This is a genomic window from Roseovarius litoreus, assembly GCF_900142765.1.
Lineage (GTDB): Bacteria > Pseudomonadota > Alphaproteobacteria > Rhodobacterales > Rhodobacteraceae > Roseovarius > Roseovarius litoreus.
Genome location: NZ_FRCB01000008.1, coordinates 112,750 through 169,079, shown reverse-complemented (window position 1 = coordinate 169,079; position 56,330 = coordinate 112,750). Strand labels below are relative to the sequence as shown.

At 60.7% G+C, this 56,330-nt stretch carries 56 protein-coding genes and 4 pseudogenes (1 of these 60 running past the window's edge); 41 read left to right on the top strand and 19 right to left on the bottom strand.

From position 1 onward, the window contains the following. Window positions 1-311: 311 nt before the first annotated feature. The 5 genes and pseudogenes from F3H35_RS15200 to F3H35_RS15180 all read left to right on the top strand — a co-directional run bounded on the left by F3H35_RS15200 (window position 312) and on the right by F3H35_RS15180 (window position 3,415). A complete protein-coding gene (locus tag F3H35_RS15200; RefSeq protein ID WP_149780389.1) occupies window positions 312-581 on the top strand; it encodes a hypothetical protein in 270 nt (89 codons plus the stop codon). 161 nt (window positions 582-742) lie between these two features. Then, a pseudogene (locus F3H35_RS15195) lies at window positions 743-1,309 on the top strand (ATP-binding protein). A gap of 315 nt (window positions 1,310-1,624) precedes the next feature. Continuing rightward, window positions 1,625-1,758, top strand: a pseudogene (locus tag F3H35_RS19240) (electron transfer flavoprotein subunit alpha/FixB family protein); the annotation flags it as partial. A gap of 9 nt (window positions 1,759-1,767) precedes the next feature. After that, window positions 1,768-2,091, top strand: coding sequence for a 2Fe-2S iron-sulfur cluster-binding protein (locus F3H35_RS15185; RefSeq protein ID WP_149780387.1), 324 nt, complete (start codon window positions 1,768-1,770; stop codon window positions 2,089-2,091). 82 nt (window positions 2,092-2,173) lie between these two features. Further along, window positions 2,174-3,415, top strand: coding sequence for an NAD(P)/FAD-dependent oxidoreductase (locus F3H35_RS15180; RefSeq protein ID WP_149780386.1), 1,242 nt, complete (start codon window positions 2,174-2,176; stop codon window positions 3,413-3,415). Here the strand turns inward: F3H35_RS15180 and F3H35_RS15175 are convergent. Both F3H35_RS15175 and F3H35_RS19235 read right to left on the bottom strand, forming a co-directional pair. Further along, window positions 3,412-4,368: pseudogene (locus F3H35_RS15175) on the bottom strand (IS630 family transposase). The gene F3H35_RS15180 and the pseudogene F3H35_RS15175 overlap by 4 nt on opposite strands. A gap of 790 nt (window positions 4,369-5,158) precedes the next feature. Next, complete coding sequence (locus tag F3H35_RS19235) at window positions 5,159-5,452, bottom strand: ATP-binding cassette domain-containing protein (protein ID WP_223228440.1); 294 nt, start codon at window positions 5,450-5,452, stop codon at window positions 5,159-5,161. Between the two features lie 179 nt (window positions 5,453-5,631). Here F3H35_RS19235 and F3H35_RS15165 point away from each other — a divergent pair, with 179 nt between their 5' ends. The 5 genes from F3H35_RS15165 to F3H35_RS15145 all read left to right on the top strand — a co-directional run bounded on the left by F3H35_RS15165 (window position 5,632) and on the right by F3H35_RS15145 (window position 11,173). Next, the gene (locus F3H35_RS15165) at window positions 5,632-6,669 is read left to right on the top strand and encodes a type 2 periplasmic-binding domain-containing protein (protein WP_188129992.1); all 1,038 of its coding nucleotides are present in this window, start codon (window positions 5,632-5,634) and stop codon (window positions 6,667-6,669) included. A gap of 80 nt (window positions 6,670-6,749) precedes the next feature. Further along, window positions 6,750-7,361: a TRAP transporter small permease gene (locus F3H35_RS15160; protein ID WP_149780384.1), complete on the top strand. Its 612-nt coding sequence runs from the start codon at window positions 6,750-6,752 to the stop codon at window positions 7,359-7,361. A gap of 3 nt (window positions 7,362-7,364) precedes the next feature. Next, window positions 7,365-8,660, top strand: a complete 1,296-nt coding sequence (locus F3H35_RS15155; RefSeq protein WP_149780383.1) for a TRAP transporter large permease — start codon at window positions 7,365-7,367, stop codon at window positions 8,658-8,660. A gap of 199 nt (window positions 8,661-8,859) precedes the next feature. Then, window positions 8,860-10,362, top strand: coding sequence for an AMP-binding protein (locus tag F3H35_RS15150; protein ID WP_149780382.1), 1,503 nt, complete (start codon window positions 8,860-8,862; stop codon window positions 10,360-10,362). A gap of 46 nt (window positions 10,363-10,408) precedes the next feature. Beyond that, the gene (locus F3H35_RS15145; protein ID WP_149780381.1) at window positions 10,409-11,173 is read left to right on the top strand and encodes an SDR family NAD(P)-dependent oxidoreductase; all 765 of its coding nucleotides are present in this window, start codon (window positions 10,409-10,411) and stop codon (window positions 11,171-11,173) included. On the opposite strand, the gene F3H35_RS19230 is transcribed toward F3H35_RS15145, so the two are convergent. Next, the gene (locus F3H35_RS19230) at window positions 11,054-11,353 is read right to left on the bottom strand and encodes a transposase (protein ID WP_223228439.1); all 300 of its coding nucleotides are present in this window, start codon (window positions 11,351-11,353) and stop codon (window positions 11,054-11,056) included. The two genes, F3H35_RS15145 and F3H35_RS19230, sit on opposite strands and share 120 nt — an antisense overlap. Before the next feature lie 200 nt (window positions 11,354-11,553). Here F3H35_RS19230 and fahA point away from each other — a divergent pair, with 200 nt between their 5' ends. After that, window positions 11,554-12,870 carry a fumarylacetoacetase gene (gene fahA, locus F3H35_RS15135; protein WP_149780379.1) on the top strand — a complete coding sequence of 439 codons (1,317 nt, stop codon included), beginning with the start codon at window positions 11,554-11,556 and terminating at the stop codon, window positions 12,868-12,870. A 15-nt stretch (window positions 12,871-12,885) separates the two neighbouring features. Here the strand turns inward: fahA and F3H35_RS15130 are convergent, their stop codons facing one another. Beyond that, the gene (locus F3H35_RS15130; protein ID WP_188129990.1) at window positions 12,886-13,404 is read right to left on the bottom strand and encodes a MarR family winged helix-turn-helix transcriptional regulator; all 519 of its coding nucleotides are present in this window, start codon (window positions 13,402-13,404) and stop codon (window positions 12,886-12,888) included. Window positions 13,405-13,514: 110 nt separating this feature from the next. Further along, window positions 13,515-13,775, bottom strand: coding sequence for a nuclear transport factor 2 family protein (locus tag F3H35_RS15125; RefSeq protein ID WP_149780377.1), 261 nt, complete (start codon window positions 13,773-13,775; stop codon window positions 13,515-13,517). Between the two features lie 451 nt (window positions 13,776-14,226). Here F3H35_RS15125 and F3H35_RS15120 point away from each other — a divergent pair, with 451 nt between their 5' ends. Further along, entirely contained in the window at window positions 14,227-15,435 is a 1,209-nt protein-coding gene (locus tag F3H35_RS15120) for a cytochrome P450 (protein WP_149780376.1), read from the top strand. Between the two features lie 41 nt (window positions 15,436-15,476). Here the strand turns inward: F3H35_RS15120 and F3H35_RS19225 are convergent, their stop codons facing one another. Further along, window positions 15,477-15,662, bottom strand: a complete 186-nt coding sequence (locus F3H35_RS19225; protein ID WP_149780375.1) for a hypothetical protein — start codon at window positions 15,660-15,662, stop codon at window positions 15,477-15,479. On the opposite strand from F3H35_RS19225, the gene F3H35_RS18915 reads away from it, so the two are divergent. From F3H35_RS18915 to F3H35_RS18910, 3 genes are read left to right on the top strand one after another with little or no spacing between them, the layout of a single operon-like run. Continuing rightward, on the top strand, window positions 15,612-15,827 hold the full coding sequence (locus F3H35_RS18915) for a hypothetical protein (RefSeq protein ID WP_188129989.1): 216 nt from the start codon (window positions 15,612-15,614) through the stop codon (window positions 15,825-15,827). The two genes, F3H35_RS19225 and F3H35_RS18915, sit on opposite strands and share 51 nt — an antisense overlap. 3 nt (window positions 15,828-15,830) lie before the next feature. After that, window positions 15,831-16,007 (top strand): response regulator, encoded by a 177-nt coding sequence (locus F3H35_RS15110; protein WP_149780374.1) that lies wholly within the window; start codon window positions 15,831-15,833, stop codon window positions 16,005-16,007. Window positions 16,008-16,019: 12 nt separating this feature from the next. Next, window positions 16,020-16,169 (top strand): hypothetical protein, encoded by a 150-nt coding sequence (locus F3H35_RS18910; protein WP_188129988.1) that lies wholly within the window; start codon window positions 16,020-16,022, stop codon window positions 16,167-16,169. A 360-nt stretch (window positions 16,170-16,529) separates the two neighbouring features. Here the strand turns inward: F3H35_RS18910 and F3H35_RS15105 are convergent, their stop codons facing one another. The 11 genes from F3H35_RS15105 to F3H35_RS15055 form a co-directional block, all read right to left on the bottom strand. Beyond that, a complete protein-coding gene (locus F3H35_RS15105) occupies window positions 16,530-17,120 on the bottom strand; it encodes a MarC family protein (protein ID WP_149780373.1) in 591 nt (196 codons plus the stop codon). Further along, window positions 17,117-17,584, bottom strand: coding sequence for a hypothetical protein (locus F3H35_RS15100; RefSeq protein ID WP_149780372.1), 468 nt, complete (start codon window positions 17,582-17,584; stop codon window positions 17,117-17,119). Before F3H35_RS15100 ends, F3H35_RS15105 begins: the two co-directional genes overlap by 4 nt. 51 nt (window positions 17,585-17,635) lie before the next feature. Further along, complete coding sequence (locus F3H35_RS15095; RefSeq protein WP_223228434.1) at window positions 17,636-19,369, bottom strand: alginate export family protein; 1,734 nt, start codon at window positions 19,367-19,369, stop codon at window positions 17,636-17,638. A gap of 4 nt (window positions 19,370-19,373) precedes the next feature. Beyond that, complete coding sequence (locus F3H35_RS15090) at window positions 19,374-20,165, bottom strand: SDR family oxidoreductase (protein WP_149780371.1); 792 nt, start codon at window positions 20,163-20,165, stop codon at window positions 19,374-19,376. A gap of 71 nt (window positions 20,166-20,236) precedes the next feature. Next, a complete protein-coding gene (hdhA, locus tag F3H35_RS15085; protein WP_223228433.1) occupies window positions 20,237-21,076 on the bottom strand; it encodes a 7-alpha-hydroxysteroid dehydrogenase in 840 nt (279 codons plus the stop codon). Window positions 21,077-21,113: 37 nt separating this feature from the next. Beyond that, the gene (locus F3H35_RS15080) at window positions 21,114-21,638 is read right to left on the bottom strand and encodes a helix-turn-helix domain-containing protein (RefSeq protein WP_223228438.1); all 525 of its coding nucleotides are present in this window, start codon (window positions 21,636-21,638) and stop codon (window positions 21,114-21,116) included. 415 nt (window positions 21,639-22,053) lie between these two features. Further along, window positions 22,054-23,094, bottom strand: a complete 1,041-nt coding sequence (locus F3H35_RS15075; protein WP_188129987.1) for an alpha/beta hydrolase — start codon at window positions 23,092-23,094, stop codon at window positions 22,054-22,056. 192 nt (window positions 23,095-23,286) lie between these two features. Beyond that, a complete protein-coding gene (locus tag F3H35_RS15070) occupies window positions 23,287-23,904 on the bottom strand; it encodes a flavin reductase family protein (protein WP_149780369.1) in 618 nt (205 codons plus the stop codon). A 96-nt stretch (window positions 23,905-24,000) separates the two neighbouring features. Next, window positions 24,001-25,509, bottom strand: a complete 1,509-nt coding sequence (locus tag F3H35_RS15065; RefSeq protein ID WP_149780368.1) for a tripartite tricarboxylate transporter permease — start codon at window positions 25,507-25,509, stop codon at window positions 24,001-24,003. A gap of 3 nt (window positions 25,510-25,512) precedes the next feature. Continuing rightward, a complete protein-coding gene (locus F3H35_RS15060) occupies window positions 25,513-25,974 on the bottom strand; it encodes a tripartite tricarboxylate transporter TctB family protein (protein ID WP_149780367.1) in 462 nt (153 codons plus the stop codon). Between the two features lie 88 nt (window positions 25,975-26,062). Beyond that, window positions 26,063-27,031, bottom strand: a complete 969-nt coding sequence (locus tag F3H35_RS15055) for a Bug family tripartite tricarboxylate transporter substrate binding protein (protein ID WP_188129986.1) — start codon at window positions 27,029-27,031, stop codon at window positions 26,063-26,065. A gap of 239 nt (window positions 27,032-27,270) precedes the next feature. On the opposite strand from F3H35_RS15055, the gene F3H35_RS15050 reads away from it, so the two are divergent. The 4 genes from F3H35_RS15050 to F3H35_RS15035 are packed head-to-tail and all read left to right on the top strand — an operon-like array spanning window position 27,271 to window position 30,625. Next, entirely contained in the window at window positions 27,271-28,143 is an 873-nt protein-coding gene (locus tag F3H35_RS15050; RefSeq protein WP_223228432.1) for a fumarylacetoacetate hydrolase family protein, read from the top strand. Window positions 28,144-28,197: 54 nt separating this feature from the next. Next, the gene (locus F3H35_RS15045; RefSeq protein WP_149780365.1) at window positions 28,198-28,893 is read left to right on the top strand and encodes a GntR family transcriptional regulator; all 696 of its coding nucleotides are present in this window, start codon (window positions 28,198-28,200) and stop codon (window positions 28,891-28,893) included. Continuing rightward, window positions 28,893-29,546: a polysaccharide deacetylase family protein gene (locus F3H35_RS15040; RefSeq protein ID WP_149780364.1), complete on the top strand. Its 654-nt coding sequence runs from the start codon at window positions 28,893-28,895 to the stop codon at window positions 29,544-29,546. The genes F3H35_RS15045 and F3H35_RS15040 overlap by 1 nt, the downstream gene beginning before the upstream one ends. Window positions 29,547-29,593: 47 nt before the next feature. Continuing rightward, on the top strand, window positions 29,594-30,625 hold the full coding sequence (locus F3H35_RS15035; protein WP_149780363.1) for a 5-methyltetrahydropteroyltriglutamate--homocysteine methyltransferase: 1,032 nt from the start codon (window positions 29,594-29,596) through the stop codon (window positions 30,623-30,625). Window positions 30,626-30,910: 285 nt separating this feature from the next. On the opposite strand, the gene F3H35_RS15030 is transcribed toward F3H35_RS15035, so the two are convergent. Continuing rightward, on the bottom strand, window positions 30,911-32,026 hold the full coding sequence (locus tag F3H35_RS15030) for an NADH:flavin oxidoreductase/NADH oxidase (protein ID WP_149780362.1): 1,116 nt from the start codon (window positions 32,024-32,026) through the stop codon (window positions 30,911-30,913). 166 nt (window positions 32,027-32,192) lie between these two features. Next, a complete protein-coding gene (locus tag F3H35_RS15025) occupies window positions 32,193-33,077 on the bottom strand; it encodes an HAD-IIA family hydrolase (RefSeq protein WP_149780361.1) in 885 nt (294 codons plus the stop codon). A 293-nt stretch (window positions 33,078-33,370) separates the two neighbouring features. On the opposite strand from F3H35_RS15025, the gene F3H35_RS15020 reads away from it, so the two are divergent. From F3H35_RS15020 to F3H35_RS19220, 22 genes and pseudogenes are all read left to right on the top strand, one after another. Next, complete coding sequence (locus F3H35_RS15020; RefSeq protein WP_149780405.1) at window positions 33,371-34,147, top strand: DeoR/GlpR family DNA-binding transcription regulator; 777 nt, start codon at window positions 33,371-33,373, stop codon at window positions 34,145-34,147. Continuing rightward, window positions 34,144-35,181, top strand: a complete 1,038-nt coding sequence (locus F3H35_RS15015) for an ABC transporter ATP-binding protein (protein ID WP_223228431.1) — start codon at window positions 34,144-34,146, stop codon at window positions 35,179-35,181. The genes F3H35_RS15020 and F3H35_RS15015 overlap by 4 nt, the downstream gene beginning before the upstream one ends. A 42-nt stretch (window positions 35,182-35,223) precedes the next feature. Continuing rightward, window positions 35,224-36,480: an ABC transporter substrate-binding protein gene (locus F3H35_RS15010; protein ID WP_149780360.1), complete on the top strand. Its 1,257-nt coding sequence runs from the start codon at window positions 35,224-35,226 to the stop codon at window positions 36,478-36,480. A 63-nt stretch (window positions 36,481-36,543) separates the two neighbouring features. Next, a complete protein-coding gene (locus F3H35_RS15005) occupies window positions 36,544-37,437 on the top strand; it encodes a carbohydrate ABC transporter permease (RefSeq protein WP_149780359.1) in 894 nt (297 codons plus the stop codon). Next, window positions 37,434-38,243 (top strand): carbohydrate ABC transporter permease, encoded by an 810-nt coding sequence (locus F3H35_RS15000; RefSeq protein WP_149780358.1) that lies wholly within the window; start codon window positions 37,434-37,436, stop codon window positions 38,241-38,243. Before F3H35_RS15005 ends, F3H35_RS15000 begins: the two co-directional genes overlap by 4 nt. Window positions 38,244-38,245: 2 nt before the next feature. After that, a complete protein-coding gene (locus F3H35_RS14995) occupies window positions 38,246-39,043 on the top strand; it encodes a phosphodiesterase (protein ID WP_149780357.1) in 798 nt (265 codons plus the stop codon). Window positions 39,044-39,088: 45 nt separating this feature from the next. Continuing rightward, window positions 39,089-40,741 (top strand): Na/Pi cotransporter family protein, encoded by a 1,653-nt coding sequence (locus tag F3H35_RS14990; RefSeq protein WP_149780356.1) that lies wholly within the window; start codon window positions 39,089-39,091, stop codon window positions 40,739-40,741. Between the two features lie 116 nt (window positions 40,742-40,857). Continuing rightward, window positions 40,858-41,346 carry a peptidase associated/transthyretin-like domain-containing protein gene (locus F3H35_RS14985; protein WP_149780355.1) on the top strand — a complete coding sequence of 163 codons (489 nt, stop codon included), beginning with the start codon at window positions 40,858-40,860 and terminating at the stop codon, window positions 41,344-41,346. 2 nt (window positions 41,347-41,348) lie between these two features. Further along, window positions 41,349-41,975 carry a ferric reductase-like transmembrane domain-containing protein gene (locus F3H35_RS14980; RefSeq protein ID WP_149780354.1) on the top strand — a complete coding sequence of 209 codons (627 nt, stop codon included), beginning with the start codon at window positions 41,349-41,351 and terminating at the stop codon, window positions 41,973-41,975. A 363-nt stretch (window positions 41,976-42,338) separates the two neighbouring features. Further along, the gene (locus tag F3H35_RS14975; protein WP_317510611.1) at window positions 42,339-43,178 is read left to right on the top strand and encodes an FAD binding domain-containing protein; all 840 of its coding nucleotides are present in this window, start codon (window positions 42,339-42,341) and stop codon (window positions 43,176-43,178) included. Window positions 43,179-43,193: 15 nt separating this feature from the next. Then, window positions 43,194-45,968 carry a molybdopterin-dependent oxidoreductase gene (locus F3H35_RS14970; protein ID WP_149780352.1) on the top strand — a complete coding sequence of 925 codons (2,775 nt, stop codon included), beginning with the start codon at window positions 43,194-43,196 and terminating at the stop codon, window positions 45,966-45,968. Window positions 45,969-45,975: 7 nt separating this feature from the next. Continuing rightward, entirely contained in the window at window positions 45,976-47,499 is a 1,524-nt protein-coding gene (locus F3H35_RS14965) for a 6-hydroxynicotinate reductase (RefSeq protein WP_149780351.1), read from the top strand. Next, on the top strand, window positions 47,496-48,395 hold the full coding sequence (locus F3H35_RS14960) for a UPF0280 family protein (RefSeq protein WP_149780350.1): 900 nt from the start codon (window positions 47,496-47,498) through the stop codon (window positions 48,393-48,395). Before F3H35_RS14965 ends, F3H35_RS14960 begins: the two co-directional genes overlap by 4 nt. Next, window positions 48,388-48,972 (top strand): amino acid synthesis family protein, encoded by a 585-nt coding sequence (locus F3H35_RS14955; RefSeq protein WP_149780349.1) that lies wholly within the window; start codon window positions 48,388-48,390, stop codon window positions 48,970-48,972. The genes F3H35_RS14960 and F3H35_RS14955 overlap by 8 nt, the downstream gene beginning before the upstream one ends. A gap of 83 nt (window positions 48,973-49,055) precedes the next feature. Next, on the top strand, window positions 49,056-50,033 hold the full coding sequence (locus F3H35_RS14950) for a TRAP transporter substrate-binding protein (RefSeq protein ID WP_149780348.1): 978 nt from the start codon (window positions 49,056-49,058) through the stop codon (window positions 50,031-50,033). A gap of 74 nt (window positions 50,034-50,107) precedes the next feature. After that, entirely contained in the window at window positions 50,108-50,716 is a 609-nt protein-coding gene (locus F3H35_RS14945) for a TRAP transporter small permease (protein WP_149780347.1), read from the top strand. Next, window positions 50,713-51,972 carry a TRAP transporter large permease gene (locus tag F3H35_RS14940; RefSeq protein WP_149780346.1) on the top strand — a complete coding sequence of 420 codons (1,260 nt, stop codon included), beginning with the start codon at window positions 50,713-50,715 and terminating at the stop codon, window positions 51,970-51,972. Before F3H35_RS14945 ends, F3H35_RS14940 begins: the two co-directional genes overlap by 4 nt. Before the next feature lie 76 nt (window positions 51,973-52,048). After that, window positions 52,049-53,218, top strand: coding sequence for an amidohydrolase family protein (locus tag F3H35_RS14935; RefSeq protein WP_149780345.1), 1,170 nt, complete (start codon window positions 52,049-52,051; stop codon window positions 53,216-53,218). Between the two features lie 12 nt (window positions 53,219-53,230). After that, complete coding sequence (locus F3H35_RS14930) at window positions 53,231-53,815, top strand: amino acid synthesis family protein (protein WP_149780344.1); 585 nt, start codon at window positions 53,231-53,233, stop codon at window positions 53,813-53,815. Between the two features lie 18 nt (window positions 53,816-53,833). Next, a complete protein-coding gene (locus F3H35_RS14925) occupies window positions 53,834-54,307 on the top strand; it encodes a MarR family winged helix-turn-helix transcriptional regulator (protein WP_007812727.1) in 474 nt (157 codons plus the stop codon). Between the two features lie 125 nt (window positions 54,308-54,432). Continuing rightward, complete coding sequence (locus tag F3H35_RS14920; RefSeq protein WP_149780343.1) at window positions 54,433-55,242, top strand: ferredoxin--NADP reductase; 810 nt, start codon at window positions 54,433-54,435, stop codon at window positions 55,240-55,242. A gap of 1,025 nt (window positions 55,243-56,267) precedes the next feature. After that, window positions 56,268-56,330: pseudogene (locus tag F3H35_RS19220) on the top strand (calcium-binding protein); its annotated part runs 543 nt beyond the window's last position; the annotation flags it as partial.

Genomic DNA, 56,330 nt, shown 5'->3' with positions numbered 1-56,330 from the left:
CGGGTCGTGGCTCTAGAGGCACGCGCAAAACATCGGTATTGATACCCTCCTAGAACATTGGACCAGTTAGAATGAGAATTTTCCGTCTAAGGTAGGCCATTTAGGGGGTCGTATGCCGGCCGGATCGTGTTGGTGTCGGGCCAAGATGTGATCGCCGAGCACAAGTGTCGCTTCACCCGCAAACTCAGCTATTTTGAATCGTGGCATTACGTGCTGCTGCTGGATCTCAAACCTGGCGCGCTAAGCGACGGCGCCCCCTTTTTGTGGACGGGCAACTGCCTGAGGCCATGCATCGGACCACGGAGCATTACATGACCGGCGAAGGTGGGGAGCGGCAGTTCGTCGAATTGCTTCTGCTGGCCCAAGATCACGGGATCGAGGTGGTCGAGATAGCCTGCGAACTAGCGGTGGAACAAAACACCCTGCGCCTGCCCGCCCTTATCAACCTGATTAACCAGTTGGTGGAGCCGATCATCAAGCCTCTCAACGACGCTTACGCTTATCCGCAGCTAACCTTGCGGCCCGAAGCTGATTGCAAAAGCTATGAGAAGTTGTGCTCTGCCCAGGAGGCTGCTGCATGAATGCCCTGATGGACCAACTGACCGCTCTAAGGCCGCAAGGAATGGCAGCTTACGCCCGTGATCTGTTGTCCGCGCGCAAGCCACCAAGTCTGGCCACTACGATAAAGCAACTGGTCTACGCTGAGACTGTAGAGCGCCGGGTGTGATCCATCCAGTATCAAATGAGGATTGCGAAGTTCGCCCATCACCAGGACTTCGCCACCTTCGATTACACCGCCGCCACGGTCACCCAGACCCCGATCGAGCCGTTTCATTCAGGCCAGTTTACCGAGGAAGCGCAAAACCTCATTCTGGTGGGGGAGACCGGCACCGGCAAAACCCATATCGCCATCGCTTTGGGAACCACTTTGCTCAACAGCGGTAAGAAGGCGCGCTTCTTAAACACCGTCGATCTGATCAACGCTCTGATCAAGGAACAGGCCGAGGGCACTACCGGGAAGATCATCCGATCGCTCTCGGCCTTGGACTGCGTCATCATCGACGAGCTGGGCTACATCACGTTCCCAAAGTCCGTCGGAGCATTGCTGATCCATCTGGTCAGTAAGCTCTAAGAGAAGACCAGCGTCATTATCACCACCAATCTGGAGTTCCGCGAGTGGGTCTCGGTCTTCTACGGTGCCAAGATGACAACCGCGCTTCTGGATTGCGCCACACATCATTGCACCATTATCGAAACCGGCAATACGTCATACCGGTTCGCGCAAAGCAAGCTACGCAGAACAACATGAACGTCACAACAGCAAAGCACCCAGAGGGACTCGCTATATGAAGGCGTCCGCCTGGGGGCTTTGCACCGCATAGGTTGGTCAATTTTAAATGCTGAAAGCGGGTCAGTTGTGAACGCTCATTGACATGAAACAACTGCGTGTCCCTCGACCCGGGGACTTACGGGCCAAGGGCGAGGTGGCACCATTTGAAAGCGAGTTTCCAACAAATATCGAATGAACTTTAAGAGGGGGAAGGACATGAGTTCACTTGCAAGAAAAGGCTTCGCAGCCGCTGTGGCGCTGGCTGTAGGCACAACGGCGGTAAGCGCCGCGGATGTCACTATCCGCTATTCGGGAGCGATCCAGCACCTTGCAGGTATGAAGGATAGCAAAATCATGGTCGCGATATACAAAGACGAAGAGGCGCCGACCTATTCATGGCAGTGCCAGAACTGACCAAAAAGCTCTGAGGAGGCACAATGTCGAAGATCACCTATATCGAATATGGCGGCAGGCAGCATGTTGTCGATGTCACCGAGGGCCTTACGGTAATGGAGGGAGCGCGGGACAACAGCATTCCCGGCATCGTGGCCGATTGCGGGGGTGCCTGCGCCTGCTCGACCTGTCATGTATATGTCGATCCTGCTTGGGTCGACCGGCTGCCTGCGAAAGAGATTATGGAAGAGGACATGCTCGACTTCGCTTATAAGGTCGATCCGGTACGATCCCGTCTAACCTGCCAGATCAAGGTCACTGAGGAGCTCGACGGGCTCATCGTGCAAATTCCGGAAAAACAGATCTGATGGGCGCCAAACGGCGCCGACCGTCTCCCGACTTTACCTTTTAAAACAGACTGCGAGAAGTAACAAAGGAGCGGAACCTGCAATGACTGGCATTGTCGTGATCGGTGGAGGTCAAGCGGGCGCCGCGCTCGTGGCGAAGCTTAGAGAGGCCGGCTATAGTGGTCGGCTTACACTTATCTGCGGCGAGCGCGTCCCCCCCTATCAACGACCGCCGTTGTCAAAGGCCTATCTCAAGGGTGACATGGAACGCGAGCGCCTTTTTCTCAGGCCGGAGAGCTTCTACGCCAGCCAGGATATTGATCTTCGCCTTGGCGACCGGGTGACCGAGATCGATCCGGCTGCGAGGCTCCTCAAGGTTGGAGGTGCAACTCTCGCCTACAGCCAGCTTGCACTGACGACCGGCTCCGTTCCGAGGCGTCTGCCGGCACTGATCGGGGGCAGTCTCCGAGGCGTCTACGTGATGCGCGGCCTTGCCGATATCGATGCGATGGCGGCCGAATTCGTCGCGGGCCGCAGGCTTCTGATCGTCGGAGGCGGATACATCGGGCTTGAAGCGGCCGCGGTCGCAGCGAGCCTCGGGCTTGAGGTGACGCTTGTGGAGGCGGCGCCGCGTATCCTGCAGCGGGTCGCCGCGCCGGAAACCTCGAATTACTTCCGCACACTTCACAAGTCCTATGGTGTTCGACTGCTTGAAGGCACCAGTCTGGACCGCCTTCTTGGTAGCGGCACAGTTAAGGGCGCAGTCCTGAACGATGGACGGGAGCTCGAGACTGACTTCGTGCTTGTCGGGGTGGGTGTGTCACCGGCCACCGGCCTCGCCGAAAGGGCCGGTATTGCGATCGACAACGGCATATGGACGGATGAACTGGGTCGAACGTCCGATCGGGCGATCTGGGCCGCCGGTGACTGCGCTTCGTTTCCTTACAAAGACATGCAGATCCGGCTTGAAAGCGTCGGACATGCAATCGATCACGCTGAATGTGTCGCGGTGAACATGCTTGGCGCCGGTCTTCCTTATATCGCCAAGCCTTGGTTCTGGTCAGACCAGTATGACGTCAAGCTTCAAATCGCCGGGCTGAACTCGGGATACGACCGTGTGGTTGAGCGATCCGGTAAATGCATTTCAACCTCCATTTGGTACTACAAAGGCGATCAGCTTCTGGCCGTCGACGCCGTGAACGACCCGCGTGCCTATATGGCCGCTAAGCGCATCATCGAGGCAGGCCAAACGGTCGATCCCCGGCTTGTCCAGGATCCCAACACAGACCTCCGGGATCTCCTCGTAACAGCCGCAGCGCCACAAACTAAAGCATCCGGCTTTTAACCTGAGACATATCCGGCAGCCTTGAAGTAGTTCCAGCACTCCTCCGGGGAGAAGAGATCGCAGATTTCCGCGAGGGCAGCGAACATGTCGGTGAAGGTTCGAGCACCGATCCTGCGCAGGTGTGCTTTAAGTTTCGAGAACGCCATCTCGATCGGGTTCAGATCGGGGCTGTATGGCGGCAAGAACAAGAACCAGCATCCGGCTTTGCGCATGGCTTTGGCGGCAGCGGCATTCTTGTGTGTGGCGAGGTTGTCCAGGATGACGACGGTGCCCGGCTCCAGTACAGGGGCGAGGACTTGTGAGACATAAGCGGCGAAGGCTTCGCCATCCATCGCACCTTTGATGACCCACGGAGCGATCAGTGCCCCGCGCCAAGACCCGCGATGAAGGTCTGTGTCCCCCATGATCCGAAGGGCGCATCCATGACCAGTCGTTCACCCCGCTGTGACCAGCCTCGTTGGCGGCTCAGGTTGGTTTTGACTGAGGTTTCGTCAATAAAGACAACGTGGTCCGGTCTGGCCGGGACGGCTGGCAGGCGGTGCTTGATCCAATCGTCGCGTTGCTTTCTTACCCTTGCGCGGCGTCGCTCGGTCGCGACCAACGTCTTTTTTATACGTAAATCCGAGCTTGCGTAAGAACCGGCCAATCGCATCCGGGTGCGCCTGAACGCCGGTCGCATCTGCCAGCGCACCGGCTAGTTCGGGCATGGTCATGTCGCCGTCCTGATCAATCAGTCCGATCAGAAAGGAGCGATGTGGATCAAGCTTGCCCCTACCGCGAGGCCGACCTTGAGGCGCGGCCCTTGCCTGCCCAGTGCGCCGGATCGCAAGACCCCAACGTGCCCCGGTGGCAGGCGAAAGCTTCAAACGCAACGCAGCCGCGCGCCCGCTTAACCCTTCCTCAATCAACGTCTGAAATCGCGCCCGCAGCGCAGCCGGCAAAGGTGCTGACATGATCAATCCTCCCAAACAGGATGAATCGCAGATCAGCAGCTATGGGAAGCCCTCGCGATTCAGCTTTTCAGTCGGATGCTTAAGTGCCGCGGTATCTTGAACCGAATAAATTCTCCCTGCGGATCAGGCACGATCGGCAGACTGCGATGCCGAATTGGCGCCACTTCTTTTTAAGGGGAGTAAGTTGCTACCCGAGGTCTTTCTAAAACGGACCGCTGGTCCAGCGATAAGGCGTGAAGTAGTCACCGCTCCCTATCAAAATCTCGCGCCTGCTCATACGGAGACGAAAACAGCAACCGGGCAAGCGCCTGTCGAGCTTCCTTTAGGGGCAACCCGAACTTCTCGTGCTTCGCAGCCGCCGTGATTACTGCCTTGGCAATCTTTGCGTGCTCGAACGCTTCTGCGAAGTATGTTTCAGCCAAGTAGAAATGTCATCGGCTTTGCGTTCGGCGATGGGTTTGCGGTCAGCCAGCTCATGTTTTTGCTCCGGCTTCGGAGCCTTGAATCACGCAGCGCATAGGAAATCAATACATCCTGATACCAGAGCGTCCTTCCAACACGCCGTTAAGCCAAGCCGGGTCCATCTGAAGAACCGACGACAAAAGAAGGTTTGTGTGGGCTGGTGTATTGCTTTGAAAAACTGCGACTTCTAGTTTTGTCCAGCGTTCTTTCCGTACAGCGTCAAAACAACACTGTCGGCTATCGCCTTCTCTGTTGCGATACCATGCGTGATAAACATATACGTCAAGCTCAGGTGGCTTTGCAGCTTAACCAGCAGTTTCAGAATGCCTCAAGCGACAATTTGATCTAGAGCACTTGTCATCTCGTCGCAGATCGACAGGTCAGTTTTGGCTGCGAGCGCACGGGCTATTCCTACGCGTTGTTTCTGACCGCAGGACAACTTTGACTTAGCACGATCGGTATACTGCATTGGATCAAGGCCAATCATCGATATAAGTTGATGTACGTGATCTTTTGGCCCTCGACCCTTCAGAAACAAATAAAATCTCACAGGACGCCCGTTGATTTCGGCAATTGTCTGTTTTGGGTTTAGTGCCGTATCACGTGGCCGGCGCCTTTCGATTGGTCTTCCTTCGATCCTAGCAGAAAATCTTTCGAAAATTTAGAGTGTGCCACAAACTACAAGCACCTGAAACAAATGCGTGTCCCTCGGCCCGGGGACTTACGAGACAAAGGCGAGGTGGCACCATTTGCAAGCGAGTTTCCGACGAACATCGAATGAACTGTAAGAGGGAGAAGGATATGAATTCACTTGCAAGAAAAAGTTTCGCAGCCGCTGTGGCGCTGGTTGTAGGCACAACGGCGGTATGCGCCGCGGATGTCACTATCCGCTATTCGAAGTGGCTGCCGCCCGGCTATCCGCCCTATGATCAGGTCATCGAGCCTTGGTTTGCAGAAATTGAGAGGGTAACCGAGGGCCGCGTTGTTGTTGAGGTTCTGCCGAAAACGGTGGGCTCGGTGGTCGGCCAATATGATGTGGTGGCCGAAGGCCTCGCGGATATGGCATACATTTCGCTTGTCTACACACCCGGACGATTTGTTCCGATGGAGTTCGCAGAACTCGCAGGCGCGCCAGGCAAACCCGAGAACTTCAGTTTGGCATACTATCGGACATACGAGAAGTTCATCAAGGGCAAGATGGATGTCTTCCCAGGCGTAGTTGAACTTACCGCACATGTTCAGACCCCGCTCCAGCCGGCGACCAAGGGTGTCAAAATCGAGAACCCGGAGGACATGCGTGGCTTGAAGATGCGCACCACAGGCGCCACGCTGACTGCCGCCTATGAGCTGCTGGGCGTCGTGCCGATCCACAAGTCTTCCGCCGAAGTGCGCGAGATGCTGGCGGCCGGTACGATCGATGGGCAAACGACCCTGCTCAACACCGTGACGAACTTCAACGGTGTTGATGTACACGATCATGTGTTCATCCTTACGGGCGGGCTGGCCAACGCGGGTCAGATCATCGGGATCAACGAGGACAAGTGGGCTGAAATTTCGCCCGCCGACCAGGAAGCGATCATGGCCATCTCGGGCGAAGTGCTAGCCGACAGGTTCAGCAAAACCCACGCGGCGGACGACCTTAAGGCGATCGAAATCTTCAAGGAGAACGGGTACACGATCACCTATGCCACGCCCGAAGTGGAGGCCCAATTTGGTGAGATTCTCACGCCGATCACAGATGACTGGTACCAGCGCGCGAGGGCGGCTGGCCTTGAGAACCCCGAGGAAGTCCTGCAGCACTATTACGAAGAGCTTCGCCGGATCGAAGAAGAATCGTAACGGCACCATCAAAAGAGGATGCGGAGAAAACTTTGCATCCTCACGCATGCGCAGCGCCGCGCCCTGTGAGGGGGCGCGCCATGACACGCGCTTTGCCGAACAACACACTCGAGAAAGACTGGAGAAAGACCTTGTTCAGACGATTGGAACACGCCGCCGGCAACCTTGCGTCGGTTTTGCTCTTCGCGCTGATGATCATCACCTTCGTAGACGTGATCGGCCGGAATTTTCTCAATCGTCCGTTGCCGGGCGCGCCGGAGCTTACGCAGATCTTCCTGGCCACGATGGTGCTTCTGATGCTACCCAGCGTGTCGTGGCGGCAGGACCATATCGCGGTTGACCTCGTCGACATGCTCAAGAGCCGCTTGCTTAGTGTCGTGCAACAGATCCTTACGTCGGTGATCGGGGCGGTGCTCTTCGGGGTGATCGGCTGGCGGCTCTGGGGCTTGGGCGAACGGGCAGGGCGCTTCAACGACGCCACCGTCTCGCTCTACATCCCTCTCGAGCCGATCTTCTACGGTATGTCGATCCTCGCCGGTGCCACGGCACTCACTTTCGCGGCCTCGCTTTTGCGTCACGCCACTACGCCGGTTTCGGCGGAGATGAAAACAGCCGAGCTTCTCACCCAGTCCGATGACGAGCCCGAAGCAGAGCAGGCGAAACCCGTCGTGGGCCGGAAGGGCGAGGGCTGAGACATGACAATCGCTCTAATCGGTTTCGCTTGCACCTTCCTGCTGATCTTCCTGCGCATCCCGATCGCACTGGCGATGGGCGTCGTGGGCATGGTGGGCTTCGGCTACCTAGTAGGCTGGAAATCTGCAGGCACCATGGCCGCGATGACAACGCGCGACAGCATCATGGTCTACGAATTCGCCGTCTTGCCGCTCTTCGTGCTCATGGGCAACCTTGTTGCGGGCACAGGGGTGTCGAAGGAAATCTACCGGTCGGCCCAATCTTTCCTAGGCGCCCGGCGCGGCGGACTGGCCATGTCGACAGTGCTCGCCAGTGGCGGCTTCGCCTCGATCTGCGGCTCGAGCGTGGCCACTGTGGTGACCATGGGCAAGGTCGCGCTGCCCTCGATGCGCCATTACGGCTATCACGACGGCCTCTCCACCGCCTCCATTGCCGCGGGCGCAACGCTGGGCATTCTCATTCCGCCGAGCATTTTGCTAGTGATTTACGGGGTCATCACCGAAACCCATATTGGCAAGCTCTACGCGGCGGGCTTCCTGCCAGGCCTGGTTGGCATCTTGCTCTATCTGTTCGCAGTGCGCTGGGCCGTCTTCCGCCGTCCCGATTACGCACCGCCCGCCGAAAAGGCCTCTTGGGCCGAACGGCTCAACAGCCTGCGCGGCATTTGGGCGGCAACGCTGCTCTTCATGGGCGTCATCGGCGGCATCTATTCGGGCTTCTTCACAGCAACGGAAGCCGCCGGGTTCGGTGCCTTCGGTGCCTTCGTTATTGCCGTTGCGCGCCGCAAGCTGACCCTCAAGAGGCTCTACGAGATCCTGCTCGACACAACGCGGACAACCGCCATTCTGATCGTGCTGGTGATCGGAGCGGGCCTCTTCACCGAGTTCCTGAACTACTCAGGCGCGCACAAGGGGCTGCTTGATCTTGTGACTAATTCGGGTCTCGCGCCCTTCTCGGTGATACTGATGATCTGCGCGATCTACATCGTGCTCGGTATGCTGATGGAGTCGCTATCGATGATCCTGCTCACGGTGCCGCTGCTCTTTCCAGTGGTGATCGGGCTGGGCTACGATCCTGTCTGGTTCGGCATCCTTCTAGTAATCCTGTGCGAGCTGGGCCTAATTACCCCGCCCATTGGCGTGAACCTCTTCGTGATGCGCTCGGTGGCGCCGGAAGTGCCGATCCTGACGATTATGAAGGGCGTCATTCCCTTCATCGTTGCCGATCTCTGCCGCGTGGCAATCATCGTTGCCTTCCCGACGCTTGCCCTCTTCCTGCCGGGCCTGCTCTTTGATTGACGGAGCCACGAGCTTGCGCACAGACGGAAAAGCCGCTGGAGAAGCCGGTGCAAGCAGGTCGCACTCCGCCGCCATTTACTTCCTCGAGTTCGCCTCGTTTTCGGCGGCGGGAAGCGGCACGCGGCCCGGCTCTACATGATGAAGACCGGGCCGGCACGCGCGCGGCCCATTCCCAGAAACCACACGAAGCATTACCCAGATGACCCTCTTCTCTCTTCTAGACAAGACAGCCCGGCGCCACCCGGACGCAGGCGCTGTCTTTCTCGGCACCGAGCAAGTGCGCAGCTATGCTGGACTGCGCAGCCGCGCGCTCCGGCTCGCTGCTGGCCTGCGCGCCCGCTTCGAGCCCGGCGACCGGATCGCGATCTTCAGCGAGAACTGCCCGGATTACGTGGAATTGCTCTTCGGTATATGGGCCGCCGGGATGGCAGTGGCGCCGATCAATGGCAAGCTCAACGCGCAGGAGGTGGCGCCGATTCTGCAAGACTCCGGGTCGCGCGCGCTCTTTGTCTCGCGAAAGCTCGCCCCGGGCCTCCTCGCCATCGAAGGCGGCGTGACGGCGGATGTCATCCAGATCGGCAGCGCAGCATACGAGGCGCTCTTCGGCGCGGAATGGGAAGGCGAGATGCCATCGGACCCAACCACGCTTGCCTGGCTCTTCTTTACTTCCGGTACCACCGGGAGGCCGAAGGGCGCGATGCTGAGCCATCGCAATCTGATGGCGCTCACACTTGCCCATCTCGCCGATATGGACGACCCGGACCCAGGCACTAGCCTTTTGCATCCCGCCCCCATGTCTCACGGCTCGGGCCTCTACATACCTGCCTATGTAGCGCGCGGCGCGCGGCAGGTAATCCCGGCATCTGGCGGGTTCGAGCCGGGCGAGTTTCTGGATCTTTGCGGGGTGCACCCCGCGTGTTCTGTCTTCTTCGCGCCCACTATGGTCCAGCGGCTCCGCCGCGCAGTGGAGGCTGGTGCGCCTAGGCCTGCGAACCTCAAGACTGTAATTTATGGCGGCGGGCCGATGTATCTGGAGGAAATCAAGCGGTCCATCGCGGTTCTGGGGCCGGTCTTCGTTCAGATCTATGGGCTGGGCGAGACGCCGATGACCATCACCGGCCTGCGGCGAGGGGACTACAAGGACGCGCCAGACCGTGTGCTAGGCTCCGTAGGCTATGCGCGCAGCGGTGTTGAGGTGGCGGTGGTCGACGCGTCTGGCAAGGCGGTGCCCAGCGGCGAGGTGGGGGAGGTGATTTGCCGCAGCGATGTCGTGATGGCGGGCTACTGGCAAAACGAGGCCGCCACGGCCGAGAGCCTACGCAACGGCTGGCTCTGGACGGGCGACATGGGCGCGTTAGACGAAGACGGGCTTTTGACCTTGCGTGACCGCTCCAAGGACATGATCGTGACAGGTGGCACCAATGTCTATCCGCGAGAGGTGGAGGAAGTGCTGCTGACACATCCGCAGGTGGAGGAGGCTTGCGTCGTGGGCGTCAGGGACGACGAATGGGGTGAGATCGTGGTGGCAGTACTGGTTGTGCGAGACGGCGAGATGCCCCGTGCCGCAGATCTCGATGCGTTGTGCAACGCGCGGATTGCCCGGTTCAAGCGTCCAAAGAGATATGAGTTCCGCAATGAGTTGCCGAAGAACAACTATGGGAAGGTTCTCAAGCGTGCCCTGCGCGACGAGTTGAACCGCTGAGAGCCTCGGCGGGCCGAGAGCCTGCCGGAACGTGAAAGGAAAAGCAATGCGATTGGCACTTGTGACGGGTGCGGCCAGCGGCTTGGGTCTGGCAACGGCACGACGGCTCGCCGCAGATGGGATGCGTGTGGTGGTGAGCGACCTCGATGAGAGGGCTTGCGAGGGCGTTGCGCAATCCCTCGATGGGCATGGGCACGTGGGGCTTCGGCTCGATGTAAGCGACGAGGCGGAGGTTGCCGGCACTTTCGCGCGGATTGAGGCGGAGATCGCCCTCGTGGATGTGCTCGCTCATTTCGCGGGCACGCTGGGGAGAGGGGGGATGGCCTCTGGTGTCCGGCTCATCGATACGACAGTAGAGGAGTGGGAGAAGGTCAACCGGATCAATGCGCTGGGCACCTTCCTTTGCCTGCGCGAATATGCGCGCTGCAGGGCCGAGCGGCCCGTTGAGCACGGGCGCGTCATCGCGGTTACCTCGGTCGTGGCACAGACCGGCGGGCTGCAATCCGGCACCGCCTATTCCGCATCGAAGGGGTCTGTTCTGGGGCTTGTGCGCACCGCTGCGCGGGATCTGGCGGAGGCAGGGATCACGGTCAATTGCATCTCGCCGGGAGCCATCGACACGCCCATGCTTGCCAAGGCCACAGGCGACGCGGAGGGGGGCACCAAGTATCGGATGCTTGACGCCATTCCTCTAAGGCGTGTGGGCGGACCCGAGGAAGTGGCCGCCGCCGCCGCCTACCTTGCCTCCATCGACGCCGGATACGTGACAGGCGCTACGATCGACGTGAATGGCGGGCTTTTCATCGGCTGAACTCGCGGTCCGCGCCGGCGGATGCCCATACTCGGCAGGCAATTCACGCCACTGTGTGCCTGTCCGCACAATCCACAAGATCGCTTCCATGAACAACCGCGGAGCGCCTCCAGTCTGATCAGGATCAGTGTGCTTTTCAAGGCAGAAGGGTTCGATGATCGCCCAATGGGCGTCGGTCAAGGCACGCCGGATCAAGGCTGCTCTCCCCTGTTTGCAACCCTCAACCAGAAAGCAAACCAAATAGGAATCCTAAACTCAACAGTCCCTAGTCCCCCTCGCATGGGATTTCCAGTAGTTTCGCCCGGCTCCATGTTCTGACCAATTGCCGTATCCACCGAGGCCCTGCGCTTTGGTTTTCAGACAACCAGAGAGGATAGATTATGAGCCAGAAACCAGACCAGACAACCGATTTGAACCTTGCGAGTTGGGTCGAAAGCGCCAATGCCGAGCGCTGCGATTTCCCGATCCAGAACCTGCCCTACGGCATCTTCCGCCGCGCGGGGAGTGGCGATGCGTTTCGCGTCGGCGTGGCGATCGGTGAGATGATCCTCGACATGCAGGCGGGCCTGGCCGCCGGGGCCTTCGCCGGTCTCGATGCCGAAAGCAGGGCGGCGCTGGGCCAGCCACTCCTAAATGACGTGATGGCGCTCGATGTATCGCAGCGGCGTGCCTTGCGTGCGGCGCTCTCGGAGGCGCTCCGCGAGGGGGCAAGCGAGGCAGCGGTTCTGGAGCCTTGCCTCGTGCCACAGGCTGAGGCCGAATACGCGATGCCCGCCCACGTGGGCGATTTCTCGGATTTCTACTCCTCGCTTTATCACGCCACCAATGTCGGCGCACAGTTCCGTCCCAACAATCCGATACTGCCTAATTTCCGTTACATCCCTGTGGCCTACGATGCCCGTGCCTCGGCTGTCGCGGTGAGCGGCGCGCCCTTGGTGCGGCCGTCAGGCCAACTCAAGTTCGACGCGGCAGAGCCTGTCTTCGCACCATGCCGGATGCTGGATTACGAGGCCGAGCTTGGCATCTTCCTCGCGGCTCCCAAGGAGGGCGTCACGCGGGTTTCGATGGAGGAGGTGGAAGACAGCGTCTTTGGCCTATGCGTGCTCAACGACTGGACGGCGCGAGACATCCAGCGCTGGGAATACCAGCCTCTTGGGCCGTTTCTTTCCAAAAGCTTTCGCACAACGCTCTCGCCCTGGGTGGTGAGCCTCGACGCGCTCCAGCCCTTCCGCGCGCCCTTTACGCGCCCCGAGGGCGAACCGGCGCTTCTGCCGCACCTGAACCGCGCAGATCTGCGCTCGCGTGGGCAGATCGACGTGAAGCTGGAAGTGACTCTGCAGACAGCGCAGATGCGCGCGGCGGGCGAGGCGCCCACAGTGCTGAGCACCTCGACGCTCAAAGATGCCTACTGGACGATCTGGCAACTTGTCGTGCACCAGACATCGAATGGCTGCCCGATCTTGCCGGGCGATCTGCTTGGCAGCGGCACGCTTTCTGGCCCAACTGAAAACAGCCTCGCTTGCCTGCTGGAGAAGTCGCGCGCCGGGAAGGCGCCTTTCACGCTGCCCAATGGCGAGCCCCGGACTTTCCTTGAGGATGGCGATCTTGTGACCATCCGGGGCTATTGCGCCGATGGTGAGCGATATATCGGGCTGGGTTCGGCGGAAGGGTTGGTGCAGCCCGCAATAGAGGCCTGATCGGGGCGCAATAGGTTAGGAATTGCCAGTTTCCGTGCGGGGTGGCGCTGGCAGCTCCGCCTCGTCATTCAGGCGGCGCAGCACGGCTACGAAGCCTTCGACTTGCGCAGTTTCGATGAAACTACGCAGCTCGTCATCAAAGGCCTTGGCCTCGTGGACGAGCACCATGTAGATTTCCTGCCCGTCGCCAGTGAGGCTCAGAAGTTCCACCCGCCGGTCACCCGCCTTGGCGTGGCGTGTGAGCCAGCCGCGCTTTTCCATGGCGAAGACCGCCCGCGACACCACGGATTTTTCAAGGCGGCCGTGATGGCTTATCTCTGTTGCCGTCAGCTTGCCAAACCGGCCGAGATTGGCCATCACGCGCCATTGCGAGCGGGTCATGCTGTAGCGGTCGACGTAGAAGCTCGAAAAGCGCTTCGCGACCGTTTCCGCCGCCTCGTTCAGCAGGAACGGTACGAAATCATGAAGGATAAGCGCAGCCTTAGGATGGGTGGAGGGTTTGACCGCGTCCGAGTTTTCGCCGACTTTTTCCATCGCAGGTCTCCCCGGAACCCGCATATTCGGGTGTCCTTTGCTAATCGTGGGATACCCTGCGATGTTCCGTGGCGCGGTGCAAGCCGCTTCGGGCCTGCCCTTTGGAAAGATCAGTCGTCTTCGAAGGTTTGTTGGGTCACCATCGGGTTGAAGTACCCGCGCTCGACCGCGATCTTTCCATCGGGCATGTAGAAGACCAAGACGTAAGGCTTGTCATGGAGCTTCCCTGTGGCCGCCGCCTTCGAGCAGCCGCGCGCCTCCACTATCATCATATCCGGATCGAGGGTCCGATTTAGGGCCTGCATTTCAAATAAATGGTCGGGCGTACAGGGATAGACTCGTTGTAATCTTCGAGCACCTTCTCCTTGCATTCCCAGACCTCGTCGATGTCGTGCACGTCCATGAGGTTTTCGAACGGGTTGTCCTAGATAGCGTTATCGGTCCACAGGTCCGTAAAGGCTTTTATGTCCTGCCGCATTAAGGACGTCATGAAATCCAGAGCCACGGTCTGGTTTGTGTCCTTGGGGGTGATTTCGTCGGCGTGTTTAACCTCGCCGCGCATGTCCATTGATATCCTGGCAATCGGAGTGTCTGCTTTGCGTGATGCAAATAGGGCTAAGGTGTCCTTCGAGGAATGAGACTAACCTGCGCTCGCGCGATCTGGCAAACATTCCCCCATAAAAGGGACAGAAGGCGCGTGGAAAAATCTCTAGGCTTCCGGCAGAATCCGCGAAAAGGGCTGCCGGCAGTTGCCGGAGGTCCGGCTTGCGCGTGAGATCGCTGCCAAAAACGGTATAAGCGACCAGTATTAGGAGGCCGAAGATGACCGACATGCAAACGAAATTGCCCGATCCCCCCGTTTTCGTGGGAGATCCGTTTGACGAACAGGTGCTGCGCAACCCGCATGCGTTGCAGGACGAGCTGCGCGAATTGGGTGGCGTCGTCTGGATCGAGAAGTACGGCTATTACGCCATCACACGGCACGAGGAAGCGTATAGGGTGCTTTCTGATCACGCCCGGTTCACCTCCGAGGGCGGCATCGGTCTCTCCGACATTCGCGACCCTGGGGCTTGGCGTCCGCCGAGCCCGATAACGGAGGTCGATCCGCCGGTGCACACGACGCGGCGGCGCGCGCTCACCAAGGTGATGTCACCCAAGGTGCTAAGGGGCTGGCGCGAAAGCTTCAAAGCCGAGGCTGAGGCGCTGGCTGACAGGCTTGTCGCCGCGGGTGTGGTTGAAGGTGTGCGCGATATTGCGGAGGCTTACGTGCTGAAAGTCTTCCCCGATGCGGTGGGCGTTTCAGCCCCGCGCGAAGCCTTCACCGTGCTAGGCGAGGTCAACATGAACCAGCTCGGTCCCAACAATGAGATCACCAAACGGTCAATCGAGGCGGCGGGTGAGCACGTGGCGAGATACGAGTCCTATTTCCAGCGCCAGGCTACCAAGCCCGGCGGCTTTGCCCGCATGATCTACGAGGCCGAGGATGCAGGCGAGTTCGAACAGGGCACGGCGGGGTTCCACGTGCGCTCCTTCTTCCGCGCGGGTGTCGATTCCACCATCAGCGGCATCGGCCATACGCTGCTCATGCTCGCCCAAAACCCCGATCAATGGGCGAAGCTGAAACAGAACCCGAGTCTCGTCAAAGGCGCTTTCGAGGAGGCAATCCGGGTGGAGGCGCCCATCCAGCTCATTTGCCGGACAACAACCGAGGCACAGGACTTCGCTGGATACAGCCTCAAGCCGCGCACCAAGGTGGGCTGCCTCATAGGTTGCGCCAATCGCGATCCGCGGAAGTTTCCGAACCCCGGGGCCTTCGACGTGGAGCGTTCCACGGCGGGTATTCACGTGGCCTTCGGGCAGGGTCCGCATAATTGCGTAGGGCAGAACACCGCGCGTATGGAAGCTGAGTGCATCCTCGGCGCGATCCTGTCGCGGGTGGAACGGATCGAACTGGCGGGAGACTTTGACTACAAGGTCAACAACACGCTGCGCACGTTGCGTAAGTTGCCGCTGCGGCTGATCCCGGCCTGAAGCAACCGCCTCCCTTTCTGCCGTAAGGGAAGGCGGCTCAGTCAGACCATCAGGAGGCCATCGCCATCCACGTCGATGAACTGCCCCACGACGGACCGCGCGACATCGGAGGCAAGATAAACGGCCATGCTGGCAATGTCGGCAGGGTCGATCAATCCATCTTGGGTGAAAGCGCGATGAAGGACTGCATCGGCTTCAAGTTGAACGCACGTCTCACGGCTCATCATGCCACGCGTTCAGGTCTCGGGATCGCGCTATTGCCAACGCATCTCGCCGAAGGCGATGAGAACCTCAACCCCCTTCATTTTCACCAGATCGCAGACGCGCAGCTTGCTGTAGATGGCAAAATTGAAAAGGGCCAGATCACGATGATTCCCGGTCCTATTGTCTAAGACATGGAGGATGTGCGACGATTTATTCAAAAGCGCTTTGAGCGGCTGGGCCTCAGAGTGGAGACTGCCGTCAATGGGGACCAAGCTGATCGTATACTCGATGGTGGCGGGAAATACGATCTTTTGATCACCGATATCGTCATGCCCGGCCGTTACGACGGCTCAGAGATCGCTGCATGAGCTAGGCGTCACTTGCCTGATCTGAAAGTTATTCTAATCTACGGCTACGTGGAGGCGGCCGCTATCGAGGGCGCTCGTATCAGTCCCGAAGACATCTGGCTGATGAAGCCCATTTCGGTAGATGATTTAAACAAGGCGCTTAATGAAGTGTTTTATGGTTGATCTGTTCTACTCGCAGTCGATTGGATGGAAGCTTACGTAAGCCAAAGATCTGATCTTAAGTGACCTTTTTATGTGGAAAAGCAGCGCTGGTTCGGCATAAGCCAAATCCTGCTCCCGCAACCAGTTTTGCAAAAGGTCGCCTGGCGTAAGCTCGGCGGCCTTTTGCTTTTGTCCGACGCCGTCATAACACCGGCACGTTCGTCTTCGATGCCTCTCAATACATCCTTGTCGGCGCCCTCTGGCGGGAGCACGGCTATCTGATCACTCAGGTCGCGCAGAAGATCTCTGTCTGCGGATCCTCAGCATGATTGATCGATATCTCAGCTTCGAGGTCTTGTTTTCCCGCCTCCCGATCCAGAACTACAGCATCGCCACGGCATCATGGATGAACTGGAGTGCGAGCGCGAGTTGAAGGACGCCGAAAACAGCGCCGAAAAGCTGCAGAGGCACGGGCCCGATGGCGCGCAGGATCGACTTGGAGCGCCGCATCAGGAACCAATTCAGAGCAATAATTCCAAGGCCCATTCCGATAATCGCTGCATGAGTCTCGACGCCCGGGAAAGCCACCGCAAATATCAGGGCGACCACGACAGCGATCGGCGGGAAGAGGCCGGGGAATGCCACGGCCGCTGCATGTACCTTCGTCGCGTCAATCTGGCCGCCCTGTGCCGGTGGCACCAAAAGTACCTGCAGGGACAGGGCGAAAAGGGCCACGCCGCCCGCACCGATCAGCACGGGAAAGCTGACCCCCCAAGCGCCGAGCGCTCCGGTGCCCATCAGGATCGCTACAAGAAAGGCTCCGACGACAAGCAATGCGGACCGATTGGCGAGCGCCTTGACCTCGGGCTGGGAGTCATCCTCGCCGACGCGGGAGAAAATCGCGATGGCGCGGATAGGCCCCATTGTCATGAACAGAAGACCGAAGAGCTGACCCCAGGGAACATCGGTCATGCGGGTTTTTCCACGATCGCGGAAATGGTCATGTAGTTGACGATGGCCGCCACGAGCCCGGCCACGGTGCCGAGGATCAATACCGCGGTGCCGAGCCCGACCTCGACGGTGCCCATCACCCGCTGCCAGACCACTGCCAGCGCCACAACCGAACCGAAGGCAAAGAGCCCATGCTTGATCACGAGCCAAAGCGTGGTCGGCACGAAGGGCTTTTTCGGGACTTTAACCGTCGTGTGAGCCACTGCCGTCAGGATCATCGCCAGCGATACGGCCAGCGGCACGGAGGATCCGAGCACGGTGTGCGTCTCCGTGCCTATGGAGTCCACGGTGAGCGGCATCGGCCCGGATCCGCGCAGCAGAAAGAACTGGATTGCGCCGTTGATCACGGCATTGATCACGCCGCCGATCACGGCGCCTTTCAGGATCTCAGGCTGTGTCAGCGTCGCTTGGGTCGTTTCGGTCATGTCGTCTCACCCTTTTGAATCGGTTGCGCCAGCCAGACAGAAATGTGGATGTCAGAAGCTGAAATAGAGGCTGGCCTGTAAAGTGGTCCATGGCTCGTCTGCCTGGATGTCGCGCAATGCCTTGCCCGGCACAGCATGCGAGGCCACCAGTTGCAGATACTGGTTTTGGTTGATCCCCCAGCGAAGTGTCGCAGTGTATTCGTTTCCGATGTCCGATGACGACAGCCGTGACAGCGCCCGGTTGGCGCCCAGGTTGTTCAACTCGTCGGCGCGGAGATTGTGCCACGAGAAAGTCAGGTTCATGCCCGGGCGAGGCACCAGATTGAGTTGGATGCGGTGCGTGTTGAGGTTGGCGTTGCGGTACACCTTGCCGAAATTCATCCCCTGCAGCCAGTTGCCGAAGCCATTGGTCATCAGCCCGTCGAACCGCTCGAAGGTGCCGGTGTTGGGGTCGTCGCCCGAAAAGCTGGCATAGCGGTAAGAGATGCTGGGGCTCCAGGGCAGGCTGCCCCAGACGTGGCCAACGGTACCGTAAAAGGCCTGCGCTGACATGTCGAAGTCGGGGTTCGTCTGATGGTAGGCCTCGCCCTCGACCCAGAAATGATCGGGCGTGGTCGGCCTCCAGAGGGCATGCAGACCGTACGTATTGGTCCCCTTGCGCGCCAGCGCCAGCCCCGAAGGCGTCCGGTAGGTCGAATCCGACGTCAGGATGGTGATATAGCTGACATCCGCCGAGAAGGCGTCGGTGAATTGCCAACCGAAATTCGCGCCTGCGAATGTCGTGTTGGACTCGAGGTCCTCCAACTCGTCTGGATCGATGTAGAACAGCGAAAAGCGCGACTGTCCGAATTCGCCTGTAGCGATGGCGCTGAAGTCGGTGTCGTTGCGCGGACCCAGATAGGTCGCACCGCGTTCGCCCGCGTTCGACGATCCTGAGATCATCGAAATGAGAAAGCCGTTGTTCAGAGTCCATGCCTGGCGCCCGAAAGACAGCTTTAGCCGGTTATCGGTATCCGGGTCGGCATAAAGCAGGCCGACATAGCCTTTGGCCGGGTGCAGGAAGTCGCGCGTGTCGTCGCGAAAGATGTCCTGGCCAAAGGAAAAACTGTAGAGCCCGCTCACGGCCCCGAAAACGTACAGATCGCTGTCGCCCAGCCGGGTCGCACCACCAATGCCGACTTCGAGGTAGCTCTCGGCCCAGGTGGTCCCGCCGCCGGGCAAGTTGCCTGCAATCGGGCTGCCGGCGTTGAAAACGCCGGGCACGCCGAACCAGGGATTGTTGTCGGAATAGGCTCCGACACCGCCACCGAGAATGAAGCTCAACCGCGTCCGGTCATTTCGAATGATATCCGGGAATGTGGCAGGCTGGGCGGTCGAAGCAGCGCTCTGCGGGTCGGTTGCAACGTCAAGGGAGACGATGACGCCCAGACCGCTGCTGGCCCCGTCGAAAACGGTCCGATGGCGCGCCGCGCGCACTGTGCCCTCGGCGACAAGATCGGCCAACGCGGCGTCGAAGAGAACCGGCGCGTAGGTGCTGCCGACAAGTGGCGCGACTGCGGCGCGCGCGGCTGCGAGCGCGGCATCGTCACGCGCCTGCTCACCGCTGGATGCGGCGAGTTCCACAGTGACGTGGGTGATGCTCTGACCCATGGCCGCCCCGCCAAGGGGCAGGACGGAGGCGCCGAACTGTCCACCAGTCTCCTGAGCGGTGGCCGGGCCGCCCGCGCCAACCGCGAGGGCGACGCACGCCGCTGCGCTGAAAAAAGCAGTGGCGCGGGCACTCATGCCCTTATCCGAAAAGCCGAACGACGTGGCCGCCGCCGTGGACGTTGATGATCTGGCCGCTGACCCAGCTGGATGCCGGTGAGGTGAGATAGAGCATCGCATTCGCGATGTCTTCCATCTTGCCTGCCCGTCCGGTCAGGTTGTCGGGATGCGCCAGCTTCTCCTGCATCTCGGGAGTGACGCCGGCATCGGCATAACCGGGGGTGATGACCGTCCCGATCAGGACCGAGTTGACGCGCACCTTGGCCGCCAGCATATGCGCCAGCGAGACCATCATCTGGTTCAATGCAGCCTTCGCCGTCCCATAGGGCAGGATATCGGCGGCTGGCACGGCCGAGGAAAACGAGCCCGAATTGGTGATCGTGGCGTTCTCGCATTTTTCCAGATAGGGCAGGCAGGCCATGCTCATCCGGTAGGCGCTGACCGTGTTCAGATCGTAGGACTTCAGGAACTCTTCCCTTGGGATCGCGGCCGGATCGGGCTGGCGCCCGCCCCAGCCCACGTTGTTCACGAGGGTGGAGACGCCGCCGAAAGCCTTCACGGTGGCGTCCACGACGGCTTGGATGTCCTCGTCCTTGGTCACGTCGCAGCCCATACCGAGGACTTCGTTGCCGGTTTCCTTGGCGATGTCCGACGCCGTGTCGGCGGACTTCTCGGCTTGCAGGTCACAGATCATGACCTTCGCGCCGGCGGCTGAAAGCGTCTTGGCGATTTGCGCACCGATGTTCTGCGCGCCGCCGGTAATGATGACATTGTGGCCGTCCATGCGGAAATCTGCGAATGCGTCGAAACTCATGGGTATCTCCCTGTGGTTTGGATGGTCCGGTAAGGCCCGGCTTTGACTTCTGTCTTGCGACGAGCCCGACGTCAGTCGAGTTCCTGCACCCCGCCGCCCGAGACGGTCAGGATCTGTCCGCTGACCCATTCCGCCGCAGGCGAACAGAGATAGAGCGCGGCGCCGGCGATGTCCTCGGGCTCGCCAAGGCGTTTGATCGGCGTATGCTTAAGCATCGCCTGCTCGACCTCGGGGGTGAGCACGGTGGCCAGCGCAGCCGTCCGGATCGCGCCTGGCGCAATGCCGTTGACGCGGATATTCTTCAGCCCGAGGTCGTGGGCGATGTTCCGGGTCAGATGGCTGATCGCGGCCTTGGAGGAGGAGTAGGACGCCATCCGCACGTTCTTGTTCTCGGCCGACATCGACGAGATGTTGAGCACCGCACCGCCGCCGGCCTTCTCCATGTGGGGCACGGCGAGCTGGGTCAGTCGGAACGGCGCGAAGACGTTGATCTCATAGGCCCAACGGAAATCCTCCATCGGCATGTCGAAGGGTTTGGGTCCGCCGCCGCCGGCGTTGTTCACGAGGATCGTCAGGCTGCCGAAATTGTCGATCGCCGCCTGCACCGCCGCTTGCAGGTCTTCTTCCTTCGTCACGTTGCAGGCCAGGCCGATCGCCTTGCCACCTGCATCGACGATGCCCTTTGCCACTTCGTCGGCCGTCTCCTGCTTGAGATCGCTCACGACAACGGATGCTCCCGCACCGGCGAACATCTCGGCAATGCCTCTGCCAATACCGGCACCGGCCCCGGTGACAAGCGCCACCTGACCGTCAAGCTGAAAACTCTTTGGATCGAACATGTGCGCCTCCACTCGCGTTTCAGGAGAAAAATATGGCGCAATGCCTGCAAAGTTAACCAACTCGGTGCTCATTCTGAGCACCCGAGCGACGAGGTGGCTGTAGAGGTGCCTATTGGCGCTTCGTGATCAGTGTTTCGTGGTCTTCGATCAGACGTTCGAGATCGGTGAACAATTGCGCCACCCGATTTATCGCGCGCCGGTCCGTTTCGGAAAGGTCGCGCCGTGCCAGCGTCTCACCACCGGACGACACCAGCCGGTAGGAACCGTCCGCATTGCGTTGGATCCAACCGAGCTGGGCCAGGCTGGCCAGTTTGCGCCGCACGGTCTGGCGCGGAATGCCGGTCAGATCGGAAATCCGGGACGCGTTGCTGCTTTCGTTTTCGGGCGCAATAAATTGTAAACCATAACCATTCTCTGCAGCAGTTCGTATGGCATGGAGCCGCGTCTGGCCAATGACGGCGAGCACCAGCATCGCCTGGAAGTCGCCCTTGAAGGCTCGACCGACATCGATCAGATGGTCGAGCAGAAACTCGACGAAAATGTATTGGTAATCCAGGTAACGCGCCTCGAAGGCAGCTGCGTTTCTTTCGGTCTGATCGGATCGCCTACGGCGCCGCGACCCTCGCACATTCATTATCGTCAAATCAAATCTCCCGCAAAAATGCGTAACGTATCAATCGTTGCTGCGGGCCGTTAAAAAATGAACACGGACGCTCGTACCCTGCACCATGACGGCCAGCTTTGTCCTTGATCCATATTGCCGGTCCATTAATTGCGGCTGTCAAGAAAAGAGAATGATGTAGCTGAATTCGCTTCGCACAGCCCGGTTCGTCATCTGGATCCTGGTACTGGCAGGAAGGGCCGTCTATGTCGGTTTCGTGGAGTTCGATGCTTTCTTGCGCGTCCGCTCCCCTCACGGCCGGGGAAACCTTGCGGAAAACTCCAGCTTCAAACGATTCAGTTCTCAGGGAGCCGAGCAGAAGGGCGGCTTGGGAGACGGTCGCAAGCTCTGGTCCGGTTCTGTTGGAAGAACCGGATTGCCCCTGGCCTCATTGCGACTCCCCGCCAAGCACCATCAGGGGGGCGATCATGACTGCCGAAGCTTCTTCGGCAATCAGGACAGCCCCTGAAAGCAAACCTACCTGTCCCGACGCAGCATTTTCGATGTCGCGCCGTATGGCTTCGGTGCGGCGCAGGAAGGCGAGCATTGTGGGTGAAGTCGCAGCCGCGAGGTGTCGAGATGCAGCATCTCTTGCCTCCGAAAGATCGATTATCGTGACATCAAGGCCAGCCACCTCTTCGATCGTGGCAATAGTCCCCAGCCTGTTTTCGTGACCAGTCAAACGTGCGGACAGCCTTAGCGCTGGATCTCGACGCGACACGAAGATGACAAACGGATCGGGAAGGCGTCCGATGTCCTCGGCCTGTGCTCGGAAGAGTGCCGGGTCAATATCCGGAGAAAAAAGAACGACACCGCCGATCGTGGACAGAGTTGCTGTATTGCGCCTGAGTGCCATCTGGCGCAAGACCTCCATTGTGAGCTGTGAACCCATGGAATGAGCCACAAGCATGATGTCTCTGGCGCCAGCGCGACGTAGATCATCAAGCATCTGTTCCAGTCCCCCGCGGGCGAGCAGGGCGGCATCTCTGTCGGCGGCATAGCCGAGGGGTGCACCACGTGATGGCCAGGCATAGTGGAAAACCGGCCCATCCATGCCGTAATCAGCCGCCATCTGTGCCGTCCGGAATACGCTATCGCCCATGGTATTGTTAAACCCGTGGATCGTAACGATAATCTCCTCACGGCCTCGCCCGTTGCCAAGCATCTGACGCGCGGCCGCCCGGAATGCATCACGGTCTGAGTACGCTTTGATTTTACCTGTAAGGAAATCTGTCCTTGGGTCCGGTTTCCCGCGCGACAGACTCACTATTCCCGGTTCGCGATCTGGCGGCACGTTGACGTCGATGGCTGCGTAGTTAAGCGGCCCGGGTTGAGATGATGACCACAGCCCGTCTGCATCGCGTTGGCGTGTTGTGCCAACAAATATCGGCACATTGCGGCCGAGATCGGCCTCGTAGACGTCAGGCACAAGGTCGGCACGCGGACTGCATGCGGTTAGTCCCACGACCAATGAGAGCCATGCGCAGGCTCTCCGACCCCTCTTCCAGTCCATGTCCAGAAAGCCCGATTGATGGAGATAATCACTCCATAGGAATAAAGAGGCGCAGAACTTATGATGTCAACATGCCGGAAGGCATTGTCAAAGGGGGGCGGTCGGCCTTCATGTGCTGCTCCCGACAGGGTCATCGGGTCGGCGCAAGGTCCAAGACTCCGTAATTTTGGAATATTCGCGGTAACCGAGCCGAGCGACTGGCGTGGCTGCACTGGTGTCGAAAATGCCGTCTTGCAGGAACTCATCCTTGATATGTGTGCGCACCACCTCGCCGATGACAACATAGCGATCCAAAAGCACCCCATGTCGATCCTTTATTTGAAACGCATCTATGGTGACGCATTCCATGGCCGCGGGACTGGCGGCGACAAAGGGCGCCCGTATGACAACAGGCTCGCCCTTTTCAAGACCTGCAAGATCGAACTCACTGATGCCATCCGGCACGTTTTCCGATGATATATTCATCGCATCGACAAGATCTGCAGTGACAAGCGAGAAGGTGAATTCGCCTGTATCGCGTGCATTGATGTAGGAGTGTTTTGCGCCCTCGCTTGCAAACATCACCATGTCCGGCCCGGAGCCGACACCATTGAAGAACGAATAGGGCGCGAGATTCGCGACACCATCGGCATTCAGGGTTCCAATCCAACCGATGGGTCTGGGGGCGATGATCGCCTTGAACGGATTGAATGGGAGCATGTCCGAGCGATCGCTTCCATAATGCATGACAAGACTGTCCTTTTTGACTGAAGCGATATGAATGCGCTTCGCTGGCGCGGGTTTGTGATCGGCCTGAGGTTGGAAGGCCGGGCCGATCTGATATTACCGTCGAACACGGCTTAGAAAGCGGAGTGCGGGCTTTCTGAGCGGCATCACGATCAACAGAAATGCCAGTCCAAGCATCACCGCGCTTGCCGGGCGTTCGAGAAAGACCGATGGATCGCCGCGCGCGATGACAAGCGACCGGCGCAGGTTTTCTTCCATCATCGGACCCAAGATGAAGCCAAGCAGAACCGGCGCCGGATGAAACCCGCGGCGGACCAGCACATATCCAAGCACTCCGAAAACAAGTGTCACGAAGACATCAAAAATGTTGTTCGAGACACTGTAGGATCCAAGGCAGATGAAAAAGATCACGACAGGGTGCAGAATGCGGGACGGCACCGTGATGATCCTGACAAGCAGGCCGATCAGGGGCAGATTCAGGAACAGCAGGATAAGATTACCGATCCAGAAGCTGACCAGCAGACCCCAGAACATCGCCGGTTCGTTCGCGATGAACTGTGGGCCGGGAATGACGCCGTGCATGATCATGGCGCCGAGCAGGATCGCCATAACAACGTCGCCCGGGATCCCGAGGCTCAATGTCGGGATGAAGGCCGCTTGAACGGCGGCATTGTTGGCAGCTTCGGGCGCCGCCACTCCTTCGGGTGCGCCTTTTCCAAAGCGACCGGGGTCGCGGCTTGCCTTCTTTTCCGCGGCGTAGGCCATGAAGGAAGCCACCGTCGGTCCCGCACCGGGCAGAGCGCCGATCATCGAGCCGATGGACGTTCCGCGCAGAATGGGCAGCCAAAGGCGAGACAGATCCTCCCGATTTGGCAACATCGATGCGAGCGACAGGTCCTGGATCATCGTTTTGGACGCGTGCGTGGAGGGTCCGGCCATTTTCCTTACAATCTCGGCGACACCGAACAGACCCATCGCGACCGAAATCAGGCTGATCCCATCCGTCAATTCGAGAAAGCCGAAAGTATAGCGCATGGCCCCGGAATTGATGTCCATGCCGACAATTCCGAGGATGAGGCCAAACACCACCATCACCAGCGACTTGAGCGGCGATCCGCCCCCGATCGTGCAGGCCGCGACAAGTCCGAGCACCATTACGGCGAAGTATTCCGTGGAGTTGAACCGCAGGGCGATTTCAGCGATCGCCGGGGCGAATGCCATCACCACGATGATGGACAAGGTGCTGCCGCAAAAGGAGGCGATAGCGTTGATGAACAGAGCAAAGCCCGCCCTGCCGGATTGGGCTAACGGGTATCCATCAAGCGCAGTCACGGCTGTCGACGCCGTGCCGGGCAAGTTCAGAAGAATGGAGGAGATGGACCCTCCGTATTGCGCACCGTAGAAAATACCGGCCAGCATTATCAGAGCGACGGTCGGATCGAGACCAAAGGTCAGCGGCAGCGCAACCGAGATGGTCACCATCGGTCCAATGCCCGGAAGCGCGCCCACAAACGTTCCTATGCAGCACCCCAGAAAACAGTAAAACAGGGCCTCCGCCGTAAAGGCTGTTTGAAAACCGAGCGCGATATTCGAGAAAAGATCCATTGGCTACATCATCGTCCAGATTTCAGGTGCCAAGGGTTGCAGCGGAAGCCTGAGCACCACCACGAACAGCAGATATCCTACGGCCCAAAGCCCCGCGATCAGTCCTATGACCGTTGGCAGACTTACGCGTTCCGGTTCCGCAGCCACGACCAGCAGAACCATGGCCGCCGTTGCAGGAAAGAGCCCCAGAGTTTCCAGCAGACCGGCGAATGCAGCGAGAGCAAGCGAGATAAATATCAGACCCCGCGGATTGCGCGTATCATCCCGGTTTTCGTCCTGGCGTTCAAAAAGCAGGCCGACCCCCAAAATCGCCATGATCGCCCCAAGCCCGAGCGGAAAAAATCCGGGACCGATGCGGCGCATCGTGCCGATCGAAAGTTCAAGGCCGCCATAGATGACGAAAAACCCAAACCCTATGATCGTCAGGCAAAAGAGATCATGGGCGAAATTCCGATGACGCAACATGCTGCAAGCCTTCCGTGGCGGATCAGTGCAAGAAGCCGGATGCGACGCCTGATAAGCGTCACATCCGGCAACGGTGTCAAACTGGATATCAGTTCGCTTGCGCGTTGGCGGCGTTGGCTATGTCACCCCATTTATTCACTTCCGACGAAATGAAGCCTTCCAACTCCGCGAAAGGAATCTCGCCCTTCGAGATGCCGCTTTTGACGAAATGCTCGCTCACCGCATCGGACGCGAGCGCGTTCGTCACGGCCATGTTGAGTTTTTCCGTAACATCTGCGGGCATGTCCGCGGGACCATGCATCAACCACCATGCAATAAGATCGAACCCTTCGTAGCTGTCATTGATCGGCGGCACTTCGGGGGCCACTTCGGACCCCGCGGCTCCACTGACGCCAAGCGCCCGGAGTTTTCCTGCATCCACGTTTTGCTTGGCGGAGACTGGATGATTGAACATGAAATCCACCTCGCCCGACATGACGGCGGCCAGGCCGACGGCACCCGAGCCGAAGGGGACGTGGATCATGTTGGTGTCGCTTAGGGTTTTCAATAATTCGCCGGCAAGGTGGGTCGAGGTGCCGTTGCCGGTCGAGGCGAAAGTCACGCCGTCTTCTGATCTGGCGGCCTCGACCAGATCATTGAGCGTCTGGAAACTGGACTCTGCACTGACCACCAGAAGGGTTGGCGTGTAGCCTACAAACGCAATCGGCGTCACGTCACTTTCGGGGTCGTATGGCAGTTCAGGGAAAATCGACTTGTTGATTGCCAATGTGCCAACGGTGCCCATGGCGATGGTGTAGCCGTCCGCGTCGGAGGACACCACGTCCTGCGTTCCGACGCTGCCGCCGGCGCCGGCGCGGTTCTCGACGACGACGGTCTGGCCAAGGTCCTCGGACATGCGCTCGGCGATGAGCCGGCTTACGGTGTCCGTGGATGTCCCGGCGGCAAATGGGACGATCATGGTTATGGGCTTGTCGGGAAACGACTGCGCCGAAACGCTTCCCGCCAAGCCAAGCATGGCGGCAACCGAAACCGCCATCATGTTGCGAATAGTTGTCATTGTAGTTCCTCCCTCGCGCTTTTTTCTGCGCGCTCCGCAATCGGCGCACGGTGCGTGCACCTTGTTTCGTCCTGCAGTGCGACAGGTCGTCACTGCTGCAGGTGGAATTCTACGAGCGCCCGTTCGTGAGTCAATTAAAATCGATATTTTTGAAAATGTATTGAGAAAGTAATTTTTATCGATAATAGTCCCGACAAGCTGATGATTGCTTTTGATCGAAGACATGCAAGCGAGGGAAGATGCGCTACGCAAGGTATGAAACAGATGGACGCGTTCGGCTGGGCGCTATTGTCGGTGCGGATGTCGTTGATATCGCGAGCCTTTCTTCAAAAGCCCCGGAAACGATGCTGGACCTCATCGGCGCGGAGCCTGCCGTGCATGAGGCGCTGGGCAAGCGTTTGTCGGACCCGGGCGTCGAGCGCGTCTCTCTGGAAGATTGCCGGCTGCTTTCGCCGCTTCCCAATCCTGGCAAGATCATCTGTCTTGGTCTGAACTATGCGGATCACGCCAAGGAAGGCGGGCATGCCGTCCCGGATTACCCTGCATTGTTCCTGCGCGCGCCGAGCTCGATGATCGGGCCGAAAGATCCGATGATCTTGCCGGAATGTTCCGAGCAATTGGATTATGAAGCGGAGCTGGTCATCGTCGTTGGCCGCCGTTGCCGACATGTGGCCGCCGCTGATGCAGGTTCGGTGATTTTTGGCTACACGGCGTTCAACGATGGCAGCATCCGAGAGTATCAGCGGCTGACCGCACAGTGGACAGCGGGCAAGAATTTTGACGGCACCGGCGCGCTTGGCCCCTGCATCGTCACGGCGGACGAGTTGCCACAGGAAGCGAGCGGTTTGCGGATACAGACGCGGCTCAACGGCAAGATCATGCAGGATTCGAATACCGATCAAATGATCTTCAGCGCATTCCGGACCATCGAGATCCTGTCGCAGATCATGACCTTGGAACCTGGCGATCTGATCGCCATGGGGACACCAAGCGGCGTCGGCCATGCGCGTCGCCCTCAGGTTTGGATGCGCGATGGCGACACCGTTGAGGTAGAGATTGAAGGGATCGGAACGATCAGCAATCCTGTTATGGCAGAACGGCTCAGTGCATAAGGACGTCCAGCTGCGCTGACACGCAGCCGGGCCAAAACGAAAATCGAGGGTGACATGCGATTGGATCAAAAGGTTTCGGAAAATCCCCGTGCGTTCCGCTCACGTACCAGCGAGACGCATATGCGCATCCGGGATGCCGTCATCAGCGGCAAACTGAAGCCGGGGACGAAACTCAAGATCGAACATCTCTCCCGGGAGATCGGGGTTGGGGCGACGCCTATTCGTGAAGCGTTGAGTTCCTTGGTATCCGATGGCCTTGTCGTGCGCGAGGATCAGCGCGGGTTCCGTGTGGCCGGCATCAGTGGACGCGAGTTTGACGAGCTGCTTCATGTGCGATCCTTTGTCGAAGAACGCGCATTGCGCCTTTCCATCGAACGCGGTGGCCCTGAATGGGAAGAGGGTATCGTCGTTGCCCTGTACAGACTGCAGTCCATCGCGCCTTCGGAGACCTACGATCCGGCATGGGAGGCATATCACCGCGAGTTTCACCTTGCGCTCAATGCGGGGTCCGGCTCAGAGACATTGCTTCGTTTGTGCAGTCAGTTCTTTGATGAAAACAGTCGCTACCGACACCTTTCGCGATATGGCGGCACCGCCCCGCGAAGTGTAACCGACGAGCATGAAGGCATCGCAGAGGCGGCGCTGGCTCGGGATGCGGATCTGGCCGTCGAAAAGCTGATGACCCACTACAATCGCACCGGCAAGCTGTTGCGTCAGGCGTTGCAGGATGCCGACGAGGCGGCCGACTGATGCCAAAGCGAGTGACCCTCACCTTTGATAACGGGCCATGGCCGGGCGCGACCGAGAAGGTTCTGACCTTTCTGGCCGAGCGAAAGTTTTTTGCGACATTCTTTATGGTGGGCGCGCGTCTTGACGATCCAAACGCGCGAGCCCTTGCCGAACGGGCCATGTCCGAGGGGCATTGGATCGGCAACCATACCCTTACGCATGGTGCCCCGCTTGGTGGCGAGGATGGCGCAAGGCGATTTGCCGATGAGATTGGCCTGGCACAGCAGAAGCTTGGAACGCTGGCGCATCCGCGCAAATTTTTCCGGCCGAATGGGGGAGGTGCTTTGGGAACGCATCTCTTGTGTCCCGAGGCGGTCGAATATCTTGCACAGAATGGCTTTACCGTCGTCACCTGGACGTCGGCGCCCGGAGACTGGCAGCCGCCGCACAGGCACTGGATAGAGCCTGCACTTGCCGATCTTGCGCGTGACGACTGGACGGTTCTTGTACTGCACGACCGGTTCATCGCCCCTCAGATCGACGTCCTGGCAAGGTTCTGTGATGAGGCGCAGTCCATGGGCGTGGAGTTCGTTCAGGATTTCCCCAAAAGCTGCCTGCCGATCGAGAACGGGATCGTGCGTGAGGCGACAGAAAAAATCAGCACCTTCGCGTGAAACGACACTGCGACCTGAGCCAATTTTGAAGCAATAGGATGGCCTTCATGTACGACAAACTCTTCCCGACGAGCCTTGTTGGCAGCTACCCGCAGCCGGACTGGCTGATCGATCGCGCGAAGCTGCGCTCCAAGGGGCCGCCGCGTGTGCGCGACCTTTCGCTTTGGAAGGTGGCCGAGGCTGATCTGGCCGAGGCGCAAGATGCGGCAACGCGTCTGGCTGTTCTCGATCAGGAAGAGGTCGGGCTTGATATCATAACCGATGGCGAGGTGCGCCGCGAGAGTTACTCGAACCATTTCGCGACCTCACTGGATGGCCTCGACCTCGATAATCCGGGCACCAAGACGGGTCGTAGCGGACGCCCGATGGTGGTGCCGCGTGTCGTTGGTCCGATCCAGCGGCGCGAGCAGGTGATGGCCCGCGAGGCCGCTTTCCTGCGCCGCTGCACCCGACGCCTGACGAAAATGACCTTGCCCGGTCCATTCACGATGGCGATGCAGGCGTTAAATGAATACTACCCTGACGAGGAAGCGTTGGCGCTTGCCTATGCCGATGTCTTGCGGGACGAGATCGCAGATATCTTCGCAAGCGGGGTCGATATCGTTCAGCTTGATGAACCCTATATGCAGGCGGAGCCGGAATCTGCCCGCCTATTTGCCATCAAGGCCATCAACAAGGCGCTTGAAGGGGCGGCCGGGAGAACGGTGGTCCATATGTGTTTCGGCTATGCCTACATCATGGATCAGACGAAACCTCAGGGCTATTCCTTCCTTCGCGAGCTTGACGATTGCGCGGCTGACGAGCTTTCGATCGAAGTATCGCAGCCACGGCTGGACCTGTCCCTGATCGCCGGCATGAAGAAAGGGTTTCTGATCGGGGCGCTTGACCTTGGCAGAGACACCGCCGAGACGCCGGAAGAGGTGCGAGACACATTGGTTGCGGCAGCGTCCGTGATTCCTGCTGCGAATATCGTGGCGGCACCGGATTGCGGTATGAAGTACCTGACACAAGAGCTGTCACAGGCAAAACTGGCCGCGCTTGTGGAAGGCGCCGCCATGGCCCGCGCCATGTTCAATTGAGGTCCAGCGATCGAATGCCTTGGGCGTCGCTTGTTTGAGGCATAGCCGTAGATGTGGCCTGTTGTGATCTCCCACAGGTCTACCGGTTCGCGCTAAGCAAGCGACGCAGGAAAGCATAAACGTCACGAAAGCAAAGCCCCAAGTCGGAACCGCCACCGCACACCTCTATCGCAATCGAGAGACGCGCCGCGCGATCCGAAGGGGCCGCCGCGCCACCCACGCCAATCGGCATATCAAGCCAAAGGTACTCCGGTCCGAAACGGAGGAAAGTTCAGTGGCTGGTCCCTACCTCTGACCCACCGTTGCATTCTTGAAGAGCGCCTTATACTGGCGCGGCTGAGACCGCCAGTATTGCGGCGCGGCCTCGATCTCCGCCCCGAGTTGCGCTGCGGCGTGCCACGGCCAGCGGGGATCATAGAGCATACCTCGCGCAAGAGCGATGGCATCAGCCTCGCCTTTCTCCAGGATCGCTTCTGCATGGGCCGGGTCGGTGATGAGGCCCACGGCTATGGTCGGTAATCCCACGGCCTCTTTCACTTTCGCGGCGAAGGGGACCTGATAGCCGTCGGACAGCGGGATCTGCTGTTTAGGAGACACGCCTCCTGAAGAGACGTGAATTGCCGCGCAGCCGCGCTCCTTCATGCGGTGGGCCAGAGCAACTGTGTCCTCTATGTCCCAGCCACCCGGGACCCAGTCCGTTGCGGACACGCGAACCCAGACCGGGATATCCTCCGGGACGGCGGCCTTGACCGCATCAAAAATCTCCAACGGAAAGCGCATCCGGTTTTCAAGGCTTCCGCCATAGGCATCCGTGCGTTCGTTTGCGATCGGAGACAGGAACTGATGCAGCAGGTATCCATGCGCCATATGCACTTCGATACCGCGAAAACCGAGGGCCACTGCGCGGCGGGCAGACGCGGCGAAATCTTTCTGAACCTTCTCCAGACCCGCTTCGTCGAGCGCCACTGGCACGTCCTCTCCTGATGCATGCGGCAAGGCAGAGGGGGCGACCGTTTTCCAGCCACCGGGCTCATCCGGGCGGATCTGTGCGCCGCCCTGCCACGGCGTCTGGCTTGAGGCCTTACGCCCGGCATGGGCAAGCTGTATGACCATGGGCGAGATCGCGTGCTTTGTGACCGCGTCCATCACGCGTTTCAGCGCGGTTTCGTTCTCGTCGGAATACAGGCCCAAATCGCTTGGTGTGATCCGCCCTTCGGGTGAGACGGCCGTTGCCTCGATCACAAGCACTCCGGCGCCCGACAGGGCCAGGTTGCCCAGATGGATGATATGCCAATCCTGAGCATTCCCGTCGACGGCGGAGTATTGACACATCGGCGCAATGACGATCCGGTTCTCAAGCTTCATCGGCCCAAGCATCCACGGCGAGAAGAGTTTGCTCATTCGATCTATTCCTTGTCAGTCAGGGTCAGACAGCGGCCGTCACTTAAACTGCATTTCTCTGGATTGTCACGAGGTGTGACCCGTTGCCGACACGCGCGCCATTAACCTGTTGCACGATCCACCTCAGCTCAGCCGTCAATCCACCAATGTGATCGGTCGATCGGCTTCAAATTCGCGACAGTGTCCAGGTCGGATATATCCGCGCCCGGTTGCAATAGGTGCTGGTGTCATGACCTGAAAACAGCCCGTCCATCTCCACAAGAACGGTTTTCCATCCGCGGGCCGCCGCACCCAGAATGTCGGTATGCAGGGTGTCGCCACACATCACGATACGATCCGGTGCAATTCCGGGCAGAGAGGCTTCGATCATGTCATAGACTTGAGAATAGGGCTTCCCGAAGAACCGGATGTCGTCGAAGCCCTGATCCGCAAGCAGGTGCCCGAAATAGCCGGGTTCGAGGGAAAAACCATGTTCACGCGGTGCAACAAGGTCGGCATTCGCGATGATGAGTGGCCTTGGGGTCTTGCGCAGCGATGCTTCCAGGGTTTCCTGTCTGCCCACCGACCATGCTTCGGTTGACAGGAACAGAAACCCGTCCACCAGATCATAGCAGGCAGGCTCATCCACCAAGCGGCGGGTCGGCACGGGGATGTCCGACAGATCATCCTGTGGCGCGGCGATGCAGCCCCATAGCCCGGTCTCGAGCCCTGCCAAAGCGGCATCGCGGCTCGTGACGATCTCGTCGCTTCGCACATGCATCGCCAGTTTCTGGAATTTGGTCAGCGCCCCTTCGTGATTGTAGCTTGCCGCATTGGACAGAATGCGAATCTGGTGCCCGGACTTTCGCAGATCGGCCAGACGGTCCGACGCGCCCGGAATGGCGCTTTCCCCGATATTGAGCACCCCATAGGCATCGAAAATGAAGGCGTCCGCCTGGTCGGCGATGTCACGCAAGGAGGTGATCGCCGTCGTTCCCGGGGAAAACTCGGCAGACGGCAGGCGGTGTCGAACGGCTTCGTAGCGATCGAATATGGTGGCGACATTATCCATATGAGTGGCGCATCCCCTTCAAGCGTCGAAAGATCGCGACGCGACGTTTGCAGGTGCCTGCCCTGACCTTTTCAAACTTACAACGCCTTCCGGAAAATAAAAGTGAAAACCACAAAGCTACATTTAATATTGTTGTTACATCCATAATGTATCTCACGACTCGCAGGGGTCAGTGCAATAAAATAGGGCATTTTGGATTTATGGCGTGTCTGGGCAGCAGTGGGTCAATCCAAAAAAATGTTGCTTTGTCGTTTTTATTCGCCAACAATCAATCAAAACGGGGGGAGTCGGTCATGGCGTCGAAGAAAATCCGGCGACGCGATTTGATACAGCAGGTCGTGCAAGAGCAGGGCGGCATGAGCGTTGGTGCGCTGGCCGAGATGTTCGGCGTGTCCATGCAGACGATCCGGCGTGACCTTGATACGCTCTGCGACGGGCAGGCCCTGCAGCGCTCGCATGGGCGCATCGAGCTGGCAGAGGGTCGGGGGAATACCCCTTTCGATCAGCGCGCGGGCACCAATCTTGTCGGCAAGCGCGCCATCGCCAGCAGTGCCGCTGCGCTGATCCCTGATGGCTCCACCATCTTTATCTCGATCGGCTCAACGGCCCTCAGCGTCGCGCGTGCGCTGCACCGCAAGAAGGAACTGGCGGTCATCACCAACAACCTGAGCGTGGCGATGGCGCTCAGCGAAGAGATATCAAACCGCATCATTGTGCCTGGTGGTGAAATCCGTCTTCCTGACCGTGATTTCGTCGGAGAGGAGGTCGTGGAGTTCTTCAGCCGCTATCGGGCCGAGTTCGCGATTTTCGGCACCGCGGGCATCGACCTTGATGGCAGGCTTCTGGAGTTTCACCAGGCCGAGGTCCGCGCCACCTATCAGATGTGGCGCAACGCGCAAAAATCCATCCTCGTGATTGACCGCAGCAAGTTCGGACGGCTTGCCCCATCCGTCGGCGGCAGTCTTTCGGAGTTGGACACCATCATCTGTGACCGCCCGCCGTCTGACCAGTTTCACCATCTGATCGAGCCTCTGGGCGAGCGGATCGTATTTGCAGAGGAGGCCGAATGATGGAAGACGCATTCGTTCAACTGGATGGCGTGGCCAAGCGCTGGAACGGCCAGCTTGGTGTCGAGGACATTTCCCTTTCCATTCCGCGCGGGTCTTTCGTTGCGCTTCTCGGGCCGTCAGGCTGTGGCAAGTCCACGACCCTTCGGTTGCTGTCGGGGTTGGAGCTCGCGGATGAGGGGCGGATCATCATCGACGGGAAGGACGTGACCACGGCCGCGCCCTCCGAGCGTAACCTGTCCATGGTGTTCCAGTCCTATGCGCTTTTCCCGCATCTCAGTGTCGCCGAAAACGTGATCTTCGGCCTCAAGGTCCGCAAGGTCGCAGCGGCGGAACGGCGCGAAAAGCTCCGTCGCGCGCTCGAGATTACCGGCTTGCTCGGCTATGAGGCGCGCAAGCCCGGCGAGCTGTCGGGTGGCCAGCGTCAGCGCGTCGCACTGGCCCGCGCGATCGTGGCGAACCAGCCGCTCTGCCTGATGGATGAGCCGCTGTCGAACCTCGATGCAAAGCTGCGCGCCTCGGTGCGCAAGGACATCAAGAAACTGCAGGTCGATCTGGGGATCACCGTGATCTACGTCACCCACGATCAGACCGAGGCCATGAGCATGGCCGATATCGTGGTCCTGATGAAGGACGGACGCATTCAGCAAGTCGGCGCACCGGAGAGCTTGTATTACCGCTCCGCCAACACCTTTGTCGCCGAATTCGTCGGGTCCCCGCCAATGGCGCTTGTCGAAGGCTCGGCTCTGCCCGGCTTTGAAGGCGCCGCCAAAATCGGCCTGCGCGCTGAAAGTCTGCGCCTGGCCAAGGCGGGCCAGGGCCGGCTGAAATGCCTCGTTTCAGAATGCGAGTTCCTCGGATCCGAGACATTCGTGGGGCTGACGCATCCCGCGGCCAAGGGACTGACCATTTCGATGCCGGGGCTGCAGACCATTCCAACTGGAGAGGAGCTGGAAATAGATTTTGCCGACGAGGATCTGCATTTCTTCGACGCAGACGGAAATCGAACAAACCACCTAAAACGCGTGTCGGCCTGACGGCCGGCGCACCCGCACGTGTTCAATCCAAGGGAGACCATCATGAACACTATCAGGAAGATCGGACTGTCCACTGCCATGGCAACCATGATTGCCGCTCCGGTTGCTGCCGAAACCGAACTGACGATGTATTACCCCATCGCCGTCGGCGGCGCGCTGACCGAAGTCGTCGATGGCATCGTCGCCAAATTCGAAGAGGCAAACCCCGATATCAAGGTCAACGCGATCTATTCGGGCAATTACGACGACACCCGCGTGCGCGCCCTTTCGGCCATCGCCTCGGGCGAGCCTGCGCAATTGGCGGTCATGTTCTCGATCGACGCCTATGATCTGATCGAACAGGAAACGATTGTCGCCTTCGAGGACATCGAAGGTGTCGATACGGCATGGCTCGACAGCTTCTACCCCGCCTTGATGGCCAATAGCCGGATCGAAGGCAAAACATGGGGTATCCCGTTCCAGCGTTCGACGATCGTCGCCTACTACAACAAGGACATGTTCCGCGAGGCAGGCCTTGACCCCGAAGCCCCGCCCGCAAGCTGGGATGAACTGGTCAGCATGGGCAAGGCACTGACCAAGGGTGACACATATGGCCTGATGATCCCGTCCACGGGCTACCCCTATTGGATGTTCCAGGCCCTTGCCATTCAGAACGGCAAGGAGCTGATGTCCGGGGATGGCCTTGAAACCTATTTCGACGATCCTGCCGTTGTCGAGACGCTGGAGTTCTGGAAGTCCCTGTCGACCGAACATGGCATCATGCCGACCGGTACGGTCGAGTGGGGCACCCTGCGTCAGGCTTTCCTCGAAGGTCAGACTGCCATGATGTGGCACTCCACGGGCAACCTGACCGCAGTCAAGAACGGCGCAAGCTTTGATTTCGGCGTGGCCGAACTTCCGGCAAATGTGCGTCCCGGATCGCCGACCGGCGGTGGAAACTTCTACGTCTTCCAGGACACGACAGACGAAGAACGCGCCGCCGCCCTCAAACTGATCGAGTTCATGACCGCGCCCGAGCAGGCCGCGGAATGGTCGATCGCGACGGGCTATATGGGCGTGTCGCCCGCGGCTTACGAAACGGAAGCCCTCAAAGCCTATACGGTGGAATTCCCGCCCGCTCTGGTCGCGCGCAATCAGCTTGAAAACGCCGTTGCCGAATTCTCGACCTTCGAGACGGCGCGGGTCCGCGATGGGCTGAACAATGCAATCCAGGCGGCGCTGACGGATGCCAAGTCGCCAGCTGACGCCCTGGCCGAAGCGCAGGCCGCCGCCGAGCGTCTTCTCAAGGACTACCGTTAATCTTCATCGGGCGCCAGGTTACGGCCTGGCGCCCGTTCCCGTCAGGGCGAAAGGCCGGGTTGCATGGCTAAGCACGTGAATATCGAACGCCGCAGACAGGCCATTTACGGCTGGCTGTTGCTGTCGCCCGCCATGATCCTTCTCACGGCTTTCGCCTTCTATCCGTCCCTTGCCACCCTCTGGACAAGCGTGTTCAGCCGTGGAACGCGCCGCCGCCCAAGCGAATTCGTCGGAACCGAGAATTACACCGACCTTTTTGCCGACCCGACATTCTGGAAGGTGGTCACGAACAATCTCATCTACGCCGGTGCGACGATCCCGCTGTCCATCGCCATCGCGCTTGGCATGGCGCTGTGGGCCAATTCCAAGATCCCGGCGCGCAGTTTCGTGCGAACCGCCTATTTCACGCCGACGGTTCTGCCGATGATCGCCGCGGCGAACCTTTGGCTGTTTTTCTACACGCCGGGGCTTGGCGTTCTGGATCAGATCGGGTCCTTGTTCGGTCTGCCGACGGTCAATTGGCTGGGCCAGCCCGAAACGGCGCTTTGGGCCGTGATCATCGTGACGATCTGGAAAGAAGCCGGCTTTTTCATGATCTTCTATCTCGCGGCCCTGCAGACCATTCCCGAAGACCTCAAGGAAGCCGCCGATATCGAAGGCGCCAGCCGATTTACCTATACGCGCAGGATCGTGCTGCCGCTGTTGATGCCGACAACCTTGTTCATCATGGTGAATGCGTTGATCAATTCCGTGAAGCTGATCGACCATCTGTTCATCCTGACCAAGGGTGGCCCGAACGATGCGTCCAAGCTGATCCTCTATTATATCTGGGAGATGGCCTTTGCCTTCTTCGATGCGCCTCAGGCCGCGGCCATGACGATCATGGTCCTGGTGGTGCTCGGCGTCGTCGCAGGTATCAAATTCACCATTCTCGACAAACGGACACATTACCAATGAGCGGCCTGTCACGACATATCGAGAGTTTTGGCGCCCTGTTGCTGGCCGTGATCTGGATTTCGCCCCTGGTGTTCGCATTCTGGGCGGCGTTTCACACCACGTCGGACGCGGTGAATTTCAACCTTGCGGCGCCCTGGACGCTCGACAATTTCCGGACGGCATGGGACGGGGCGCCGTGGCTGCGGTATTTCCTCAATACCTTCTTGTTGGTGACCGTCATCCTGATCGGGCAGTTCTTCGTCACGACCCTTGCCGGTTTCGCCTTCGCGCAGGTGCGCTTCCCGGGCCGGGATATCGTGTTCATTCTCGTGCTCATGCAACTGTTCATTCTGCCCGAGGTTCTGATCGTCGAGAATTACGTCATGGTCTCGCGGCTTGGCATGTTCGATACGATCCTGGGCGTCGGCATGCCCTACATGGCGTCCGCCTTCGGTATCTTCCTGATGCGGCAGGCCTTCAAGGGCGTCCCGATCGAGCTGCACGAGGCTGCCCGTGTCGAAGGCTGCGGCTGGTTCGGTATCCTGTGGCGGGTCTATGTGCCCTTGGCGCGACCCACCTACCTCGCCTATGCCCTTGTGTCCGTGTCGACCCATTGGAACAATTTCCTCTGGCCGCTGATCGTGACCAACTCGCCCGATACACGGCCGCTGACCGTCGGTCTGTCGATCTTCGCAGCACCCGAGAACGGCGTGGATATCAGCGTGATCTCGGCGGCAACGATCATGTCTGTAGCCCCCCTTCTGATCGCGTTCCTCGTCTTCCAGCGGCAATTCGTACAGGCGTTCCTGCGCGCGGGGATCAAATAGCGATGGCGCGTCTCCTGCAAATATCGGACCTGCATATCGTCGCCCCCGGTGCTCTGGCGTCCGGGCGGCTTGACACACCGGGTCTGCTGCGCCGTGCGATCGATACGATCAGCGCTCGGCTCGACGCCATGGGCCCGATCGAGGCGGTGCTGGTGACCGGTGACATCAGCGATGACGGCAGTTCCGCAAGCTACGATCTGGCGCGCTCCGAGCTGGACAGGCTGGGCCTTCCGCTGCTTGTCGTGCCCGGCAACCATGATTGCAGGGAAACCTTGCGCCGTGCCTTTGGCGACTTGCCGACGATGCCGCCCACCGGCCTGATCGACTGGCGTGTCGACATGGACGGTACCACGGTCATCGGTCTCGATACGCTGGTCGAAGGGCAGGGCGGCGGACGGCTGCGCCCCGAAAGTTTTTCGGTGCTGGCCAACGCGCTCGATGCATCGGATGACGGCCCTGTTCTGGTGGCGCTGCATCATCCGCCCTTGCGCACAGGCATTCGCTTCATGGATGCGATCGGGCTGGAAAATTCCGATGAGCTTGCGGCGGTCCTTGAACGGCGCACCGCGCCGGTGCGGATCGTGGCCGGCCATGTGCATGGCGTCCATCACGGCGCGCTTGGTCCGCACACGGTCGTCACCGCGCCATCGACCTGCAGCGCCTTCGCGCTCGACCGCCGCGAGGACGCCCCCATCGGCTTCATGACGGGGCCCACAGGCTGTGCGGTGATCGACATCGGCCCTGACTGGGTCTGGACCGCAGTGCCGCTTGATCATGGCACCGGCCCGTTCAAGTTCTGAGACGATCCGAAAACAAGGCACACGAGGCCAGAACCCGGAGACATAATGGCGAGTACACCCGTCCTGTTCATCATCAACATGGCCGCCGCTGCGGCGCTTTTGATATGGGCGGTGCGCCTTGTCCGAACCGGGTTCGAACGTGCCTTCGGCGGGCAATTGCGTCTCTGGCTGCGCCGATCCACGTCCAACCGGTTTGCCGCCGCGATGTCAGGGGCGTCGACCGCCGTGCTGATGCAAAGTTCCACGGCTGTCGCGGTTCTCATGGCCGGCTTCGTGTCCACCGGCGCCATGGGAAGCGTCGCGGGTCTGTCGATCATGCTTGGCGCGGATCTTGGCTCGTCGCTCGTGGCGCTGATGCTCAATTCCCGGATCGCGATCGTGACACCGCTTCTGCTGCTGGCCGGGGTGATGATTTTCCTGCGCAGCTCGGCGCGCCGCATCCGCCAGATCGGCCGTATTCTGATCGGGCTGTCGCTGATCTTCCTGTCGCTCGAGCTGATCCGTGATGCCAGCTTGCCGCTGACCGATCTCGCAGGCGCCGAGACCCTGATGCTCTATCTTGCCAAAGATGTGACGGTCGCATTCCTGCTTGCGGCCCTGTTCGCCTGGCTTGTGCATTCAAGCGTCGCGGCGGTGCTTCTTTTCGCCACTTTGGCCACGCAAGGGCTTTTGCCGCTCGAGGCGGCTCTGGCCATGGTGCTCGGCGCCAATCTGGGGGGATCGGTGGTTGCATTCGTGCTCACTCTGAAGGCCAACAGCGCCGTCCGAAGGGTGGTTTGGTGCAATCTGTTTCTGCGCGGTGGCGGTGCCGCGGCGGCTTTGGCCCTGCTGGTCAAATTCGACGCGGCAACCGGACTGCAGGGCGCGGATGCGGGTCAACTTTCCTTGTACCTTCATCTGCTCTTCAATCTGGCGCTGCTCCTGATCAGCCTTCCGTTTGTCGGTCCGCTGATGCGGGTCGCGACAACACTCGTGCGCGAGCCCGCCCAAAACCCGTCGCCCGGCGAATGGCGTTCAGCCCTTGATATGTCGGTATTGAACCAGCCGGTGCGGGCTTTCGGCTGCGCCCAACGCGAACTTGTCGAGATGGGCCACCGATGCGAGATCATGCTGCGTGACGCCCTGCGGCTCTTCGAGACCTATGATGAGACGACCGCCAAGGGATACCGCGCCGAATTTCAGAATGTCAGCCGCATGTCGCTTGATATCCGAACCTATCTGTCACGTGTTCGCAGCAAGGATGATGTCACCGGAAACCGTGCCTTCGACCTTTCGACGATCGCGGTCAATCTCGAGGCCGGCGCGGATGTCGTTGCGCGTAAGATGGTCGAACTTGCGCGGTCCAAAGACATCGAGGATCTGCAATTTTCAGCGGATGGATGGCGCGAACTGACCGATTTTCATGACGTGGTGCTGCGCAATGCGCAGCATGCGATTTCCGTGCTGATGTCCGAGGATGTCGGTCTGGCCCGAGAGCTCGTCGAGCAGAAAGAACGGGTGCGCGATCTCGAGCAACGACTCCAGCGCGCTCATCTGCAACGGCTCCGCGAAGGCCTGACCGAGACCTTTGAGACCAGTGCCATTCACCTCGATCTGTTGCGCTCTCTGAAGATGCTCAACACCAGCTTTGCGATGGTCGCCTATCCCCTGCTCGAGGAACGCGGCGAACTTCTGGAAAGCCGTCTGGCGACATCGTGACCACCGGTTTTTGATCTCTTCACAACCTTGTGGGTGGCCGACAAGCCATGATGCCGAACCGCAGATTTGCACTATCATGCAGTGGATGAACCTGTTCAAACCAAAGAGGCTTACCCATGACCAAAGACAGGATTGGCCGCCGGACCCTCATGAAGACAGGGGCCGCGACACTGATGGCAACCGGCACCGGCCTGATGTCGCCCGTTTGGGCGCAGGGTCTTGCTCCAACGGAATCAATGCGCGGCGGATCGAACAATTACTTGCCCGGAGCGCCCATCGTCGAACGGATCGGTGGCGGGGGCTTCCTGATGTCCGGCACCGTGCACCGTGCGGGTGATGGCGCGCCGCTCGAGGGTATTCGTATCCAGATCTGGGCTCATACCACCGAAGGGTTCGAGCGTGACCCGCACAGTCATGGCGCAACGCTGACCAACGCGGACGGCGAATTTCAGCTCGAGATGCCGCAGATCGTGCCGGCATTCGGACAACCTCACGCGCATCTTGCCTATGACAGCGGCACGTTCGAGACGGTGTTTCTTCGCCCTGTGATGGCAAGCCCTCGCGATACCAGCCTCAGCGCACATTTCGTGCTGAAACCTGCCTGATCGTGACTGTCCTCAGGGCGCTTCTGGTCTGGAGCCTGCTTGCCGGCGTGATGGTCGTGCCCGTGATCGTCGCGACGGGCAGCGAATTTCTGCAATACCGAAGCGCCACGTATGTCGTGGCGGGCTTCGCCGGCGTGATCGCATTGTCGATTCTGCTTTTGCAGCCATTGTTGGCCTCCGGGCTTCTTCCCGGTCTGCCCATGTCCGTCGGGCGCAGGGTGCATCGCTGGACCGGCGTGGCGCTGTTGCTCGCCATCGCCGTGCATGTCGTGGGCCTTTGGATCACAAGCCCTCCGGACATGATCGACGCGCTGACATTCACGGCGCCGACGGCGTTCTCGGTGTTCGGTGTCATCGCGATGTGGGCCTTGATCGCGGCAGCGCTCTTGGCCGGGTTTCGCAAGAAACTGCGCCTGCGCCCACAGCTATGGCGCCTTGCCCATGTCACATGGGCTTCGGTTGTGGTCGTCGGCAGCGTGGCCCATGCGATCCTGATCGAGGGCACGATGGGGACCGTTTCCAAGATCCTGATATGCGCGGTGTTGATCGCCGCCATGGCGCTGACAGTGCATCGGTTGCAGCCCTGGATAGGGGTCTGGCGCAGGGGGGCGGCCAATCTGCGGCGTTGACCTTATAATAAGACTTTGCCGCCATCCATGTTTGCAAACCGCCGTTCCTTTTAAGGATCACCGGAGTGCAAAATCCGCACCCTGAAATAACCTGTCAAACATGTATGTAAACATACAAGATAAATCAGCATCAGTCGCTTGGGCTGTCCCGCATTCCTTCTCTTTTTAGGCCAAAAACACTTTCAAAAAGGGCCATATCTACCGCTCAAAATATCATCAGATCAAAAGTCGATGAATATATTGTTGGTATGGGATCGAAAAATATCTTGTCGGAATCCCGAGGCTCTGTAAGATTTGATCAGGGTTGAGGTGGCAGGCGCGCCCCGAAAGGCGCCGAATCCTGCCCCGGCCAGAATGGGAGAAGTGTCCTTGACGCAGTATCTTCGTCCTCAAACGCTGCCCGAGGCGCTGGCCGCCCTGCAGGCAAATCCCGAGCTCAGGATCGTTGCGGGCGGGACCGATATCTACCCTTCCCTGGCCGAAGACGTTCAGCATGCCAACCTGCTGGATATTACCGGACTGTCTGCGCTTCGCGACATCACCCGCCCCCAAGGCGGTCTGCGCATCGGCGCATTGGCCACCTGGTCGGATTTGCAGGCGGCGGATCTGGGCCCGGCCTTTTTGGCTTTGCAAGAGGCCGGTCGCGAAGTCGGCTCGCCGCAGATCCAGAATGCCGCGACGGTGGTCGGCAATCTGTGCAATGCCTCACCTGCCGCGGATGGCACCGTGGCGCTCATGGCTCTGGGGGCCGAGGTCGAAATCGCAGGTCCCGAAGGTCAAAGGCGCCTGCGGCTCGAGGCTTTCGTGACCGGAGTGCGCCGCGTTGACCTCAACAAGGGTGAGATCGTCACGGCCCTGCATCTGCCCGCATTGCCCGGGCGCTCCGCTTTCGTGAAGCTCGGCACGCGCAAATACCTCGTCATCTCGATCGCAATGGTCGCCGCCTATGTGCAGCTCGACGCGTCCAGCCGTATCGCCCGCGCAGCGATCGCGGTCGGCTCCTGTGCGCCGGTGGCGCAACGGCTGCGGGCGCTCGAAGCGGCGCTGGTGGGCACGCGCGCCAAGGATTTGACAAGCGCGGTGCGCCCCGAATTGATCGAAGGCCTGACCCCAATCACCGATGTGCGGGGCGAGGCGGCCTATCGCGAAGCGGTTGTGCCGGTGCTTGTGCGCAGGGCGCTTGCGCGCTGCATGGACCCCTGAGACAGGAGAGCGCCGATGAACAGGATCGCCCCCGCGACGCCCGTCGCTGACACGGACAATCGGATTACCCTGTCCCTGACCCTCAACGGCGCGCCGCGCGAGGGCGTCGTTGCCCCCGCGGCACGGCTGAGTGCGGCCTTGCGCGATACCTTTGACTGCGAAGAGATCAAGGTGGGGTGCGATGCGGGCGATTGCGGCGCCTGTACGGTGCTGTTGGATGGTGCGCCGATCTGTGCCTGCCTCATGCCTGCCGCTCGCGCCGAGGGTCGCGTGGTCGAGACGGTCAAGGCGCTTGCCCCGTCCAGCGGTGTGCCGGGCAAACTGCAGCGCGCGTTTCAGCGCCACGGCGCGGCACAATGCGGCATCTGTACGCCGGGGATGCTTATGGCGGCCGAAGGCTTGCTGCGTCGTGTGCCGCAACCGACCCGGCCAGAGGTCGAAGAGGCGCTGTCGGGCGTCCTGTGTCGCTGCACCGGTTACAGCAAGATCGTTTCCGCCGTCATGGATTGCGGCGGCGCGGATGTCACCCCGCCCGATGGGGCCGTGGGCGCGCGGATCGAGCGGCTCGATGGATTGCCCAAGGTTCTCGGGACCGATCTTTTCGGGGCGGATGGCTGGCCCGAGGGGACGCTGGCGGTGCGTCTGGTGCGCAGCCCGCATCACCATGCGGGCTTCTCCTTCGGCGATATCGCGGCTTGGCGCGCGGCCCACCCGGATCTGCACGCAGTCCTGACCGCAGCGGATATTCCCGGTCGCAACTGCCACGGCGTCATTCCGCCCTTCGCCGATCAGCCCGTCTTCGCCGAGCATGTCGCGCGCTTCAAGGGAGAGCCGGTCGCCGCCATCATCGGCCCGCACGATGTGGTCGAGCGTCTCGATCTGTGTCACTTCCCCGTGACATGGGAGGAACGGCCTGCCGTGCTCGATATTCCCTCGGCCCGCGCCGAAGGGGCGCCGGTGCTGCATGAGGGGCGGCCCGGCAACCTGCTGACCGAAGGCTTCGTGCGGCGCGGTGCGCCCGAAGACGCCCTCAAGGAAGCGGCGGCGGTGGTCGAGGCCACCTTTACCACCGGCTTCATCGAACACGCCTATATCGAACCCGAAGCAGGCTATGCCCGCCGCGTCGGAAACCGGATCGAGGTTTGGGCCTGCACGCAGGCGCCGCATATGGACCTCGAGGATCTGGCGCTCATCATGGACCTGCCGCGCGAGGCGATCCGCATCCTGCCTTCTTCGGTCGGCGGGGGCTTCGGGGCCAAGCTGGATCTTTCACTTCAGCCCTATCTCGCGCTGGCGGCCTGGGTCACGGGCGCACCCTGCGGCATGGTCTATAGCCGCCGGGACTCGATGATGACGACCACCAAAAGGCACCCGTCGCAGATCACCGCGCGCATCGGCGCCGATGCCGAAGGCCGGTTGCTGGGCATGACGGTTGCGGCAAGTTTCAACACGGGCGCCTATGCGTCCTGGGGGCCGACCGTGGCGAACCGGGTGCCGGTCCATGCATCCGGCCCCTATTTTCTGCCCGCCTACGAGGCGCGCGCCGCAGCCATTCACAGCCATTGCGCGCCGGCGGGTGCCTTCCGCGGCTTCGGTGTCCCGCAAGGCTCCATCGCGCAAGAGGCGCTTTTTGACGAGCTTGCCGATGCGCTGGGCCATGACCGGCTCGAGTTTCGCATCCGGAACGCCTTGCAGACAGGTCAACCTACGGTGACCGGACAGGTCTTTTCCCAAGGTGTCGGGATCCGCGCCTGTCTCGAAGCTCTGCGCCCTGCATGGGCCGAAAGGCGCGCGGCGGCGGCTGCGTTCAATGCGGCGCAAAGTGCCGAAGGCGGCGCGCTGCGGCGCGGTGTCGGTGTTGCGGGCATGTGGTATGGCTGCGGCAACACCTCGCTGCCCAATCCGTCCACGATCCGCGTTGGCATCAAGGCCGATGGCACACTGGTTCTGCATCAGGGCGCAATGGATATCGGGCAGGGGGCCAACACGGTCATCACCCAGATCTGTGCCGAGGCGCTTGGCCTGCCGGTCTCGGCCTTCACGCTGGTGGGCGCCGATACCGATCTGACGCCCGATGCGGGCAAGACATCCGCTTCGCGGCAGACTTTCGTTTCGGGGGCGGCATCGCTCAGGGCCGGGGCGGCGCTCAGGGCGCAGCTCTTGCGCAGGCTCAATGCGGGCGATGACGCGCAATTGCAGCTTGCCGGCAGCGTGATTTCCGCCGGTTCTGCGGCCTTCGATCTGGCGACGCTGGCGGGTCAGGAAAACGCCTTCGGCTATGTGCTGATGGCCGAGGAAACCTTCGATCCGCCCACCTCGCCGCTTGATGAAAACGGACAGGGCGAACCCTATGCCGCCTATGGCTGGGGCGCGCATCTTGCGGAAATCGACGTCGATATCGAACTGGGCACCATCCGCGTCCGCGATCTGGTCTGCGCGCATGACGTGGGCCGCGCGATCAACCCGACGCTTCTCGAAGGCCAGATCGAGGGCGGATCGGCCCAGGGGATCGGGCTTGCCCTGATGGAAGAGTTCATTCCCGGGCGCACCGAGAACCTGCATGATTACCTGATCCCGACCGTGGGCGATGTGCCCCGAGTGGAATCGATCCTGATCGAGGACCCGGACGCGCATGGCCCGTTCGGCGCCAAGGGGATCGGCGAGCAGGTGCTGATTCCCACCGCGCCCGCGATCCTGAACGCACTGCGCGACGCGACCGGCGCCGTGGTCCGCGATATGCCGGCGACACCTGACAAGGTGCTGCGCGCCCTGCAGTCCGCCAGAAGATGAGGGCAGCATGAGTGACACGCCCGCACCCCCGCCCGTCTCGGGCCGTCCGCGCCGCGAGAAGCCCGAAAAGATCCGCTGCGATGCCTGTCCTGTCCTGTGCTACATCGCCGAAGGGCGGGCCGGCGCCTGTGATCGCTACGCCAATGTCGATGGGATTCTGACCCGCGTCGATCCTCTGGTGATCCTTGATCGCATGGCCTCCGATGGTGGTGAGCTGGTCAGCTTTCTTGATAACGGCCGCGACTGGGGCGGCGAGATCGTCAACACCTCGGACCGTTTCGTGACCGCTGTGGGCGCAGGCACCACCTATCCCGATTACAAGCCCGCACCCTTCATCGTCTCGAGCCAGATGGATGGCATCGACATGGTGACCGTGGTCACCGAAGGCATTTTTTCCTATTGCGGCGTCAAGCTCAAGATCGACACCGACCGCCATCTTGGACCCGAAACCGCCTCGGTGCGCTATAACGGCGAAGTGGTGGGCCATGTCAGCACGGCGGAATACGGCAGCCAGATGATGAGCCTCGGGGGGGTGCATCACCTCACCGGAGGCAGCAAGAAAGAGGGCCGCGCCACCTGCGAGGCGTTGCTTCACCTGTGCAACCGTCAGGCGGTGGAACTGACCGTGGATGACGGTGTCAGCCTCGTGGTCGAGGCCGGCAAGCCGCCCGTGATCGACGGCGAGCGCGAAGAGCGGATGCGCGTCGGTTGCGGATCGGCGGCCATCGGGATGTTCGCCCAGCAATGGTTCCGCCATCTCGACGAGGTGGTTGTCGTGGACGACCATATCACCGGGGTTCTCTCCGAGCATCAGGCCGGCAAGCTTCTCGACGTGCCGCCCACGGGTATTCGCATCAAGGGCCACAAAAGCACCCCGGGCCGCTATTTCCGCGTCGCCGAACCGGGGCAGGGCTGGGGCGGCACCGACATCGTCGATCCCCTGTCGATCATCGACCGCTTCGACGCCAAGACCGCATGGCCGGGACTGCGGATGCTGATGGTCTCGACCACAGGCGATCACGCCGCCTATTACGAGCTCGACGCCGATCTGCAGCCCGTTCCCATACCGATGCCCGATCCTGTCGCAGCCTCGGTGGCCCGTGTGCAGGAAAATTGCGAACCCGCGCTCTGTTCGGTGGTGTTCATCGGTGGCGCGGGCGGATCGCTCCGGGCCGGGGTCACGGAAAACCCGGTCAAGCTGACCCGCTCGGTGCGCGAGACCCTCACCCATGTCACCTCCGGCGGTGCCGAGGTCTATATCTGGCCGGGTGGCGGGATCACCTACATGGTCGACGTGATGCAGATGCCGGAAAACTCCTTCGGCTACGTACCCACCCCCGCACTTGTCGCTCCGATCGAATTCACCCTGCGCCTGTCTGATTACGCGGCCCTTGGCGGCCATATGGAGTCGGTCCGTGCGCTGGATGACGTGACCGGGGTGGCGCAGGGCGGGCTGCGCCATCTTGGCCGCGCAAGCGATCCCGCACGCTGGCCGGTGCTGCCTCACCGCTTCGGCTGGACCACCGAATGACCGGCGCAGGCCCTTTCCACCGGCACCTTGCCGACGGGCGGCTGCATCTGCAGCACGGGCCGATCGACATGATCGTGCAAGCAGACGGCCCGGCATCCTCAGTCCGGACCGCCTATGGCCAGGCCATCACCCGCTTCGACAGCCTCCTGTCCGAGCTTGTGTCCGAACTGCCGCTTTTGCGCCAACCCGTCAGGCCCTTGCCCGAGTGCCCTTTGCAAGGCCGGGTGGCGCGCGCCATGGCGCGTGCCGCGCGCGCCCATCTGCCCACTTTCGTCACGCCCATGGCGGCTGTGGCCGGGGCCGGGGCTTCGGCCATTCTTGCGGCGATGACCGACGTTCCGGGGCTAGTGCGCGCCTATGTCAATAACGGGGGCGATATCGCACTCTTTCTGGCGCAAGGGGCAGCTCCTTACAGGCTTGGCGTCGTGGTGGATCCCTCAGCACCCGCGTCACCGGGGCGGATCATGATCGGGCCTCAAACCCCATGGCGCGGGGTGGCCACCAGCGGCGCGCGGGGGCGCAGCCATTCGATGGGCATCGCCGACAGTGTCACCGTGCTCGCCCGTGATGCGGAATCCGCCGATGCGGCGGCAACGCTCATCGCCAATGCCGTTGATCTGCCCGGCGATGCGGCCGTGACCCGTGCTCCGGCGCATGTTCTGTCGCCCGACAGCGATCTGGGGGCGCGGCTTGTGACGCAGCATGTCGCCCCGCTCTCGCCTGACCGGATTTCGGCCGCCCTCGACGCGGGAGAGACGGCGGCCCGCTCGATGCTGGCGCGCGGCCTGATCGGCGGCGCGCTCATCGTTCTTCAGGGCACCGCGCGTGTTGTCGGCGATCTGCCGCTATTCGCGACTATTTCACAGCCTAACAGGGAGGCGCTTGCACATGCCTGATCTCACCTTGCGCAAACAGGCGCTCCTGACCGAAGAGATCTTTCACGAATTCGGCCCTCCCGCGTCTGTGCCTCTGCGCCGGGTCGCCATGGTGTCGGTCATCGAAAACCCCTTCGCCGGTCGCTACGAGCCCGACATCGCGCCCTTCATGGACACGCTCAAACCCTTGGGCGAGGCGATGGCCCGCCGGATGCTCGACGCCCTTGGCGGCGATCCCGCGCAGGTGCAGGGCTATGGCAAGGGCGCCATCGTCGGCGCCGCGGGCGAGTTGGAGCATGGCGCGCTTTGGCATGTGCCGGGGGGATGGGCGATGCGCGAAGTCCTGGGCGATGCGATGGCGATCGTGCCCTCCACCAAGAAGGTGGGCGGGCCGGGCACCCGGCTTGATGTGCCGATCACCCATGTGAACGCCTCTTATGTGCGCAGTCATTTCGACGCAATGGAAGTCGGGCTGACCGATGCGCCTCGTGCTGCTGAACTGGCCTTGATACTGGTCATGACGACCGGGCCTCGCATACATGCGCGTGTCGGAGGCCTTGCCGCCGCCGACATAGAGGGAAGGGATGGATTGCGATAGAATGCTGGCGCGGACCGCGCCGCCATACCGACCCGGAGACGAAAACTCCGGGCTTGAACAAGTAACCGATAGGGAGATCGAGAATGTTTTTGAAGCCGATGATGGCAACAGTTGTGGCGCTTGGGCTGGCCTTGCCGGCCATGGCACAAGAGCGTGAATTCCGTCTGGGGCTGATCACGCCCCCGGTGCATGTCTGGAACAAGGAGGTGGACGCGATGTCCGAAACGCTCAAGGAGCGGTCGGATGGGCGTTTTTCGATCACCGCCTTCCCCTCGGGCCAGCTGGGCAACGAATCCGCCATGCTGCAGCAATTGCAAACCGGGGCGCTCGACATGGCGTGGCTCACCACCGCCGAGCTGACCTTCCGCGTGCCGGACATGGCCGCGCTGCACGCCCCCTTCCTCGTGGATAATATCGAAGATGCCGCGCGTGTCCTGCGCTCGGACGAGGCGCGCGAGATCCTCGACACGCTGCCCGCAGCCACCGGCACGGTCGGCGTCTGCTATGCGATGATCGGGATGCGCCAGATGGTTATGCGCGAGAATATCGACTCCGCCGCCGATCTTGCCGGCAAGCGGATCCGGATCACGCCCGCCCCGGCGATCAGCACCTTCTTCGAGATGTTCGGCGCCGCGCCCGCGCCGATGCCGCTTCCGGCGATCTACGACTCGCTCGCCAATGGTCAGATCGACGGGCTGGACATGGATTACGAATCCATCATCAACTTCCGCTACTACGAACATGCGCCGCATATCCTCGAGACCAACCACCATATGTTCGGCATGGTGGCCCTGATTTCGGCGCCGGTCTGGGCAACGCTCTCCGAAGAGGATCGCGCCCTGATCAGCGAGGTGACGCAGATGCATTGCGACCGCACCATCGACCGTTTCGTGGCGGAAGAAGATAAAAAGCTGGCCAGCCTGCGTGAAGTGTCGGGCATCCAGATCACCGAGGATGTGGGTCAGGACTTCTTTGGCGATATCGTCGAGCGTTGGGATGCCGAATGGGGGGCCAAGACCTCCTATGTCGCCCGCCTGCGCGAGCTGGTCGCCTCGTTCTGATCTGGTAAAACCCGGGTGGTGCGGCCGGTCATGCCGCGCCACCGCAAATACCCCGAGACCCAAGGAAGAACCGCATGCCGCTGATACGCCTGTTGCGCGCCCTGTCCGATGGCATTGTCCGGATCGAGCGCATTCTGTTGATGCTGCTTGTCTTTGCGGTCATCTCTCTTGTTCTCTTGAACGTGGGGTTCCGCCTTTTCGAGATCACTCTGGCATGGGCGGATGAGCTGGCCGTGCTGGCGATGGCATGGTCCGGCTTCGTGGGGGCCTCGTTGATGCTGCGGGCTCGCATCGATCCGGCCGTCCGCCTGCTGCATGAGGCGGTTGGCCCGCTCGGCGTGCGCGCGCTTCGGGTGTCCGTCTCGGTGCTGGCGTCCGTCTTCGGCATTATCCTCATCTGGCTCAACTGGATATGGTTCAATCCGCCTGGACTTGTTGCCGCCGGTTTCGACATCTCGACATTCGAAGGCACGACCTTCAACTTCATCTATTCCGGCAAAACACCCGTGCTGGTCTGGCCGGTGTTCTGGTTCTATCTCGTGATGCCGTGGTTCGCTCTGACGCTGACCGTTCACGCGCTCACCAATCTGGCCGAGGATCTGGGCCTGATCCCGCAACGCAATCTCGCCCGTGAACTCGATCCGTCCGAGGACGATGTTCCCCTCCCGGAGACGTCCCGATGACGCTGGTCGCTTTCCTGCTGCTTCTGGTGATCGGCTTGCCGATCGGATTGATCCTGTGCGTGGCGGCACTGGTTTTCATCTACGACACGAACAACCTCATTCTCCTGCAAAGCTATCCGCTCAAGCTGTTCACGTCGCTCGACAATTTCAGCCTTCTGGCCATCCCGCTCTTCATTCTGGTGGGCGAGCTGATGAACGGGGCGGGCATCACGCAGCGGCTGGTCCAGCTGGCGGCGGCCTTTGTCGGGGCGCTCAAGGGTGGGCTGGCCTATATCAACCTTCTGGCCAACATGATGGTGGCGTCGATCCTTGGGTCCGCCACGGCACAGATCGCCATGATGAGCCAGGTGATGGTCCCCGAGATGCAGCGCGCAGGCTATGATCGCGCCTTCGCCGCCGGCCTCACGGCCTATGGCGGGCTTCTGGGGCCGATCATCCCGCCCTCGATCGTCTTCGTGGTCTATGCCGTGCTGGCGCAGGTGGCCGTGCGTGACATGCTGGTGGCGGGCATCCTGCCGGGCCTGATGCTCACCGGCCTCTTTATTCTGGTCGTGGCCCTTCTGGGCCGCAAACACGCCTATCCGGTCGGCACGCGACAGACATGGCCCGCGCGCTTCGCCGCGCTGCGCAATGCCTTGCCGATGCTGGCCATTCCTCTGGTGATCATCGGCACCATCTTGGGCGGCTTCGGCTCTCCGACCGAGGCCGCCGCCGTCGGCGCTGTCCTCGCCGTGCTGATCGGCCTCTTTTATACCCGCTCGCTCCGGCTGCGTGATTTCCCCCTGATCCTGATCCGCACCGGGATCAACAGCGCGCTGGTGCTGTTTCTCGTGGCGGCGGCGGGGGTGTTCTCCTGGGTGCTGATCTTCGGGCAGGTGCCGCAGACCGCCGCGGCCTGGATTCAGTCCGTTGCCACAACGCCCATGGCCTTCATGCTGCTGGTGCTTGTGGCGCTGCTGGTGGTGGGCACGGTGATCGACGGCATTCCGGGGCTCATCATGGTGGTGCCGATCCTGCTGCCGATCGCGACGGATGTCTACGGCATCCACCCTTTGCATTTCGGGGTCGTCGTCTCGATCAACCTGATCCTCGGGTTGCTGTCGCCACCGGTAGGCATCGGCCTTTACGTGGCAGCCCAGGTCAGCAATGTCAGCCCGCTTCGGGTGTTCTGGGTGACCGCGCCCTTCTTTCTGGCGGCCTGCCTTGCGCTGTTGGTTCTCGCACTGGTCCCATGGTTCAGCCTTGCCCTGCTCTAGCCGCGCCTCCCAACGGGCTTGTCAGCTCAAAAGCTGCGCAGTATCGTTTCCATACAAACAAGATCGGGGATTTTGAATGGCTGTTGAAACCAAGGACACTCCGGCCACGGGCCGCTGCCTGATCCGCAATATCGGCCGCTTGCTCACCGGCGATCTGAACGCCCCTCTGGCCGATAGCGACTGCCTTCTGATCGAGGATGGTGTGATCGCGGGCTTCACCGCCGAACCCGCCGATCACGAGATCGACGCCGCCGGGTGCGCCGTGGCTCCGGGGTTGATCGACGGCCATTGCCACCCGGTCTTCGGCGACTGGACCCCCCGCCAGAACCAGACCGGCTGGATCGAGATGAACGTGAACGGCGGCGTCACCACCTTCATTTCTGCAGGCGAAGTGCACCTGCCGGGCCGCCCCAAGGATGCCGAAGGCGTCAAGGCGCTGGCGATGGTCGCACAGCGCTGTTTCACCAATTTCCGCGCCGTTGGCGCCAAGGTCATCGCGGGCGCCCCAGTGCCCGAACTGGACTTTGACCGCGACTTCTATGTCGCCCTGAAAGATGCCGGTATCCGCCATATCGGCGAGATCGGCCTTGGCACCGTCGCCAAGGGGCCGGACGCCGCCCGCGTCACCGCATGGTGCCGTGAGTTGGGCATCGAGACGATCATGCATACCGGCGGGCCGTCGATTGCCGGCTCGCATCTGGTCGGCGCGGCAGATGTGCTCGAGGCGCAGCCCGATATCGTGAGCCACATCAATGGCGGTCCCACCTCCATCCCGCATGACGATATCCGCGAGTTGTGCCGCCATGCCACCGGCGCGCTCGAGGCGGTGCACAATGGCAACGAGAAATCCGCCATCGTCGCGCTCGAAGGGGCGATGGCGAATGACCGGCTCGCCGATTTCCTGATCGGCACCGATGCGCCCGCCGGATCGGGTGTCCAGCCCAACGGCATGTTGCGCATGGCAACCCTTCTGGCCAGCTTCGGGGGCCTGCCGGCCGAGCTTGCGTGGTGCTGCGGCAGCGGCAACGTGGCCCATCGGCGCGGACTGAGCCAGGGCATCCTCGCGCCTGGTCGCCCGGCGGATCTGGTCTTCATGGACCGGCCCGGCGGCTCGCCGGGTGACGACGTTCTGGGTGCTATGGCCATGGGCAACATCCCCGGCATCGCCGCCGTCATGATCGACGGCAAGATGCGCACCGGGCGCTCGCGCTCGACCCCGCCTTCGGCCCGCGTGCCGGTCATCTGAAGGAGCACGAAAATGCAGGCGAAAATCCGCAAGATTGCTGTCTTTCTTGACGAAACCCACATTGAAATGGGCCAGACCATCGCGCCGCCGACGCGCCGCGCCGCCGCGGTGGCGGTCATCGAAAACCCCTTTGCGGGCCGCTTCGAGGCGGATCTCGAGATCCTGATGGATATCGGCGCCGAACTTGGTGACCTTCTGGGCCGGCGCTGCGTCGAGGCTTTGGGGATCACGCCAGCCGAGGCCGAAAGCTATGGCAAGGCCGCGATGGTCGGCGAAAACGGCGAGTTGGAACATGCCGCCGCGATCCTGCATCCAAAGCTGGGCGCGCCCCTTCGGGCCGCGGTCGAAAAGGGGGCGGCGCTTGTGCCATCATCGAAAAAGATGGGGGGTCCCGGCCAGCCGCTTGACGTGCCGCTTGGCCACAAGGACGCGGCCTATGTGCGCAGCCATTTCGATGGGATCGAGGTGCGTTTGAACGATGCGCCGCGCGCGAACGAGATCATGGTCGCCGTTGCCGTCACCGATAGCGGGCGTCCCTTGCCCCGGGTTGGCGGGTTGACAGCTGCCGAGGCGATCGGCAAAGACGGGTTACGCTGACCTGAAAGGACCCGCATTTTGACCCGGAGCGAGCCTTCAAACGAGGTCCATGACGACGACGCAACCACGAAACGTGTGCGCCGTCGCTATGTGCTGGACACGCAGGCGGGGTTTCTTTTGCGCAAGGCGCAACAGCGTCACCTCAGCATCTTCACCGCACATATGGGCGAAGGGCTCACCGCTCAGCAATTCGCAGCACTGGTCAAGCTGGCCGAGGTTGAGCCGTCGTCGCAAAACTCTCTCGGGCGGCAGACGGCCATGGACAACTCGACCATCAACGGTGTCGTGCGTCGTCTGACGCAGCGCGGCCTGATCGAAAAGTTCCCCTCCGAGGAAGATCACCGTCTGCACATGCTGCGCCTCACCCCCGAAGGGTGGCGCGTGCATGATCGGGTCCTGCCCCTGGCCACCGAGATCACCCGCCTGACCCTTGCCCCCCTGACACGCAGCGAACAGACAACCCTCCAGCGGCTTCTGCGCAAGATCGGCTGAATTTTTCGGCATTTGCGACCGTGCTGAAGCGGCCCATTGGGAAAGCGTTTTTCCCGTCGAAAAGTTGTTCGCATACAAACAAAAAATTGCTACCCTTTGTGGACCGAGTTTCAAAGGACGCCCCGATGACAGTTCACTCCGCAACCGCCCCCATGCCGCCTGTTCCCGCCAATTGCTTCGCCGAAACCGTGACCGAGGTCGAACATTACACCGACCGTCTGTTTCGCTTTCGCATGACGCGTCCGACCAGCTTTCGGTTTCGTTCGGGCGAATTCGTGATGATCGGTCTGCCGAATGCCGAACGCCCGGTCTTTCGCGCCTATTCCATCGCGTCGCCCGCCTGGGATGACAGCCTGGAATTCTATTCGATCAAGGTGCCGGACGGTCCGCTGACCGAACATCTGCAACGGATCACACCGGGCGATACAGTTCTGATGCGCAAGAAACCCACAGGCACGCTCGTTCTCGATGCGCTTTTGCCCGGGCGCAGGCTCTACATGCTCTCGACCGGCACCGGCATCGCACCGTTCGCCAGCCTGGTCCGTGATCCGGAAACCTATGAGAAATTCGAAACGGTCGTTCTGATGCATGGGTGCCGCCAGCAGGCCGAGCTGACCTATGGCGAACAGCTGGTGGCCGCCACGCAAGACGATCCGCTGGTGGGCGAACTGGCCGCCGACCGGTTGCGGCACTACACCTGCGTCACCCGCGAAGACCACCCCCGCCGTCTCCGGGTGACCGATGCGATCACATCGGGCCGTGTGTTCGACGACCTCGACTTGCCAGCGCTCGATCCGGCGAAGGACCGGGTGATGATCTGCGGCTCGATGGAGATGCTGCGCGACGGCAAATCCCTTTGCGAGGCGGTCGGTCTGGAAGAAGGCTCCAACAGCGTGCCCGGAACCTATGTGGTCGAGCGTGCTTTCGTGGATTGATTGGTACAACCTGGCGACAATTTTGTACAAATCTTACACAATTCAGGCGAGTATTTGGCGGTGCCCGGGTCTGGGTGCGCAGCCGAAAAACCCTTGAAATCGCCCCGGAAACCGTGCGTCCTTGATATGGAAATAATCCGGACCGACCCCTTGCGCCGCCGCTAAATGCAGCCCCCGAATACGTAAAAAAACGTTATAAAACATATATATAGCCAATTATTTCGCGCAACCAAGGGTAGTGCTCCACCTCCCGTCGATCTTGTTAGCCGAGCGCGCCAAAAGCCCCAATCCCCCGATCCCTTTTTCGCCATCTTTCCACCCAAATTTGTCACGAATTTTCCCGGATCAACGAACCCAGCTGAAAATCAGCCCCAAAAAGCCCGGCTGGATGGCATGGCAGTGGTTCGGAGGGACCATGAGGTGTTTTGCGTCTGAAAAGGCGCACAAGACGATGCCTGCCCTCTGACGATCAGTCAGCCGCGGTTCTGTGTCCGTTTGCCGGAGTTTGGCAGCGGAATTCGTGTTCGGTCGCATCAGGTCAGGTGCAACCGGATTGGTATGAGTGCGGTGGTGGTACCGCCTGTGTAGGAGTGTGTAAGTTGACCTTTTTCGATCCCAAGACTGCCGTTATCGGCGGTCGAGTCTTCTCAGACAGCAATGCAGACAATACCGAGTTCTCAGCCTCGGGCGGCTTCGAAGCCGGGCTGGACGGACAGCTCGTTCAGCTGCTCGATGCACATGGTAATGTCATCCAAGCAACCCATACCGATCATAACGGGTTCTATTCGTTCACGCATCTGGCAAGTGGGGACTACTTCGTGCAGTTCCCCAGCCGGATCAATGATTTGACATTGGCTGACAAAGACATCGGTGGCTTCAGAGAGGACAGCGATGCAAATGTTGATTCCGGTCTGACCGATCCGATCCACCTGCAGGCGGGCGAAAGCAAAACCGAGGTCGACGCTGGCTACCAGTTTCAGTCGCTGCCGGATGGTGTGGTCGACGGGGCCGACACGGGCGAGTTCATGCCGCTGCATTATGCCGACGCTCAAGGTGACATGATCACCAATGGGGATGACCACATTCTT

Bases quoted from the DNA above. Each gene is read 5' to 3' on its own strand.
- hdhA (WP_223228433.1), bottom strand. From the start codon at position 21,076: ATGAGCACCGAGTTGGTTAACTTTGCAGGCATTGCGCCATATTTTTCT.
- F3H35_RS15185 (WP_149780387.1), top strand. From the start codon at position 1,768: ATGTCGAAGATCACCTATATCGAATATGGCGGCAGGCAGCATGTTGTC.
- F3H35_RS14985 (WP_149780355.1), top strand. From the start codon at position 40,858: ATGACCAAAGACAGGATTGGCCGCCGGACCCTCATGAAGACAGGGGCC.
- F3H35_RS15015 (WP_223228431.1), top strand. From the start codon at position 34,144: ATGATGGAAGACGCATTCGTTCAACTGGATGGCGTGGCCAAGCGCTGG.
- F3H35_RS14950 (WP_149780348.1), top strand. From the start codon at position 49,056: ATGTTTTTGAAGCCGATGATGGCAACAGTTGTGGCGCTTGGGCTGGCC.
- F3H35_RS15125 (WP_149780377.1), bottom strand. From the start codon at position 13,775: ATGCAAGGAGAAGGTGCTCGAAGATTACAACGAGTCTATCCCTGTACG.
- F3H35_RS14930 (WP_149780344.1), top strand. From the start codon at position 53,231: ATGCAGGCGAAAATCCGCAAGATTGCTGTCTTTCTTGACGAAACCCAC.
- F3H35_RS15155 (WP_149780383.1), top strand. From the start codon at position 7,365: ATGACAATCGCTCTAATCGGTTTCGCTTGCACCTTCCTGCTGATCTTC.
- F3H35_RS15180 (WP_149780386.1), top strand. From the start codon at position 2,174: ATGACTGGCATTGTCGTGATCGGTGGAGGTCAAGCGGGCGCCGCGCTC.
- F3H35_RS15030 (WP_149780362.1), bottom strand. From the start codon at position 32,026: ATGAGCAAACTCTTCTCGCCGTGGATGCTTGGGCCGATGAAGCTTGAG.
- F3H35_RS15100 (WP_149780372.1), bottom strand. From the start codon at position 17,584: ATGACCGAAACGACCCAAGCGACGCTGACACAGCCTGAGATCCTGAAA.
- F3H35_RS14995 (WP_149780357.1), top strand. From the start codon at position 38,246: ATGGCGCGTCTCCTGCAAATATCGGACCTGCATATCGTCGCCCCCGGT.
- F3H35_RS15050 (WP_223228432.1), top strand. From the start codon at position 27,271: ATGCGCTACGCAAGGTATGAAACAGATGGACGCGTTCGGCTGGGCGCT.
- F3H35_RS15020 (WP_149780405.1), top strand. From the start codon at position 33,371: ATGGCGTCGAAGAAAATCCGGCGACGCGATTTGATACAGCAGGTCGTG.
- F3H35_RS14955 (WP_149780349.1), top strand. From the start codon at position 48,388: ATGCCTGATCTCACCTTGCGCAAACAGGCGCTCCTGACCGAAGAGATC.
- F3H35_RS15045 (WP_149780365.1), top strand. From the start codon at position 28,198: ATGCGATTGGATCAAAAGGTTTCGGAAAATCCCCGTGCGTTCCGCTCA.
- F3H35_RS15065 (WP_149780368.1), bottom strand. From the start codon at position 25,509: ATGGATCTTTTCTCGAATATCGCGCTCGGTTTTCAAACAGCCTTTACG.
- F3H35_RS15060 (WP_149780367.1), bottom strand. From the start codon at position 25,974: ATGTTGCGTCATCGGAATTTCGCCCATGATCTCTTTTGCCTGACGATC.
- F3H35_RS15055 (WP_188129986.1), bottom strand. From the start codon at position 27,031: ATGACAACTATTCGCAACATGATGGCGGTTTCGGTTGCCGCCATGCTT.
- F3H35_RS15035 (WP_149780363.1), top strand. From the start codon at position 29,594: ATGTACGACAAACTCTTCCCGACGAGCCTTGTTGGCAGCTACCCGCAG.
- F3H35_RS14920 (WP_149780343.1), top strand. From the start codon at position 54,433: ATGACAGTTCACTCCGCAACCGCCCCCATGCCGCCTGTTCCCGCCAAT.
- fahA (WP_149780379.1), top strand. From the start codon at position 11,554: ATGAGCCAGAAACCAGACCAGACAACCGATTTGAACCTTGCGAGTTGG.
- F3H35_RS15120 (WP_149780376.1), top strand. From the start codon at position 14,227: ATGACCGACATGCAAACGAAATTGCCCGATCCCCCCGTTTTCGTGGGA.
- F3H35_RS15070 (WP_149780369.1), bottom strand. From the start codon at position 23,904: ATGCATTATGGAAGCGATCGCTCGGACATGCTCCCATTCAATCCGTTC.
- F3H35_RS15010 (WP_149780360.1), top strand. From the start codon at position 35,224: ATGAACACTATCAGGAAGATCGGACTGTCCACTGCCATGGCAACCATG.
- F3H35_RS15095 (WP_223228434.1), bottom strand. From the start codon at position 19,369: ATGAGTGCCCGCGCCACTGCTTTTTTCAGCGCAGCGGCGTGCGTCGCC.
- F3H35_RS14990 (WP_149780356.1), top strand. From the start codon at position 39,089: ATGGCGAGTACACCCGTCCTGTTCATCATCAACATGGCCGCCGCTGCG.
- F3H35_RS15105 (WP_149780373.1), bottom strand. From the start codon at position 17,120: ATGACCGATGTTCCCTGGGGTCAGCTCTTCGGTCTTCTGTTCATGACA.
- F3H35_RS15090 (WP_149780371.1), bottom strand. From the start codon at position 20,165: ATGAGTTTCGACGCATTCGCAGATTTCCGCATGGACGGCCACAATGTC.
- F3H35_RS15005 (WP_149780359.1), top strand. From the start codon at position 36,544: ATGGCTAAGCACGTGAATATCGAACGCCGCAGACAGGCCATTTACGGC.
- F3H35_RS15080 (WP_223228438.1), bottom strand. From the start codon at position 21,638: ATGAATGTGCGAGGGTCGCGGCGCCGTAGGCGATCCGATCAGACCGAA.
- F3H35_RS15200 (WP_149780389.1), top strand. From the start codon at position 312: ATGACCGGCGAAGGTGGGGAGCGGCAGTTCGTCGAATTGCTTCTGCTG.
- F3H35_RS14940 (WP_149780346.1), top strand. From the start codon at position 50,713: ATGACGCTGGTCGCTTTCCTGCTGCTTCTGGTGATCGGCTTGCCGATC.
- F3H35_RS15145 (WP_149780381.1), top strand. From the start codon at position 10,409: ATGCGATTGGCACTTGTGACGGGTGCGGCCAGCGGCTTGGGTCTGGCA.
- F3H35_RS14945 (WP_149780347.1), top strand. From the start codon at position 50,108: ATGCCGCTGATACGCCTGTTGCGCGCCCTGTCCGATGGCATTGTCCGG.
- F3H35_RS14935 (WP_149780345.1), top strand. From the start codon at position 52,049: ATGGCTGTTGAAACCAAGGACACTCCGGCCACGGGCCGCTGCCTGATC.
- F3H35_RS14970 (WP_149780352.1), top strand. From the start codon at position 43,194: ATGAACAGGATCGCCCCCGCGACGCCCGTCGCTGACACGGACAATCGG.
- F3H35_RS15150 (WP_149780382.1), top strand. From the start codon at position 8,860: ATGACCCTCTTCTCTCTTCTAGACAAGACAGCCCGGCGCCACCCGGAC.
- F3H35_RS15025 (WP_149780361.1), bottom strand. From the start codon at position 33,077: ATGGATAATGTCGCCACCATATTCGATCGCTACGAAGCCGTTCGACAC.
- F3H35_RS15000 (WP_149780358.1), top strand. From the start codon at position 37,434: ATGAGCGGCCTGTCACGACATATCGAGAGTTTTGGCGCCCTGTTGCTG.
- F3H35_RS15040 (WP_149780364.1), top strand. From the start codon at position 28,893: ATGCCAAAGCGAGTGACCCTCACCTTTGATAACGGGCCATGGCCGGGC.
- F3H35_RS15160 (WP_149780384.1), top strand. From the start codon at position 6,750: ATGACACGCGCTTTGCCGAACAACACACTCGAGAAAGACTGGAGAAAG.
- F3H35_RS14960 (WP_149780350.1), top strand. From the start codon at position 47,496: ATGACCGGCGCAGGCCCTTTCCACCGGCACCTTGCCGACGGGCGGCTG.
- F3H35_RS19225 (WP_149780375.1), bottom strand. From the start codon at position 15,662: ATGATGAGCCGTGAGACGTGCGTTCAACTTGAAGCCGATGCAGTCCTT.
- F3H35_RS18915 (WP_188129989.1), top strand. From the start codon at position 15,612: ATGAAGGACTGCATCGGCTTCAAGTTGAACGCACGTCTCACGGCTCAT.
- F3H35_RS15130 (WP_188129990.1), bottom strand. From the start codon at position 13,404: ATGGAAAAAGTCGGCGAAAACTCGGACGCGGTCAAACCCTCCACCCAT.
- F3H35_RS15110 (WP_149780374.1), top strand. From the start codon at position 15,831: ATGGAGGATGTGCGACGATTTATTCAAAAGCGCTTTGAGCGGCTGGGC.
- F3H35_RS14965 (WP_149780351.1), top strand. From the start codon at position 45,976: ATGAGTGACACGCCCGCACCCCCGCCCGTCTCGGGCCGTCCGCGCCGC.
- F3H35_RS15165 (WP_188129992.1), top strand. From the start codon at position 5,632: ATGAATTCACTTGCAAGAAAAAGTTTCGCAGCCGCTGTGGCGCTGGTT.